The 51,780-nt window shown below is 46.0% G+C and carries 49 protein-coding genes and 2 tRNA genes; 46 read left to right on the forward strand and 5 right to left on the reverse strand.

Annotated features, from left to right (window positions below):
• Window positions 1–108 precede the first annotated feature (108 nt).
• From D7Y06_RS13205 to D7Y06_RS13285, 17 genes are all read left to right on the forward strand, one after another.
• Entirely contained in the window at window positions 109–1,536 is a 1,428-nt protein-coding gene (locus tag D7Y06_RS13205) for a hypothetical protein (protein ID WP_120408259.1), read from the forward strand.
• A 61-nt stretch (window positions 1,537–1,597) separates the two neighbouring features.
• The gene (locus D7Y06_RS13210; RefSeq protein ID WP_120408260.1) at window positions 1,598–3,334 is read left to right on the forward strand and encodes a phospho-sugar mutase; all 1,737 of its coding nucleotides are present in this window, start codon (window positions 1,598–1,600) and stop codon (window positions 3,332–3,334) included.
• A gap of 82 nt (window positions 3,335–3,416) precedes the next feature.
• Window positions 3,417–3,722 carry an HU family DNA-binding protein gene (locus D7Y06_RS13215; RefSeq protein WP_256387225.1) on the forward strand — a complete coding sequence of 102 codons (306 nt, stop codon included), beginning with the start codon at window positions 3,417–3,419 and terminating at the stop codon, window positions 3,720–3,722.
• A complete protein-coding gene (locus tag D7Y06_RS13220; protein WP_120408262.1) occupies window positions 3,715–3,960 on the forward strand; it encodes a hypothetical protein in 246 nt (81 codons plus the stop codon). The genes D7Y06_RS13215 and D7Y06_RS13220 overlap by 8 nt, the downstream gene beginning before the upstream one ends.
• Window positions 3,961–3,993: 33 nt before the next feature.
• Entirely contained in the window at window positions 3,994–4,233 is a 240-nt protein-coding gene (locus tag D7Y06_RS13225; RefSeq protein WP_120408263.1) for an RNA-binding S4 domain-containing protein, read from the forward strand.
• 49 nt (window positions 4,234–4,282) lie between these two features.
• Window positions 4,283–4,564 (forward strand): sporulation protein YabP, encoded by a 282-nt coding sequence (yabP, locus tag D7Y06_RS13230; protein WP_120408264.1) that lies wholly within the window; start codon window positions 4,283–4,285, stop codon window positions 4,562–4,564.
• Complete coding sequence (yabQ, locus tag D7Y06_RS13235; protein WP_120408265.1) at window positions 4,561–5,028, forward strand: spore cortex biosynthesis protein YabQ; 468 nt, start codon at window positions 4,561–4,563, stop codon at window positions 5,026–5,028. Before yabP ends, yabQ begins: the two co-directional genes overlap by 4 nt.
• A 25-nt stretch (window positions 5,029–5,053) precedes the next feature.
• Window positions 5,054–5,347: a septum formation initiator family protein gene (locus D7Y06_RS13240; RefSeq protein WP_120408266.1), complete on the forward strand. Its 294-nt coding sequence runs from the start codon at window positions 5,054–5,056 to the stop codon at window positions 5,345–5,347.
• 153 nt (window positions 5,348–5,500) lie between these two features.
• Window positions 5,501–7,345, forward strand: coding sequence for a SpoIIE family protein phosphatase (locus D7Y06_RS13245; RefSeq protein ID WP_120408267.1), 1,845 nt, complete (start codon window positions 5,501–5,503; stop codon window positions 7,343–7,345).
• Window positions 7,342–8,766 carry a tRNA lysidine(34) synthetase TilS gene (gene tilS / locus D7Y06_RS13250; RefSeq protein WP_120408268.1) on the forward strand — a complete coding sequence of 475 codons (1,425 nt, stop codon included), beginning with the start codon at window positions 7,342–7,344 and terminating at the stop codon, window positions 8,764–8,766. The genes D7Y06_RS13245 and tilS overlap by 4 nt, the downstream gene beginning before the upstream one ends.
• 3 nt (window positions 8,767–8,769) lie before the next feature.
• Window positions 8,770–9,294: a hypoxanthine phosphoribosyltransferase gene (gene hpt, locus D7Y06_RS13255; protein ID WP_120408269.1), complete on the forward strand. Its 525-nt coding sequence runs from the start codon at window positions 8,770–8,772 to the stop codon at window positions 9,292–9,294.
• A gap of 13 nt (window positions 9,295–9,307) precedes the next feature.
• A complete protein-coding gene (gene ftsH / locus D7Y06_RS13260; protein ID WP_199714711.1) occupies window positions 9,308–11,128 on the forward strand; it encodes an ATP-dependent zinc metalloprotease FtsH in 1,821 nt (606 codons plus the stop codon).
• 320 nt (window positions 11,129–11,448) lie between these two features.
• The gene (locus D7Y06_RS13265; protein WP_120408270.1) at window positions 11,449–13,569 is read left to right on the forward strand and encodes a glycoside hydrolase family 13 protein; all 2,121 of its coding nucleotides are present in this window, start codon (window positions 11,449–11,451) and stop codon (window positions 13,567–13,569) included.
• 217 nt (window positions 13,570–13,786) lie between these two features.
• On the forward strand, window positions 13,787–13,981 hold the full coding sequence (locus tag D7Y06_RS13270) for a hypothetical protein (RefSeq protein ID WP_120408271.1): 195 nt from the start codon (window positions 13,787–13,789) through the stop codon (window positions 13,979–13,981).
• Between the two features lie 76 nt (window positions 13,982–14,057).
• A tRNA-Tyr gene (locus tag D7Y06_RS13275) sits at window positions 14,058–14,139 on the forward strand.
• 6 nt (window positions 14,140–14,145) lie between these two features.
• Window positions 14,146–14,229, forward strand: a tRNA-Leu gene (locus D7Y06_RS13280).
• Between the two features lie 158 nt (window positions 14,230–14,387).
• A complete protein-coding gene (locus D7Y06_RS13285; protein ID WP_120408272.1) occupies window positions 14,388–15,167 on the forward strand; it encodes a helix-turn-helix domain-containing protein in 780 nt (259 codons plus the stop codon).
• A gap of 62 nt (window positions 15,168–15,229) precedes the next feature.
• Here D7Y06_RS13285 and D7Y06_RS13290 read toward each other — a convergent pair whose 3' ends face one another.
• Window positions 15,230–17,641 (reverse strand): GH36-type glycosyl hydrolase domain-containing protein, encoded by a 2,412-nt coding sequence (locus D7Y06_RS13290; protein ID WP_120408273.1) that lies wholly within the window; start codon window positions 17,639–17,641, stop codon window positions 15,230–15,232.
• 22 nt (window positions 17,642–17,663) lie between these two features.
• A complete protein-coding gene (locus D7Y06_RS13295; RefSeq protein WP_120408274.1) occupies window positions 17,664–20,363 on the reverse strand; it encodes a GH36-type glycosyl hydrolase domain-containing protein in 2,700 nt (899 codons plus the stop codon).
• Window positions 20,364–20,616: 253 nt separating this feature from the next.
• On the opposite strand from D7Y06_RS13295, the gene D7Y06_RS13305 reads away from it, so the two are divergent.
• From D7Y06_RS13305 to D7Y06_RS27655, 27 genes are all read left to right on the forward strand, one after another.
• Window positions 20,617–22,086 carry a carbohydrate ABC transporter substrate-binding protein gene (locus D7Y06_RS13305; RefSeq protein WP_120408276.1) on the forward strand — a complete coding sequence of 490 codons (1,470 nt, stop codon included), beginning with the start codon at window positions 20,617–20,619 and terminating at the stop codon, window positions 22,084–22,086.
• Window positions 22,087–22,155: 69 nt separating this feature from the next.
• On the forward strand, window positions 22,156–23,064 hold the full coding sequence (locus D7Y06_RS13310) for a carbohydrate ABC transporter permease (protein WP_120408277.1): 909 nt from the start codon (window positions 22,156–22,158) through the stop codon (window positions 23,062–23,064).
• Between the two features lie 3 nt (window positions 23,065–23,067).
• Window positions 23,068–23,913: a carbohydrate ABC transporter permease gene (locus D7Y06_RS13315; RefSeq protein ID WP_120408278.1), complete on the forward strand. Its 846-nt coding sequence runs from the start codon at window positions 23,068–23,070 to the stop codon at window positions 23,911–23,913.
• 147 nt (window positions 23,914–24,060) lie between these two features.
• Window positions 24,061–24,768 (forward strand): LytR/AlgR family response regulator transcription factor, encoded by a 708-nt coding sequence (locus D7Y06_RS13320; protein ID WP_120408302.1) that lies wholly within the window; start codon window positions 24,061–24,063, stop codon window positions 24,766–24,768.
• Entirely contained in the window at window positions 24,761–26,254 is a 1,494-nt protein-coding gene (locus D7Y06_RS13325) for a sensor histidine kinase (RefSeq protein ID WP_120408279.1), read from the forward strand. Before D7Y06_RS13320 ends, D7Y06_RS13325 begins: the two co-directional genes overlap by 8 nt.
• A gap of 169 nt (window positions 26,255–26,423) precedes the next feature.
• Window positions 26,424–26,936 (forward strand): hypothetical protein, encoded by a 513-nt coding sequence (locus D7Y06_RS13330; protein WP_120408280.1) that lies wholly within the window; start codon window positions 26,424–26,426, stop codon window positions 26,934–26,936.
• A 148-nt stretch (window positions 26,937–27,084) separates the two neighbouring features.
• The gene (locus tag D7Y06_RS27965) at window positions 27,085–27,246 is read left to right on the forward strand and encodes a family 1 glycosylhydrolase (RefSeq protein ID WP_330566459.1); all 162 of its coding nucleotides are present in this window, start codon (window positions 27,085–27,087) and stop codon (window positions 27,244–27,246) included.
• Window positions 27,219–27,647, forward strand: a complete 429-nt coding sequence (locus D7Y06_RS27970; protein WP_330566462.1) for a family 1 glycosylhydrolase — start codon at window positions 27,219–27,221, stop codon at window positions 27,645–27,647. The genes D7Y06_RS27965 and D7Y06_RS27970 overlap by 28 nt, the downstream gene beginning before the upstream one ends.
• Window positions 27,648–27,676: 29 nt before the next feature.
• Window positions 27,677–28,330: a glycoside hydrolase family 1 protein gene (locus D7Y06_RS27975; protein ID WP_334295000.1), complete on the forward strand. Its 654-nt coding sequence runs from the start codon at window positions 27,677–27,679 to the stop codon at window positions 28,328–28,330.
• A 28-nt stretch (window positions 28,331–28,358) separates the two neighbouring features.
• Complete coding sequence (locus D7Y06_RS13340; RefSeq protein WP_120408281.1) at window positions 28,359–28,700, forward strand: phenylpyruvate tautomerase MIF-related protein; 342 nt, start codon at window positions 28,359–28,361, stop codon at window positions 28,698–28,700.
• 115 nt (window positions 28,701–28,815) lie between these two features.
• A complete protein-coding gene (locus tag D7Y06_RS13345) occupies window positions 28,816–29,829 on the forward strand; it encodes an ABC transporter substrate-binding protein (protein ID WP_120408282.1) in 1,014 nt (337 codons plus the stop codon).
• Between the two features lie 9 nt (window positions 29,830–29,838).
• Window positions 29,839–31,113, forward strand: coding sequence for a GGDEF domain-containing protein (locus D7Y06_RS13350; protein WP_120408283.1), 1,275 nt, complete (start codon window positions 29,839–29,841; stop codon window positions 31,111–31,113).
• Window positions 31,114–31,164: 51 nt separating this feature from the next.
• Entirely contained in the window at window positions 31,165–32,802 is a 1,638-nt protein-coding gene (locus D7Y06_RS13355; RefSeq protein WP_120408284.1) for a response regulator, read from the forward strand.
• A gap of 31 nt (window positions 32,803–32,833) precedes the next feature.
• Window positions 32,834–34,276 carry a sensor histidine kinase gene (locus tag D7Y06_RS13360; RefSeq protein WP_120408285.1) on the forward strand — a complete coding sequence of 481 codons (1,443 nt, stop codon included), beginning with the start codon at window positions 32,834–32,836 and terminating at the stop codon, window positions 34,274–34,276.
• A 171-nt stretch (window positions 34,277–34,447) separates the two neighbouring features.
• Complete coding sequence (locus D7Y06_RS13365; RefSeq protein ID WP_120408286.1) at window positions 34,448–35,614, forward strand: ABC transporter substrate-binding protein; 1,167 nt, start codon at window positions 34,448–34,450, stop codon at window positions 35,612–35,614.
• A 95-nt stretch (window positions 35,615–35,709) separates the two neighbouring features.
• Window positions 35,710–37,230, forward strand: a complete 1,521-nt coding sequence (locus tag D7Y06_RS13370) for a sugar ABC transporter ATP-binding protein (RefSeq protein ID WP_120408287.1) — start codon at window positions 35,710–35,712, stop codon at window positions 37,228–37,230.
• On the forward strand, window positions 37,223–38,290 hold the full coding sequence (locus tag D7Y06_RS13375; RefSeq protein WP_120408288.1) for an ABC transporter permease: 1,068 nt from the start codon (window positions 37,223–37,225) through the stop codon (window positions 38,288–38,290). Before D7Y06_RS13370 ends, D7Y06_RS13375 begins: the two co-directional genes overlap by 8 nt.
• Complete coding sequence (locus D7Y06_RS13380; protein WP_120408289.1) at window positions 38,287–39,300, forward strand: ABC transporter permease subunit; 1,014 nt, start codon at window positions 38,287–38,289, stop codon at window positions 39,298–39,300. The genes D7Y06_RS13375 and D7Y06_RS13380 overlap by 4 nt, the downstream gene beginning before the upstream one ends.
• Window positions 39,301–39,364: 64 nt before the next feature.
• Window positions 39,365–40,333, forward strand: a complete 969-nt coding sequence (locus D7Y06_RS13385) for an ABC transporter substrate-binding protein (RefSeq protein ID WP_120408290.1) — start codon at window positions 39,365–39,367, stop codon at window positions 40,331–40,333.
• Window positions 40,326–41,414, forward strand: coding sequence for a GntR family transcriptional regulator (locus D7Y06_RS13390; protein ID WP_330566460.1), 1,089 nt, complete (start codon window positions 40,326–40,328; stop codon window positions 41,412–41,414). Before D7Y06_RS13385 ends, D7Y06_RS13390 begins: the two co-directional genes overlap by 8 nt.
• Window positions 41,415–41,521: 107 nt before the next feature.
• A complete protein-coding gene (gene araA, locus D7Y06_RS13395; RefSeq protein WP_120408292.1) occupies window positions 41,522–43,018 on the forward strand; it encodes an L-arabinose isomerase in 1,497 nt (498 codons plus the stop codon).
• 146 nt (window positions 43,019–43,164) lie between these two features.
• A complete protein-coding gene (gene fsa, locus D7Y06_RS13400; RefSeq protein ID WP_120408293.1) occupies window positions 43,165–43,818 on the forward strand; it encodes a fructose-6-phosphate aldolase in 654 nt (217 codons plus the stop codon).
• Window positions 43,819–43,844: 26 nt separating this feature from the next.
• Window positions 43,845–44,678 (forward strand): transketolase, encoded by an 834-nt coding sequence (locus D7Y06_RS13405; protein WP_120408294.1) that lies wholly within the window; start codon window positions 43,845–43,847, stop codon window positions 44,676–44,678.
• The gene (locus D7Y06_RS13410) at window positions 44,669–45,625 is read left to right on the forward strand and encodes a transketolase family protein (RefSeq protein WP_330566461.1); all 957 of its coding nucleotides are present in this window, start codon (window positions 44,669–44,671) and stop codon (window positions 45,623–45,625) included. The genes D7Y06_RS13405 and D7Y06_RS13410 overlap by 10 nt, the downstream gene beginning before the upstream one ends.
• Before the next feature lie 51 nt (window positions 45,626–45,676).
• Complete coding sequence (locus D7Y06_RS13415; RefSeq protein WP_120408295.1) at window positions 45,677–47,269, forward strand: xylulokinase; 1,593 nt, start codon at window positions 45,677–45,679, stop codon at window positions 47,267–47,269.
• Window positions 47,270–47,298: 29 nt separating this feature from the next.
• Window positions 47,299–47,994, forward strand: coding sequence for an L-ribulose-5-phosphate 4-epimerase (locus tag D7Y06_RS13420; RefSeq protein ID WP_120408296.1), 696 nt, complete (start codon window positions 47,299–47,301; stop codon window positions 47,992–47,994).
• A 62-nt stretch (window positions 47,995–48,056) separates the two neighbouring features.
• Window positions 48,057–48,191, forward strand: a complete 135-nt coding sequence (locus D7Y06_RS27655) for a hypothetical protein (RefSeq protein ID WP_256387224.1) — start codon at window positions 48,057–48,059, stop codon at window positions 48,189–48,191.
• Window positions 48,192–48,326: 135 nt separating this feature from the next.
• On the opposite strand, the gene D7Y06_RS13425 is transcribed toward D7Y06_RS27655, so the two are convergent.
• Window positions 48,327–49,601 (reverse strand): leucine-rich repeat domain-containing protein, encoded by a 1,275-nt coding sequence (locus D7Y06_RS13425; protein ID WP_120408297.1) that lies wholly within the window; start codon window positions 49,599–49,601, stop codon window positions 48,327–48,329.
• A 259-nt stretch (window positions 49,602–49,860) separates the two neighbouring features.
• Here D7Y06_RS13425 and trhA point away from each other — a divergent pair, with 259 nt between their 5' ends.
• Entirely contained in the window at window positions 49,861–50,508 is a 648-nt protein-coding gene (gene trhA / locus D7Y06_RS13430; protein WP_120408298.1) for a PAQR family membrane homeostasis protein TrhA, read from the forward strand.
• Between the two features lie 99 nt (window positions 50,509–50,607).
• Here the strand turns inward: trhA and D7Y06_RS13435 are convergent, their stop codons facing one another.
• A complete protein-coding gene (locus tag D7Y06_RS13435; protein WP_120408299.1) occupies window positions 50,608–50,763 on the reverse strand; it encodes a MerR family DNA-binding transcriptional regulator in 156 nt (51 codons plus the stop codon).
• A gap of 87 nt (window positions 50,764–50,850) precedes the next feature.
• Here D7Y06_RS13435 and D7Y06_RS27095 point away from each other — a divergent pair, with 87 nt between their 5' ends.
• Entirely contained in the window at window positions 50,851–51,150 is a 300-nt protein-coding gene (locus D7Y06_RS27095; protein ID WP_243119320.1) for a hypothetical protein, read from the forward strand.
• Between the two features lie 94 nt (window positions 51,151–51,244).
• Here the strand turns inward: D7Y06_RS27095 and D7Y06_RS13445 are convergent, their stop codons facing one another.
• Window positions 51,245–51,484, reverse strand: coding sequence for a hypothetical protein (locus D7Y06_RS13445; protein WP_120408300.1), 240 nt, complete (start codon window positions 51,482–51,484; stop codon window positions 51,245–51,247).
• Between the last annotated feature and the right edge of the window lie 296 nt (window positions 51,485–51,780).

Genomic DNA, 51,780 nt, shown 5'->3' on the forward strand with positions numbered 1-51,780 from the left:
GAAAGAAAGCAATTTTTAAGAATGTTATTTCATTTCACAAGTTGATTGCTGTGGCTAAGGTATGCTATAATAGAAACGTAGCTGAATTGATATGATGGAGAAAATGCAATGAAAATACAGAACAGATATATCATAACCCTTCTGCTGGCCGCCCTCTTTCTCACGGCGGCAGCCTGCGGAAACCCGCAGCGGAATACCATTGTGCAGGGGCGGATGGGAAATGCAAATACTTTGAAAGAGAAAACAGAAGGATTGGCTGTGGAGGAGGAGATAGGAACAGAAGAGGAGGAAGAGGGATTATCCGGCTTGTATCTTTTGAAAAAGATTGACACGGCAGACAAGACGGTATCTCTGGTGAAAGCCGGAAATAACAGACAGGTACAGTACAGCTTTGACACGGTGACTATGTTTATGGATAAATACGGCAATTCCAAATCCCAGACTTCCTTTATCTCCGGGGAAGCAGTGGAGATTCAGGTGGAATCCAAGACAGATAAACTTCAAAAACTATGGGTCACGGACAGGGTGTGGGTTCAGGAGGATATTACAAATTATTCTGTGGATGAGTCCGCCAGGGCTCTCACAATAGGAAAGACAAGATATTCTTACGACGAGGATCTTCCTGTTTTTTCCGGGGATATTACCGTGGGGTTTGACACTTTTGAGGAGGAAGATGAAATCCGGGCGGTGGGCATGGATAAAAAAATCTTATCCGTAAGCGTGACAAAAGGTCACGGATATTTAACGCTTTCCAATACAAAACTCTTTGACGGCAGCTTTATCTGCGTGGGGGATAAAATTTTTGAGGAAGTGAAACCCAACAAAAAAATCACAGTCCCGGAGGGCACCCACCTGGTGACAGTGGCAAACGATGGGTACGGCGGAAGCAAGGAGATAACCATTGAGCGGAATCTCACCACCAATTTGAATTTGGAGGAATTAAAGGGTGAGGGCCCCAAAACCTGTAAAATTACATTCCACGTGGGCATTGAAGGGGCCGTCCTCACCATTGACGGGGAGAAAGTGGACTATTCTAAGCCGGTAGAAGTGCGCTATGGCGTCCACACTATTGCAGTGGGGGCGGAGGGCTACGATACAGTAAAAAATAAGCTGGTGGTAAATTCCAAAGATGCGGAAATTGAAATTGGCCTGACAAAGACGGATACCTCTGAGTCTGAATCTCAGAATAATTCCGGGAATAATAACAATGCCAATAACAATAACAACAACGGCGGCAGCAGCAATTATAACGGGAACGCCAACAATAATAACAGCAATAACAACAGCGGCAATAATTCTAACAATACGAACAACAATAATAATAACAGTAACAACAATAACAACAGCAGCAATAACAGCAGTAATAACAACAGTAGCAATAACAATAATAACAGTAATACCTCCACAGATTACCTGACCACCCTGTATAATCTGCTCACATCTATTAATAACAGCGGGACAGGCAGCGGAGGAAACAGCGGGGGAACAACAACCTCTGATATTTTAGACAGCTACAACGATTTAAGGGATCAGTAACCAAGTGCGGTGATACGCCTTAGGATAAAAAGATTTACAAAACAAAGCAGGAGGTAAAACAATGGACTACAAAAAAGTGTATGAGGACTGGCTTTCTAATCCGTATTTTGACGAGGATACAAAGGCGGAACTTAAGGGGATTGCAGGGGATGAAAAAGAAATCGAAGACAGGTTTTACATGGAGTTAGAGTTCGGTACGGCGGGACTTCGGGGAGTGATTGGAGCAGGAATGAACCGCATGAATATCTACACGGTGCGGAAAGCTACCCAGGGACTTGCAAATTATATTAAAAAAGTAGGAGGACAGGACAGGGGAGTGGCAATCGCCTACGATTCCAGAAGGATGTCACCGGAATTTGCAGATGAAGCGGCTCTTTGCCTTGGGGCAAACGGAATCAAAGCCTATGTCTTTGAATCTTTGCGTCCTACACCGGAATTATCCTATGCAGTAAGAAAATTAAACTGTATTGCAGGTATCAATGTGACGGCCAGCCACAACCCGGCAGAGTATAACGGATATAAAGTATACTGGGAGGATGGCGCCCAGATTACCCCGCCCCACGATACGGGAATTATGGATGAGGTTAAGGCGGTTACAGATTTTAACACAGTTCTCACCATGGACAAAAAAGAGGCTATGGACAAGAACCTCTACACCGTAATCGGGGAAGATATTGACCGCCCATATATGGAAGAAATCAAGAAACTTGTGATTCATCAGGATGCTATTGATAAAGTAAAAGAGGATTTAAAAATTGTTTACACCCCCCTTCACGGAACGGGAAATATTCCGGTGCGCACCATTTTAAAAGAATTGGGCTTTCAACATGTATTTGTAGTAAAAGAACAGGAACTGCCAGACGGCAATTTCCCCACAGTGGATTATCCCAACCCGGAGGCCCCGGCGGCATACAAATTGGCATTGGAGCTGGCAGAGAAAGAAAATGCAGATTTGATTTTGGCTACTGACCCGGATGCGGACAGGCTTGGGGTATATGTGAAAGACCAGAAAACAGGGGAGTACCATATGCTCACCGGAAATATGTCCGGCTGTTTAATCGGGGATTATATTATCGGAGAGACCAAAGCTGTGAAAGGCTCACTGCCAGAAGACGGGGCGTTTATCCGATCTATCGTTTCTACTAATATGGCGGATGCCATTGCAAAATATTATGGTGTGGAGCTCATTGAAGTATTGACAGGATTTAAGTTTATCGGCCAGAAGATTCTGGAATTTGAAAATACAGGGAAGGGAACCTACCTCTTTGGCATGGAGGAAAGCTACGGATGCCTGCCGGGCATCTATGCAAGGGACAAAGACGCAGTGGCAGCTACAATGTTCTTATGTGAGGCGGCAGCCTTTTATAAAACACAGGGAAAGACACTTTGGGATGCCATGTTAGATATGTATGAGCGTTACGGCTACTATCAGGATCATGTGGAATCCATCACCTTAAAGGGAATAGAAGGCCTTGAAAAAATCAAAAATGTGCTGGAGACCTTACGGAAAGAGCCGCCGAAAACCATTGGGGAATACCAGGTATTAAAAGTCCGGGATTACCAGAAAGATACCATCACAGACACGGCAAGTGGGGATGTGAAACCTACCGGGCTTCCCAAATCCAATGTGCTCTACTATGAATTAAATGACGATGCCTGGGTATGCGTCAGACCTTCCGGGACAGAGCCGAAAGTGAAATTTTATATTGGCGTAAAGGGCAGTTCAATGGAAGATTCCCTGGAAAAATCCAAAGTTTTGGGCAAATCTGTTTTGGATATGGTGCAAAAGTTGATATAATTATTAAAAATCCATGATTTTCCTTGACAAATAGAAACAAAACAAGTATAAATAGATTTGAAGTTGTTTTGAGGATAGCAAAATATTTGAAAGGATTATAGGAGGAAGTTTAATGAACAAGACAGAATTAGTATCAGCAATGGCTGAGAAGACCGGATTATCTAAAAAAGATGCTGAGGCCGCTTTAAAGGCTTTTACAGATGTTGTTGCAGAGGAATTAAAAAAAGGTGAGAAGATTCAGTTAGTTGGATTCGGAACTTTTGAGGTTTCCGAGAGAGCTGCAAGGACAGGAAGAAATCCGCAGACAGGGGCTGAGATGACAATTCCGGCTTCAAAGTCACCAAAATTCAAAGCAGGCAAAGCATTAAAAGATTTGGTAAATGCATAAAATAAACCACAATGCGGGGGCGGTAAGCCCCCGTTTTTATGCACACGGGCGCATAGGGAAAAAGCCGCAGGAAGCGGCATGCGCCCGGCGCAGCGGTCAGGGAAAGCCTTCCCTGCCGATTTATGTACACGGGCGCATAAGGAAAAAGCCGCAGGAAGCGGCATGCGCCCGGCGCAGCGGTCAGGGAAAGCCTTCCCTGCCGATTTATGTACACGGGCGCATAGGGAAACTGCAGTAAGAAGCGGCATGCGCCCGGCATAGGAGGTAAAGGATGAGATTAGATAAATTTTTAAAGGTATCCCGTCTGATTAAGCGCCGGACTGTGGCGAATGAAGCCTGCGATGCCGGCAGGGTAACGGTGAATGGAAAGGTGGCAAAAGCTTCCGTAAATGTGAAGCCCGGGGATATCATTGAGATACAGTTTGGGCAGAAGGCTGTGAAGGTGGAAGTTCTCTCCTTAGCTGAGTCCACAAAGAAAGAGGATGCCAAGGACATGTTCCGGTATTTATAGAGCATATTGTGAACAACCCTCTCATATAATGAAATGGGAGGATAAAGATATGGATGAAAAAACAGTAAAAACACACAAGGTATTACTTAGCAACCGCAAAACCGGGAGTTTCAGCGGAGTGGTGGACGTACTCTCCTTTGATGTTTCGGAAATTCTTTTGGAGACGGAGCAGGGAATGCTGTTAATCAAGGGCAATGACCTTCATGTAAACCGCTTAAGCTTAGAGCAGGGGGAAATTGATTTAGAGGGAAGAATTGATTCCATGGCATATTCCGATGTGAAAGATTATGGAAAACAGGCAGAATCTTTTTTCGGACGGTTATTTAAATGACAGGAGGGATAAGCGGAACGATTACCCAGGAGGGGGGATTGCTCCTTCTGTCCTTTGGGGTGGGACTCCTTCTGATGTTTTCCTACGATGTGCTGCGGATTTTCCGCCAGATTATCAATCACGGAACTTTTTCTTTGAGTCTGGAGGATGTGATTTACTGGCTGGCATGTTCCATTGTGGTGTTTGTTATGCTCTACCGTGAAAACGACGGGCTGCTGCGGTGGTTTGTGCTGGCGGGGATAGCCCTGGGAATGCTGGTGGAGAATCATTTTTTAAGTCCATATATCGTCCGGTTGGTTTCCAGGGTGATCAAAAAGCTTTTGTTTCTAGTGGGAAAGTTTTTAAAATTTATTTCAGGCCCCATGAGGGTGGTGGCAAGGCGGGGGAAAAAAGTTTGCATCTTTCTAAAAAAACAGTTGAAAAAAATTGGAAAAGCCATTAAGATAGGTGTAAACAAATTGTAAGTGCCAGATGAAGGGGGCGGATGCTATGGGCAGGAGGCGCGGAAGAAGAAAAAATAAAGCCGGAAGGGCAAGTATTGCTTGTATTGTAATGCTTTTGCTGATAGTGATGTCGTTTCAGATAGTTCGTCTCTATGATAAAAACCAGGAGTACATAGCCAGGGAACAGGAACTTTTGGAACAACTGGAGGAAGAGACGGAGCGTCAGGGGCAGATTGAGGACTATGAGAAGTATATCGGAAGTAAAGATTACATAGAAGATACCGCCAAGAGCAAGTTAGGTTTAATATATGACAATGAGATTGTGTTTAAAGAACAATAAGGATAAAGCTTAAAAAGCGTAAATGCCCTCGAATCTACATTTCGAGGGCATTTTTGACGAAAACTTTTTCAATTCATCTTTATATTTTGACAAAGATTGCAGTGTACGGATTGTATAATCGTGGTCACGTGAAAAGAAAGAGAGGATTGGAAAATGAAAAAAGCAGGATGGAAACAATTTTTACTGGGAATTGTGGGAGCATTCTTATGCAGAGTGGGAATTGCCGGATGCTTTCCATTGATTCCTTCCTATTTTGCGGCGGTGTATCTGGAGGAATCCGGGAGAAGTTTTCTGTTTATCGGAGTTTTGGCAGGGCTGGTGGCATTTCTGCCCATGACGGCTATTGCAAAGTATGGGATGTCCATTTTATTTATTGTGGTGGTCATCCGGCTTTCCGAGTGGGTGGACAAGCGCTGTTACACTGTGGTGGGAGCCTTATCTGCGGCGGGAGGGACCCTTGCCCTGTCTGTGTTTGGGGGAATCTTTGATATGAGAAACCAGATTTCCATGTGGGCGGCGATTTTGGAGGCTTTGTTTATTTTTGGATTTGTGATTCTTGCAGCCAGGGCAGTACATATGTTTCTGGAGGAGAAGAACAGTGAAGTTTATCCGGAAAACGCCAGGGAGGGCTATCAGGAGCAGAAACTTATAAATTATGCAAAAAGTTTTGAGGGTCTATCGGATACTTTTCTATCAATGAAAAAGACCTCCCAGTTCCAGCCCGAGGAGGTGGGGAGGATGCGGGAGGAGGTTACAGGGAGAATCTGCAGCGGCTGCGATACCTGTGCCATCTGCTGGGAGCCCTCCAACCATACGATGTACCATATATTCAGCAAGCTGTTCCAGGGGCTGATGAAGGAGGGGGCGGCGGATGAGGAGACGGCAAAGGAGCTGAAAGATCACTGTATGTATGCGGAACATATTGCAGCGGAGGCGGTAAATGTGTTTGAGAGGGCCCAGGTAAACCGGGCCTGGTATAACAGGCTTTTGGAAAACCGGGAAGTGATTGCCCAGCAGCTTGACGCCATGGCATTTATTATGCAGGATTGTGCCAATGAGTGCAGGCTTCTTGACAAAGAGGAGAAAAAGCGTCTGGCGGAAATCAGGTACCGGGCAAAAGAGTGCGGCATTGTGATAGAAGAAATCCACCTCTATGAGAAACACGACAGCCACAGCCAGCTTCAGTTAAAGGCACATTCCCGGTGGGGCAATTGTGTTGCCGTGAAACAGCTTACCAGGGCGGTGAACACGGTGATGGGGAACCATATGTATCCCCACAGGGAGGACAGGATTTTTATCGGGAAGGACACCACGGAGCTTGTGTATGAGGAGGAGCCTTCTTTTCACACGGTATCCGGGGTGGCAAAGCTGATAAAAGACGGGAGCCTTGTGTCCGGGGACAATTTTTCTATTATGGAAAAGGAAAATGGGGAATGTGTCTTATCCCTTTCTGACGGCATGGGGTTTGGCATGGAGGCGTCAAAGGAAAGCGAGCTGGTGGTGGAGCTTTTAGAGCGGTTTGTGGAGGCGGGATTTGCAAAGGAGACAGCCATTAAGATGTTAAACTCCTCCATGGTACTGCGGGGGGCGGACGAGAGGTATTCCACGGTGGACATGTCCTCCATTAATCTCTATACCGGGGAGGCGGAATTTTTGAAAATAGGGGCCGCAGCAACATTTCTCCGGCACAAAAACGGGGAGGTAGAGTGGCTTCTGTCGGATTCCCTTCCGGTGGGAGTGTGCTGTGAGCTGGAAATCTGGAAAGATACCAGGGAGCTTTCCGACGGAGATTTTCTTGTCATGGTGACGGATGGTGTGTTAGAATATCTGAATACGGAGCACCCGGAGGAGAAATTGGCGGAAATGATTGCAGGGATTACCACCAACCACCCGGGGCTGTTGGCAAAGAAGATTTTAGACTGGGTAATGGAGGAAACAGGGGGCCGTGTGGGAGACGATATGACAGTTTTGTCCGCAGCCCTTTGGAAGAAAGGATGAGGGAAAAAGTATTATCCTATTTGGAAGAATATAAAATGGTATCTGAGAATGACCATGTGATTGCAGGGGTATCCGGGGGAGCGGATTCCGTGTGCCTTTTTCGGGTACTCCTTGAATTAAGGGAAAAAATGGGCTTTACCCTGTCGGTGGTCCATGTGGAGCATGGAATCCGGGGGGAGGACAGCCTTCGGGATGGGGAATTTGTGAAAAATCTTGCCAGGGAATTTGGGGTGGAATCGGTTTTAGTTCACTGTTGTGTCCCGCAGGAGGCAGAGAAGAGGGGCATTTCTACAGAGGAGGCAGCCAGGATTCTGCGCTATGAAATTTTTGAAGGGCAGGCGGTTTTGCGGGAGCGGGAATATGGATTAAAAAGCAGCCAGGTGAAAATTGCGGTGGCCCACCACAGAGAAGATTTGGCGGAGACTATGGTGTTTCATCTCTGCAGGGGAAGCGGCATTGACGGGCTCTGCGGTATTCCGCCGGTGCGTGGCAGGATTATCCGTCCTCTTTTGTGTGTCACCCGCCGTGAGATAGAAACATACTTAATAGGAAGAAGACAGGTTTTCTGCACCGACGATACAAACCAGGACAGGGAGTACAGCAGAAATTTTATCCGCCATGAAATTTTACCAAAGCTCTGTGAGGTAAACAAGGGAGCCCTTAAGCATATGTGGGAGTTTTCACGGGAGCTTTCAGAGGCTTCGGGATATTTAAAGGAGGAGACAAACAGGGTTTTTTCAGAATCTGTCAGGCAAGGGGAGGGGGCAGTTTTTTGTGATGTGGAAAAACTTTTCCAAAATCCTTATGTGATAGTAAAAAGAGTGCTGAAAAAGGCATTGGAGGAAGCGGCCGGGAGCAGCAAAGATATTGCCAGGGAACATGTGGAGGAACTTCTCGACCTGGCGGAGGGGGGAGTGGGGAGAAAGGCCAGCCTTCCCTATGGGATGGAAGGGGTAAAAACTTACGGGGAAATAGCAATCAGGAAGGGAAGGAAAGAATGTCCGGGGGAGGGATTGGTATTCGGGGTTTTGGAAGAAAATCTGGCAAGGGGGGAAGCCGGGGCCATAATTGCAACTCCAAAAGGGAAAATCTTCTGCCGGATACGGGAATTTTCAAAAAAAGATGCAGAAATTCCCAAAAATAAGTATACGAAATGGCTGGATTATGATAAGATAAAAAACGTACTTTTATTTAGAACCAGAAGAAGGGGAGATTTTTTTATTCTGGATGGGAAGGGGCACAGGAAATACCTGAAAGATTATTTTATCAATGAGAAAGTGCCAAGGGAATTTAGGGATGAAATTGTGCTGGCGGCAGAGGGAAGCCATATTTTATGGGCTGTCGGATACCGCATCAGTGAGGAGTATAAGGTGACAAAAGATACAAGGGAAATATTAGAGTTACGCTTTACGGAGGAATAAGAGATGGGTGAAAGGATTCGCAAACTTTTGTCTGAGGAGGAAATTGATAAAAGAATTGCAGAGATCGCAGAGCAGATCAGCAGGGATTACGGGGAGGAACAGGTGCATTTAATCTGCGTGTTAAAAGGCGGCGTGTTTTTTACCTGTGAGCTGGCAAAACGTCTTCGTGTGCCGGTGTCACTGGATTTTATGTGCGTTTCCAGCTATGGTGTGGACACGAAATCCAGCGGAGTGGTAAAAATAGTGAAAGATTTAGATGAAGGAATTGAAGGAAAAAACGTTTTAGTGGTGGAGGATATTATTGATTCCGGCAGGACGTTAAGTTATCTGCTTCGGAATTTGAAAAATAGAAATCCCAAAAGCCTTAAGCTATGTACCCTTTTGGATAAACCGGAGCGGCGTGTGGTGGAGGTAAATGTGGATTATACTTGTTTTGAAATACCAGATGAATTTGTGGTGGGATATGGATTGGATTATGCACAAAAGTACAGGAACCTGCCCTATGTGGGCGTGGTTGAATTAGATTGAGTAAGAAGGAGGTATCCATTTGAAAAAGCAAAATTACAGGGGATTCGGCTTCTATCTGGCATTAGTGGCGATAGTGGTTATTGTGTGGCTTATGCTGGATGCCAAACAGAATGCGGCGAATGCCTATACAATGACAGAATTTAAAGCGGCCTTATCGGCAGGCAATGTGGTTTCGGTGGAGGTGGAGCAAAACCGTGAGATTCCCACCGGTACGCTGACCATCCGTTTGAAGGATTCGGCGGTGAAAGAACTTTTTGTTTCAGATGTAAACGAAGTACAGCAGTTATTTGAGGAGGAGGGATTCCACAATTATTTTTTACAGGATGTGCCCCAGGAAAGCTGGCTGTTAAACCTGCTTCCTCTTTTGATCGTGCTGGCCAGCATGTTTATACTATTTATGATTATGAGCAACCAGGCGGCAGCAGGGGGCGGCGGCAGCAGAATGATGAATTTCGGAAAGAGCCGTGCAAAGCTATCCACAGACGCCAACAAAATGAATTTCGGCAATGTGGCGGGCCTAAGGGAAGAAAAAGAAGAGCTAGAGGAACTGGTGGATTTTTTGCGGGAGCCCAGGAAATATACCAGGCTTGGGGCAAGAATCCCCAAGGGAATCCTTTTAGTAGGCCCTCCGGGAACAGGAAAGACCCTTCTTGCCAAGGCTGTGGCTGGGGAGGCAGGCGTGCCTTTCTTTAGCATTTCCGGTTCCGATTTTGTGGAGATGTTTGTAGGTGTGGGCGCTTCCCGTGTCAGGGATTTATTTGAGGAGGCAAAGAGAAACGCCCCCTGTATTGTATTTATTGACGAGATTGACGCTGTGGCAAGACGCCGGGGAACCGGTATGGGCGGCGGTCACGACGAGAGGGAGCAGACCTTAAACCAGATGCTGGTGGAGATGGACGGCTTTGGCATAAACGAAGGGATTATAGTTATGGCGGCCACCAACCGGGTGGATATCCTTGACCCGGCCATTATGCGTCCAGGGCGTTTTGACCGGAAAATCCATGTGGGCCGGCCGGATATCGGCGGCAGAGAAGAAATTTTACAGGTGCACGCCAAGAATAAACCCCTGGGAGATGACATAGACTTAAAACAAATCGCCCAGACAACAGCAGGGTTTACAGGTGCGGATTTAGAAAACCTTTTAAACGAGGCGGCCATTGTGGCAGCCAGGGAAAACCGGGCATATATTATGCAGAATGACATTAAAAAGTCATTTGTAAAAGTGGGAATCGGTGCGGAAAAGAAAAGCCGGATTATTACGGAAAAGGAAAAAAGGATCACCGCATTCCACGAGGCAGGCCATGCCATACTATTTCACGTTCTGCCGGATGTGGGGCCGGTGTACTCTGTTTCCATTATCCCCACGGGAGCTGGTGCCGCAGGCTATACTATGCCTATCAATGAAAATGACGAGATGTTTAACACAAAGGGAAAAATGCTCCAGGAAATTATTGTGGATTTAGGGGGGCGTGTGGCGGAGGAAATGATTTTTGACGACATCACTACAGGGGCTTCCCAGGATATCAAACAGGCCACCCATCTGGCAAAAGCAATGATTACCAAATACGGCATGTCCGAAAATGTGGGGCTTATCAATTACGACAGCGACGATGATGAGGTCTTTATCGGCAGGGACTTAGCCCATACCAGGGGGTACAGCGAAACCATTGCAACCCGTATTGATGAGGAAGTGAAGCGCATTATTGATGAGTGCTACCAGAAAGCCAAAGGGATTATAAAAGAGCATGAAAACGTGTTAAACCGCTGCGCTCAGATGTTATTGGAGAAAGAGAAGATTAACCGGGAAGAATTCGAGGCACTTTTTGAACTTTAAATATAAAAAAATATCGTAATCAAAAAGAGCGGTCAAAATAGGAGCGGGATTGTGCACAATTTATCTGTTTTTCTTTAAACAAAAAAATGGTACTGTAAATTACTTATAAAAAACAGTGTCAAATTTTTTGAAGTTTGTGCACACTTATCTTTGGGAAGGTGCTATTATAATAACTGTAAAAACCCCCAATACATTATATAGTTTTTGCTATACCCCATAGTAAAAATACCTTCTCCTAAAAAAGGCAGCTTTGGCTGCCTTTTTTACTTTGTGTGAACAGGTTTTTGCTATGGCGGAATATGGAAATCAGGAGGCAGATTATGAAGTATCAGTCAATATATGAGTTAAACAAAGTCCAGCAGTATATTATGCAGATGCGCCCTATTCTTCGGAGGAAGGCACTGTTTTCAGACGGCACTGCAGATTACAGAAGCCCGGTGGAGCCAAAGGAGAACGAGAAAGTAACGATCCGTTTCCGTACCTTTAAAAATAACGTGGATGTGGTGTGGCTCTGCAGTGAGGGAAAAAAATATATGATGACAAAGGCCCAGAGCACGGAAACCTTTGATTACTATGCAGTGGAAATCCAGCTGGGAACGGAGCCTTTCTGTTACTATTTTGAGGTTGTGTCCGGAGTGCTTTTGTGCAGATATGACAGGTACGGCGTGACGGAAGATGTGAGAGAACAGTATTTCTTTCGGATTGTGCCCGGATTTTCCACCCCTGAGTGGGCAAAAGGCGCTGTGATGTACCAGATTATGGTGGACCGTTTTTATAACGGGGATATGAGCAATGATGTTTTGGACCGGGAGTATTTTTATATTAAGACATTGAGCGCCAGGGTTCCTGCAGACCAGTGGGAGAAGGCACCGGAGAGTTTTGGGGTCAGGGAGTTTTACGGCGGCGATATAGAGGGTGTGTGGAAGAAACTTGACTACCTGGCGAAGCTGGGGGTGGAAGTGATTTATTTTAACCCTATATTTGTGTCTCCTTCCAGCCATAAATACGATATCCAGGACTATGACCATATTGACCCCCATTTTGGGAAAATTATTGACGATGAGGGGGAACTTTTGACAGAGGGGGATTCGGATAACAGAAAGGCTACCCGTTTTCAGAGCAGGGTAACAAGCCAGAGGAATTTAGAGGCCAGCAATGCTTTTTTTGCAGACTTTGTGAAGGAAGTCCACAAAAGAGGGATGAAAGTGATTTTGGACGGTGTGTTTAATCACTGTGGTTCTTTTAACTGCTGGCTGGACAGGGAAGAGATTTATAAAGGCCAGGAAGGGTTTGCCGACGGGGCTTACATTTCCAAAGACAGCCCCTACAATTCCTATTTCAGTTTCCGGGATGAGGAAGAGCAGTACTGGCCCCACAATAAGTCCTACGAGGGCTGGTGGGGATTTGATACCCTGCCCAAATTAAACTACGAGGGCTCTAAGGAGCTGTATGACGATGTATTGCGCATTGGGAAAAAATGGGTTTCTGAGCCATACTGTGCCGATGGATGGCGTCTTGACGTGGCGGAGGATTTGGGCCACAGCAGGGAGATGAACCACAGGTTTTGGAGGGATTTCAGGAACGCGGTAAAAGAGGCAAATCCCAATGCGGTTATCCTTGCGGAGCATTACGGAGACCCCAAAGAATGGCTTTTGGGAGACCAGTGGGATACTATTATGAACTACGCTGCATTTATGGAGCCCCTCACCTGGTTTTTGACAGGTATGGAAAAGCACAGCGATGAATATCATCCCGAGCGAACAGGAAAGATTGGGGATTTTGAGGGGGCTATGCGCCACTTTATGGCGAGTTTTATGACATCCTCCCTCCAGTGTGCCATGAACCAGCTCTCTAACCATGACCATTCCCGTTTCCTTACCAGAACCAACCATAAAGTGGGCCGGGTAGAATCTTTAGGGGCAATGGCGGCTCAGGAAGGGGTTGACCTTCGGGTGATGCGTGAAGCTGTGGTGATTCAGATGACCTGGCCCGGCGCCCCCACCCTCTACTACGGGGATGAGGCAGGCTTATGCGGATTTACCGACCCGGATAACAGGCGGGCCTATCCCTGGGGACACGAGAATCAGGATTTAATTGATTTTCACAGGGAGTTAATTCAGATGAGAAAAAGAAATGCGGCTTTCCGCACTGGCTCTTTTCAGTTTTTAGACAGTGAGGACCAGCTTTTATGTTTCGCCAGGTTTAACCGGAAACAGCAGTTTGTGATTATTGTAAATAATGATGACAATGAGAGAAGCAAGGAGCTGTATGTGGTAGGTGCGGGCATTCCGGCCAATGGAAGGCTGCGCCAGGTGCTTGTCACCACATCCCAGGGATATTCCCTGATGCCCAAGGATTACCGGGCGGAACACGGTAAGCTGAAAATTACGATGAAGGGAAAAACGGCAGTAATTTTGGAAAGAATTCAAGGAGGGGAATAAAATGGGCAGCATGAGAGAAAAACTCCACACCGGGGAGCGTGACAAGGAGTATTATTTTAAGGACCGGCGAATCCAGGTGGAGCAGGGATAAGATTAAGTAAGGTTTGACAAAAGACACCAGAATCAGAACAATTTATACCAAAATGTTGGAAATGGCGACGGTTTCTGTTATAATCTACAAGAGATGAAAATACGATCAACCAAAAGGAGAATAAAGATGGGAAATTGTGACAATAAAAGACCCTGCCCATGTACTTACGACTGTCCCAGGCATGGAAAATGCTGTGAGTGTGTGGCCCACCACAGGGACCATAATGAGGGCGTGCCGGGATGCTTCTTTTCCCCGGAGGCAGAAGCCACTTATGACAGAAGTATCGAGGCTCTTTGCCGGGATAGAGGCCTGTGTAAATGAAAAAAATCTTGCATTTTAAACTGCACTGTGCTATAATCAATTTCTGTTAAGGCGTATCTTTAACGCCTTGCGAAATGGGCAGATTCCCGAGTGGCCAAAGGGGACAGACTGTAAATCTGCTGCAAATTGCTTCGGTGGTTCGAATCCACCTCTGCCCATTATAAGCCCGCGTGGCGGAACTGGCAGACGCGCAGGACTTAAAATCCTGTTGTGGTGACACAGTACCGGTTCGATTCCGGTCGCGGGCATATTTTAAAGATATAGTGTGATTTGACCGCTTATTTTGCATAAAATATTTGCAGAATTGGCGGTATTTTTTATGCACACGGACACCCAAAGGAAATATGTGAGCAAATGATTTGCCGGGAGACATATATTTACGGCAAAGCGGGAAAGGAGGTATTTTATGGGGAGTAAGAATGAATGGCTGCTGTTGGAAGCGGAAGATGACATTGACGAGATCGAGCACAGGCATCCCACGGAGGAATTTTTATTTTACCAGGCAGTTTCCGGGGGGGATGTGGAGGCGGTGAAGAAAAATTGCAGGGATGGAAGGTTCTTGGATGAGGAGGGCGTGGGAGTCCTTTCAAGAAATCCCCTGATAAATATAAAGTATCATTTTGTGATAACAACAGCCATGGTTACCCGTCTGTGTAAACAGAGGGGAATGGAATTGGAACAGGCATACCGCATGAGCGATTTTTATATTCAGAAGCTGGATGACATCCACACCGTGGAGGGAGTGCGGAGCCTCCATGATGAGATGGTTATAGATTTTGCGGAAAAAATGCGCAAGATTACCAGGGGGGATACCAACTCTAAGCATATCAATATGTGCAAGGAATATATTTATGCCCATATCAAAGAGCGCATCACGATAGAAGATTTAGCGGATGAGCTGGGGGTGTCTGCAAGCTATCTGTCCCGGCTGTTCAAGAAAGAGACGGGGGATTCTGTCAGTGCCTATATCAGGGAGAAAAAGATTGAAATGGCGAAAAATCTTCTGCAGTACAGTGAATATTCGGTGATTGACATTGCTAACCGTCTGTCTTTTTCTTCCCAGAGCCATTTTATACAGCAGTTCCGGGAAATTGTGGGAATGACGCCGAAAAAATTTAGGGATATCAATTATATGGTTCAGTGGGATATAGAAAAAGAAATGGATACTGGGGAAGGGGATAAGTAGCCAGGGAAAGAAGGAAGGCGCAGCAGAGAAAATGCTGCGCCTTTTTTGGAAAAACTGGAATTTTACAAGGTAAGAATAATTTTGTTATCTTTTTCCAGAAGATTTTCCGGTATGTAATTATCGTCCAGTTCTTTGCCGTTTAGAACCAGTTTGCTGCAGCCGCTTTCCAGTCCGTTTGGGTTTTCAACCACAATGTGCAGATGTTTTCCCCGGAAATCTTTTTCTATTTCCAGGCGGTCCCACTCTTTAGGAATGGAGGGGGAAAGCTTTATCCCTTCCAAATCCGGCCGAAGCCCCAAAATTCCTTCCACACATCCCACCATAACCGTGGAGGCAGTGCCGGTAAGCCAGTGCACGTGGGAGCGGCCGTGGTGTTCGCTTGCCCGCCCTTCTGTAAACTGGCCGTAGCAGTAGGGCTCCAGGCGACGGATTTCCGCCTTGTCGTTTTGTGCGGCGGGAGCGTTTTCCATAAAGTAGGTGAATGCCCGCTCCCCGTGTCCCATGAGGGCTTCCGCAAGAATCAGCCATCCCTGGGACTGGGAGAATATACCGGAGTTTTCTTTTGTACCCTGATTATAGATAACGGCCAGGGCGCCGTCAAAGGCGCAGGCGTGGTATGGGGGATTCATCAAAAGTGCGCCGTATTCTGTATTTAACTGCTGGTATACATTGAAAAGTGCGGCGTCTGCCTGCTCTTTTGTTGCAAGCCCGCTGATAACTGCCCAGCTCTGGGGGTTTAACCACATATTTGCCTCCGGGTCCGCAGCCGCCCCGATGCGCTCTCCTTTTTCGGTAAAGCCCCGGATAAATCGGTCATTGTCCCAGCACAGGTTCTGGATTTTCTCTTCCATGTCCTTCTGCTGCTCTTTCAAAAAGCGGATGTATTCCTGATCATTTTTATAGCTGGAAAATCTCTCCATTATCATCAGGGCATAATAAAACTGCAGTGCCACAAAGGAGGATTCCCCGTTTTCCCCCAGGCGCAGGCAGTCGTTCCAGTCTGCATAAAGCCCGGCAGGCATACCGTGGGGGCCAAGGTGCTCTAAGGAAAATTTTATGGCCCGTTGTAAGTGCTCATAGACGCTGCCTGTCCCTTTGTCCGCAAAGGGGATATTTTCATCCAGGAAGGCAATATTCCCTGTCTCCGCAATGTATTTGTATACCGTTGGGAAGAGCCATAAAGCGTCGTCGGCGCGGTAGGCCGGATGTCCCGTCTCCTGCCTGTAGGAGGCGTCTAAAGGGGTGTCCTCATGGCCCGGGTTGTGGGTAAATTTCACAAGGGGCAGGCCGCCGCCCAAATCTGTCTGTGCGGAGAGCATAAACCTTATTTTTTCCTCCGCCATTTCCGGCGCCAGGTGAATCACACCCTGGATATCCTGGACAGTGTCCCGGTAGCCGTAGCCGTTGCGCAGCCCGCAGTAAATAAAGGAAGCCGCCCTGGACCAGATAAAAGTCATAAAGCAGTTGTAGGCATTCCAGGTGTTTATCATGGTGTTAAATTCCGGGCTTGGTGTGGTTACAGAGAGCCGCTCCAATTTCTGGTTCCAGTATTTTTTCAGTGCGTCTATTTCCTCTTTCACCTTCTCTTCGGGATTTCCGTAGGTGTCCAAAATGGAGGAAGCTTCCGGGGAGTGTTTTTCTCCCAACAGGAAAACTATGGTTTTGGACTCACCGGGAGCCAGGGAAACCACGCAGGAGAGGGCGCCGCAGGAATTTTCATTGTAGCTTAATGCGTTTGAAAGGCTGCCTGAGACAACCCCCCTGGGGTTTTTGTAGCCCTGGTATCTTCCGATAAACTCATCCTTGTCCCCACAGTAGGAGGAGACAGGGGCTCCTGCCAGGCCAAAGAAACGCTCTGTCACACATTTTCCGTCTACCTGTTCTTCCGCTGGCAGTGTGTCGAGATTGCTGTGAATCTGCTGCATGATCCTGTTATCTTCAAACTGTGTCCTGCTGATAAACAGGGAATACTGCAGGTTTACCTGATCCTGCTCATAATTGCTGTGGTTGGTAAATTCTCCGTATCCCGTTAAGGTAAGTTCCCTTTTTTCCGGGGAATTGTTTGCCACGGTAAGGGCCCACACCTCATAAGATTTATTCAGGGGTACATAATAGCAGGCCTGGGATGAAATTCCGCTGTATTCGGCTTCCATTCTTGTGTAGCCCATGCCGTGGGAGCACTTGCAGGAATAGCTTTCCAAATCTTTTCCCACCGGCTGCCAGGAGGCGGACCAGTAATCTTTAGAATGATTATCCCTGAGGTAAATGTATCTTCCGGGGGTATCGAAACTGTTGAAAACATATCTGAGAATCCGGCCGTTGGCCCCGGATTTTGCAAAGCTGTACCCCCCGGCGTTATTGGAGATAATAGCCCCGTATTCCGGGGAACCCAGGTAGTTTACCCAGGGAGCGGGGGTGTCCGGCCGCTCAATGACATATTCTCTGTTTGCATCGTCAAAAAATCCATATTTCATGTTTAAGTATCCTTTCTTAGCTTTATTTTAATTTAATAAGAATTTCATGGGTATCCCCTGGAAGGGCATCTATCATTTTCCGGGAGAGAAGGACGGAGGAATCGTCATTTCTTGTCAGTTCCCTGCCGTCACAGAATGCCTTTTCCATAATGTAGGAGCCAAAGTCTTTGTTTTCTTGATTTTCGTAAATAATTACAAAATTTTTCCCTGCGAAGGGAACGGAGATAGAAGCGGTTCCCTTTTCGTCAAACTGGCAGGCCAGGAGTTTGGGATATAGCAGCAAATCTCCTGCTTCTCCCCGGACGCCGAAAACTTCCGTAATCATAGTCATCAGAAACCAGCTTGCCGCACCGGTTAAGTACTGATACATGCCCCTTCCGTCTAACCGGAAATATTCCGGGATTCCGGGGTAGATATGGCTGGTGTCAAAGTCAAGGGCGGTGTCGGCCAGGGTTTTTAAGGCTTTATAGCCTTCCTTTACAAAACCTCTCCGGTACAGGGCGTTGGCGTACATAACTGTCATGTGGGAGAATACGGCCCCGTTCTCCTTTTCTCCGTATGCGAACCCGAACATGCGCCCCATGTCAAATTTCAGCTCCTTAAAGTCCGTGTTCAGCCGGTATCCCCCTGTTTCTTTCTGATACAGGTATTTGTCTGCGCTCTTTGTGATTTTTTTAATCTGGTTTTCCTCTGCAACGCCGCTCATAATGGCAAAAACCTGACCTGTGAGCATCATGCGCACCTGGCTCTCAAAAAATCCTTCCACCCGTCTCCCATGGTTGTCGTAGTAGCTGTTAAACCAGCCTTCCCCTTCCGGGCCGCTAAGCCACTCCTGTTTCCGCAGGAAGTCTATCAGCCAGTTGGCTTTCTGGACCAGGTTTAGGGACAGGGAGGAAAGGGGGATAGGGATGCGCTTGCCGCTGACACTGTGCCGGCACAGGGAGGCATATTCCGACAGAATCTCCCGTTTTCTGTCCGGGTTGTCAAAGATATCCGAATCCTGGTTCAGCAAAATCTGTATCTCCTCTGAAAGACAGACGTCAGAGCACCCGGAGCGGCTTTCCAAAAGCCGGATGGTTTCCGCTAATTCCAGAAGGTTTCCGGCATAGGCGCAGGTAAATGCCACGCTCTCCCCCCTCTCAGGGGCCATGTCTAAAGCGTCATTCCAGTCTGCCCCCCTAAGACGGAAGATATTGTGTTCCCCTACTTCGTAAAAGGCGGTAAGGTGCTGAATCAGCAAGTGTTCCAAAATGCTTCCTTTGTACTCTTCCCCTGACTCTGTAAGCTGCATATTTCCCTGTTCCTGGCTCCACAGGGAATCCGTGTCTGTGCCCCGCATGGCCTGGGCGTCTTTAAAGTAGCTTACAGGTCTGTTTAAAATTTCCACATCCCCTGTCTGGTTTATATAGAGTTTTGTAGTCATAAAAGGCCACAGGGCGTGGTCCATCCAGACCCTTGCAATGCCGTTTCTGTCAGCGATAAAGTTTCCGTCCCCCTGGCCGATAATGGTTGCATTTGTGCCGTCCATGCGGACGCCGCCGTAATTTTTTTCTATCATTGCCCCCACATCGTCAGGATTTAACAAAAGAAGAGAAAGGCAGTCCTGCCACAAATCCCTCCAGCCCCGTCCTCCTCTGCCGTAGTCGTGGTGGGGAAGGAAGGAACAGCCGAAGAGGCGGCGCAGGAACGGCTGGAAACTCACCCATTTCATAAGGGAATCAAAGTCTTTGCTGTCCGTGTGGAAACTTACCGCCACCTGGTTTTGCCAGTAAGTCTTTGTATCACTTAGGGCGGCTTTTATTTTTTCCTCTGAATTGTATTTCTGATATATTTTATCAATGTCGGCCCTGTTTTCATCAATGCCAAAGAGAAGGATAAAATCTTTCTTTTCTCCCGGGGAGAGGGTGACAGGGGAGAAACGGAAAGCCCCCATGGCTTCTTTTCCCTCTGCTTTGGCAAAGGCGGGGTTTCCCGGGTACTGCTCAAATACGGCCCTGGGAAGGGTGTATGTGCCCCCTTCCCCGATAAAATCTTCCACGGATGGGTAGAAGCTTACCGGGTTCTCCCCTGCGCCTGTGCAGCCCAGACAATAGTAGATGCGGCTGTTTTTACGGTGGCCTTTCTCGTCAAAGGACATGGTGGGGCACACATAGACGCCTTTTTCGTCTGTGTCCGTCCGGTGGAGCATGGAGGTCACGTTCCTGTGATCCCTGATATTGTCTGCGCTCCGGCCGTAGATTGGGATGGCGGCATAGGGGGTGAATATCTGTGGCTTTTCCGCCTGGTTTTCTATGGTGATGTACATAATTTCCACATTGTCATTCCTTGGGATAAAGGATGTGACAGAAGTAGAAATCTGAAATTGCTTTGAGGTGCGGGTCATGGTCTGCCACATAAATCCTGCCGAGAGGCTGCTCTCATCCTGGTTTTCGGAAAATTTGAAAGCTTCCTGGGAGGCTGAGGCCCCGGCAGCGGAGTAAGCCCTTCCTTTTTCCGGTGCAAACCAGAAGTTTCTGGTGGAGCGGTTGTTGTGGAGGTTTTCCGAACTCACCGGCTCTAAGAGAAAACTTTCCTGGTCAAGCTTTGCATCCCCGCCAAGATTTGGGGTGATGGAACTCTTAAGCCCTGCCTCTGATGCAAGGGGAAAATAAAGGCCGCTTACATTTTCCGGCTTTTCTATAGTAAAAGAGCCGTAAAAGTCAATAAAGTTTATTTTTTGCATATGGAAATCTCCCTTCGTCAATGTATGAAAGCATCATATAGGAATCCTTGCACTTTAGAAATAAAATACATGAGAAAAATATCAGAATCATGACATAAAATCTGAGGGGGCAAAAAAAGTAATTGGTGTCATAAATCTGATATTCTGTTAAGAATTTTAATATATTCCAAAAAAGATTCAAGTTATAATCCTATCATGTTAAGCGTGAGGCGAACTTCACGGAAATACATTACATATTTAAGGAGGATGCTCAATGAAAAAGAAATTGGTAAGCATGTTATTAGTGGGAACTATGGTTGCAGGTATGTTTGCAGGGTGCGGTGGAAGTGATAACGGCTCCGCTTCCGATGCAGGAACAAATGCAGATGCAAGCGAAGCAAGCGATGCAGGAGATGCAGACAGCGGAACAGCAGATGAAGGAAGCGATGCGGCAGAGGCTCCGGCGGGAGATGAGGGTAAAGTGATTAACATTTACTCCTGGAACAATGAGTTTAAGGAGAGGGTTGAAGCTGTTTACCCTGAGGTGCAGGAAACCTCTTCAGACGGTACGGTGACAACATTAAAAGACGGCACGGAAATCCACTGGATTGTAAACCCCAACCAGGACGGGGTATATCAGCAGAAACTGGACGAGGCTCTTATGAACCAGGCGGACGCAGCAGCGGACGACAAAATAGATATGTTTTTATCTGAGACAGATTATGTGTTTAAATATACAGATGCCGAGGCAGATGTGGCTATGCCTTTAAAAGACCTTGGCATTGACCCGGATAAAGACCTTTCTGACCAGTACAGCTTTACAAAAGTGACGGCTTCCGACGCAAACGGTGTCCAGAGAGGATCCACCTGGCAGTGCTGCCCGGGACTTTTGGTATACCGCAGGGATATTGCGGAGGACGTATTTGGCACAGACGACCCGGAGCAGATTGGGGAAAAGGTAAAAGATTGGGATACCTTAAAAGCTACCGCAGCTGAGTTAAAGGAAAAAGGATATTATACATTTTCTTCTTATGCAGATACGTTCCGTCTCTATGGAAACAGCATTCCGCAGCCCTGGGTGACAGCAGGGGAAACTACAGTTAAGGTTGACCAGAAGATTATGGACTGGGTGGAAACATCCAAAGAGTGGCTGGATGCAGGATATTATGACAAGAGCGTAAAAGGCCAGTGGAACGATGACTGGAACAAGGCTATGGGTTCCGCATCCAAAGTATTTGCATTCCTGTTCCCGGCATGGGGCATTGACTTTACCTTAAAGCCCAACTGGGACGGCGGCGACGGCGCCTGGGCAGTTACCAATCCTCCCCAGGAATATAACTGGGGCGGCTCTTACGTACACGCATGCGTCGGGACAGACAATCCGCAGCACGTAAAAGATATTATTATGGCAGTGACAGGCAATAAAGATAACCTGATGAAGATTTCCAAGGATTACACAGATTTTACCAATACCCAGAGCGGCATGCAGGATGCGGCAAAGGATGATTCCTTTGGTTCCCAGTTCCTGGGCGGGCAGAATGCATTTACATACTTTGCACCGGTGGCAGAAAATATTCAGATAGCTCCTCTTTCTGCCTATGACCAGGGATGTGTGGAGTTAATCCAGAATGCCTTCAGCGATTATTTCCAGGGACAGGTAGATTTTGACAAGGCAAAATCAAACTTTGAGACTGCAATCAAAGAGCGTTATCCTGAAATCACAGAGATTTCCTGGCCCGAATAAGGCTTACCCGGGCTGTCCCGCAAGTTTTGCGGGGCAGTCCATGATTGAAACAGAAAGGAATGGCAGTCTATGAAACGAAAAAGTATAGATTACTCAAAGTGGGGATATTTTTTTATACTCCCGTTTTTTATCTCATTTTTTGTTTTTTCTTTGATTCCCCTGGCAGATACCATTCGGTACAGTTTTTATGAATACTACCGTTCGGGAATTAAAGAAATCGGCCCTAATTTTGTGGGAATGGAAAATTATGTAAGCCTTTTAAAGTCCGACATGTTAAAGTATGCGGGAAATACCTTTATCCTCTGGATTATCGGTTTTATCCCACAGATTGTTATCGCCCTGCTCTTGGCGGAATGGTTTGTGGACGCCCGGTTAAAGATTCACGGGAAGCAGTTTTTTAAGGTGGTCATCTACCTTCCCAACCTGATTATGGCATCCGCCTTTGCCATGTTGTTTTTCACCATGTTTTCTACCAATGGTCCAATCAACTCGATTCTTATGAATATGGGATTGTTGAGCAAACCCATTGATTTTATGGGCACCGTATTTGGAACCAGGTCTCTGGTTGGGTTGATGAACTTCCTTATGTGGTTTGGGAATACCACCATTATGCTTATGGCGGCAATTATGGGTATCAGCCCGGATATTTTTGAGGCTTCCGAATTGGACGGCTGCAACAGCTTCCAGAGGTTTTTCCGCATTACTCTGCCTTTAATCCGGCCCATACTGGCCTACACCCTGATTACTTCCATTATCGGCGGGCTTCAGATGTTTGATGTGCCCCAGATTTTGACAAACGGACAGGGAAATCCGGACAGGACGTCCATGACCTTGATTATGTTCTTAAACAGCCATTTGAAGAGTAAAAACTACGGTATGGCAGGTTCACTGTCTGTTTACCTGTTTATTGTCAGCGGTATCCTCTGCTTTATTGTGTACCGGATGACAAATGGCAAAGATGATAAAGGAGGGAGATAATTTATGAATTCTAATGCATTTAATAAGTTTAGAAGTGTCTTCGCCCATGTATTATTGGTTATCTTGTCCTTTATGTGTTTGTTTTTCTTTTATATATTGTTTATTAACGCCACCCGTTCCCATGCAGATTTGCAGAAAGGGTTTTCCGCACTGCCGGGGAAATATTTCCTGACAAACTTTATGAATGTGGCAAATGACGGAACCTTTCCCATGATTCGGGGAATTTTAAACAGCCTGATTGTCTCCGGCTGTTCCGCAGCAATCTGTACCTATTTTTCTTCCCTGACGGCTTATGGGCTGTATGCTTACGATTTTAAACTGAAAAAGGCGGCGTTTACCTTTATCATGGCAATTCTTGTTATGCCTACCCAGGTGACGGCAATGGGATTTTTAAGGTTAATTACCAAGATGGGGATGTATGATTCCCTGCTCCCACTGATTATCCCGGCCATTGCATCGCCTTCCGTGTTCTATTTTATGTACAGCTACCTCCAGTCCTCCCTTCCTCTTTCTTTGGTGGAAGCTGCCAGGATTGACGGCTCCGGGGAATTTATGACCTTTAACCGGATTGTAATTCCCATTATGAAACCTGCCATTGCGGTACAGGCAATTTTCACTTTTGTGGGTTCCTGGAACAATTACTTCGTTCCTGCACTGGTGATTCAGTCCAAGGATAAGATGACGGTGCCCATTTTGATTGCAACCCTTCGGGGTGCTGATTTTATGAGTTTTGACAGCGCTAAGATTTACATGATGATTTTTGTGGCCATTGTGCCTATCATTATTGTGTACCTGTTCCTTTCTAAATACATTATAGCCGGGATAACGCTTGGCGGTGTGAAAGAATAGGTTTTCATATTTTTTCCTGACATGCAGGAGGCGGAGAAATCTGCCTCCTGTGTGTTTTTTATGTCATTTCCCCCCTCGTTGGTTACATTTCTATTTAAAATCCGGGCAGGATACATTATAATAGTAATCAGGAAGCGGGGATTTTTTATGCGGATTGCAGTCTGTGACGACGAGAGGGAGCTGGCGGAGGATATATGCGCCAGGATAAAAAAAATAGACAGGGTTTGCAGGGTTTTCTGTTATACGGAAGGGATTTCACTTTTGCAGGACGGCTGTTTTGACCTGGTTTTTTTAGATATTGGCATGGAACCCATAAACGGCATGGAAGTGGCCAAAAGGCTTCGGGAGATAAACCAGAAGGTTCTGATTGTATTTATCACGGCGTTAAAGGAGTATGTGTTTGACTCCTTTGAGGTGGGGGCCTTTTGGTATCTTTTAAAACCCGTTTCAGAAGATAAGTTAAAAGATGTTTTATTCCGGGCAAAAAAACAGTGGGAACAGCAGAACGGCTCCGGGGAACGACAGATTTTTATTCAGACAAAAAGTAAAAATTATGTGCTAAGTGTCAATGATATTTTGTATCTGGAAAATCAGAAGCGTAAGATTCTCATCCATACAAAGGAGGAGTTAATCACCTTTAACGCTGTCATGTCAAAGGTAGAGGAGTCTTTGGGGGAGGGGTTTTACCGCTGCCACAGGGGATATCTTGTAAACCTGGCTTACGTGGCGGAATATGACGGGGAGACGATTCGGCTGGCAAATAAAGAAACTATCTATTTGGCAAAAAACAAGTACCAGGATTTTGTCATGACCTATATGCGCTATCTTCGGAACGGAGGTGTGACATTTGTCTGATTGGTATCCCATGGCCATACAATTTGTGAGCTGTGTTTTGGAGGGATACTGCCTATATCTTTTGTGCAGGAATTTCCTGTCCCCCAAAATCGGGGAGGGGGGGGGCCGGGAGGCTTTGGCCGGGCTTTTCTGGTTTTTCCTGCGCATGGCGGGAAGTTATGTGGAATGCGGGATAAACGGTATGGCTCTGGCGTTAAAGTCTCTTTTTTACTGGGGATTTCTGTTTCTGTTCTGCATCCTGTATTATCAGGGAAAGGCTGCCTATAAACTTTTTACGGCGGCAATGTTTCTCTCCCTTCGGGAGATGGCCTTTTTCGCAGCCTACAGCCTTATGGGTGTTGGCACATGGTGTACGGACATGCTGGTGCATGTCTTTGAAAAGGGATGGGTAGGAGAGGGGGAGTTTTTAACGGCGGTAAATGGCGTTGCCAATGTGTCTCTCTTTTGTGAGTGTTTGATAGACGGGTTTTTGCTCTATTTCGGCATTCTTTTTCTCTTAAAGATTATGCCTGGAGGATGTGGGAAAAAAGAAGGACGGGAACTGCTTTTTTGTATGCTTCCTGCAGAGGCCAGCCTGTTGGTGGGATTTATTTTAAGGATGCTGATGTTTTTTACGGAGGAGGGGGAGCCAAGGATTTTATATCAGAAGTACCCCATTCTCTATGGGATTGTTCCGGTGGTCTCCCTGATGCTTTACGCATCTGTTCTGTTTAACACTTGGCTTTACCAGAAGGTTTGTGAGAAAAAGGAGCAGGATAAGGAACAGGAGATTCTGCGAAACCAGATTACCCAAATGCAGGGGGCCATGGAGGAGATGGAGCGGCTCTATGACGGCATCCGGGGGGTCAGGCATGATATGAAAAACCAGATGCTGGCCTTAAAGGGAATTCTCCATACATCCGGTGACAGGGAGGAGGAGCTTAGGGGCTTTCTCTCAGATATGTACCGCTCGGTGGAACAGTTGGACTACGGGCTTCACACGGGAAATTCCGTGTGCGACGTGGTGATTGGAAGCAAGTTTGCCTATGCAAAAAAGCATGTTCCCCCGGTGCGTTTAAATGCAGATAATTTTCTTGTGGAAAGTTCCTGGGGAGTGCGGGCATATGATTTGGGCATTATGCTAAACAACGGGCTGGACAATGCAATCGAAGCCATAGAAAGGATGCGGAAATCCTGGCCAGAAAAAGAGGCTTATATTACGGTAAAATCCTATGTCAGGTCCGGCATGGTTTTTATAGAAATGGAAAACAGTTTTTCCGGGAGCCTGCAGTTTGAGGGTGGAAATCCCCTTCCCCTGTCGTCAAAGGATGGGGAGGGCCATGGAATGGGGCTTCGCAATATCCGAAACTGCGCCGGAAAATATGGCGGGGCAGTGGACTGTATTGTGCAGGGAGAAAAATTTATATTATCGATTATGATAGGAGGAAGGCAAATGCGTAGCATTTTTAGGACGCCTTCCGACGATTTGCCGCCGAAGCGAAAGTGAGGGGGCGTTACATTATAAAAAGGAGGAAGGCAAATGCGTAGCATTTTTAGGACGCCTTCCGACGATTTAGAGCCATAAGGAATCCTCCCGCAAACGGGTTCCTCCTTGTGGCAAATGCCGCCGAAGCGAAAGTGAGGGGGCGTTACATTATAAAAAGGAGGTAAGAAAAATGGATAACGTATTTATGAACGGTCTTGTGACGGGAATTTCCTCTATGCTGGAGCAAAACAGCAAGGTAAACGGGCAGTCAAATAATCAGACAAATTCCCAGGCAAATAACGGGCAGGATTTTGCAAAAGTTCTGGGACAGGCCATTGCAGGGGCATTGGGCACAAATGCCAAGAGCGCTTACACGAATCCGCTTTACAGCGGCCTTTACGGGAATACTTTGTATGGCAACAGCCTTTATGGCGGATTGTTTGGGAACAGTTTGTATGGGGGCGGCTTATATGGAAGCAGCCTTTTGGGGACGCCCTATGGCAATTATGCACTGATGAGCGGGCTGTATTCCGCAAACAGCGGCAAGGGGGCTTCCTCTTCCAGGACTTCGGAGGTATCCGGCGTTTCCGGCTCCACGAATATAGAACAGATTAAGCAGATGCAAAGAAACAGGGTGCAGGCAAGGCTTGTGAATAGTTCTGCGGCGGATGCCTATAAGAAGCATATGGCGATGATGGGATAATAGGCAGGGCAAAGGAATAAATTTCCATAGCAAGAAAATAGCGCAGCTTTTAGCTAAATTTAGCTAAATTTACTTAAAAAGTTGAGAACTTTTCCATAGTATTGTAAAATGAGAAAAAATTTACAGTATTTGGAAAAAGGAGGATGCTATGGGATTTCGGGATGATTTTGTCTGGGGAGCAGCCACAAGTTCTTATCAGATTGAAGGTGCATACAAAGAGGACGTGGCCCTTATGAAGGAGATGGGGTTAAAGGCCTATCGTTTTCCATTAACTGGGCCAGGATTTTTCCAGAGGGAACCGGGAGAATAAACCAGGCGGGAGTGGAGTTTTACAACCGTCTGATAGACGAACTTTTGCAGGGGGGAATTGAGCCTTACGTTACATTATACCACTGGGAGCTTCCCTATGAGCTGTACAAAAGAGGGGGATGGATGAACCCGGACATTGTGGAGTGGTTTGGGGAGTATGCAAAAACTGCGGCGGAACTTTTCAGCGACAGGGTAAAATATTTCTTTACGGTGAATGAGCCCCAGTGTTTTATCGGTCTTGGATTTTTGCACCAGGATCATGCGCCGGGATTAAAAGCGCCCTATAAAGACACCTTTTTAATGGCCCACAATGTGATGAAAGCCCACGGAAGGGCGGTACAAGAGCTTCGGGAATATGGAAAGCAAAAACTTGTCATTGGTATGCACCCACCGCAGGGGTAAGCTATCCAAAAACGGAAAATCCGGAGGATGTGGCTGCGGCAAGGGAGATGTTTTTTGCCATGAACGAGCTGTCTGACTGGACATGGAACGTGGCATGGTGGTCAGACCCGGTTCTTTTGGGGCATTACCCAGAGGAAGGGTTAGAATGTTTTGAACCCTATCTCCCCAAAATTACAGAGGAGGATATGAAACTTATCTCAGAGCCTATTGATATCTACGGGCAAAATATATATAATGGAAAATGCGTGGAACGTGGGGAGGACGGAAAACCCAAGGTGGTAAAGCGTTATCCCGGATTCCCAAGGACGGCAATCGGCTGGCCGGTAACGCCGGAGTGTCTCTACTGGGGGCCGAAGTTTTTGTATGAAAGATACGAAAAGCCCATTTATATCACGGAAAACGGCATGTCCTGCCATGACGTGATATCTCTTGACGGCAAAGTCCACGATCCCAACCGTATTGATTTCCTTTCCCGGTACTTAGGCCAGTTAAAGCGGGCGGCACAGGAGATTGACGTGAGGGGTTATTTCCAGTGGTCCCTGACAGATAACTTTGAGTGGAGCCGGGGATATGGCGAGCGCTTTGGCCTTGTATATGTGGATTACCGGAACCAAGAGAGGATTTGGAAGGATTCTGCTTACTGGTATCGGGATGTGATTCGCACAAACGGAGCTGAATTGTAACATAAAAAAGTAGGAAGGAAGAACAAAAATGCCATTTATTGATTCTAAAATCACGGTGTCTGTATCGCCGGAAAAAAGGGAGAGCATAAAATCCCAGTTTGGAGAGGCGGTGGGTATTTTCCACAAGCCGGAAAGCTACCTCATGGTAGGATTCGAGGATAATTATGATTTGTATATGGGAGGGGCCAAAGTAGAAAAAGGCGCTTACGTGTCCGTAAACCTGTATGGTAATGCATCTTCCGATGCCTGCAATGAAATGACAGGAAAGATTTGCAGCATATTTGAAAAAGAACTTGGAATACCAGGGGATAAAGTATATATCTCTTATCAGGGATATAAAGATTGGGGATGGAACGGGAGGAACTTTTAAAAAGAATAAAACCGTTTTCGGCAGGATATCAATGCCGGAAGCGGTTTTTTCTTGTAATCAGAGAAAAACCTGTTTATAATGTAATCAGTATTTTTAGACGGAGAAGGGGATTAAGATGAAAAAGTTTTTCATATTTGGACTTTTGGCTGCCATTCTCCTGTGGGGATGCGGCTATAAAGATGAGGCGGCGGAAAAAAAACCTCTTGTCAGGGCAGAAGCGGTGGATACCGGCACAGTGCTCATTACGGTGGGATTTATTCAGACGGGAAAAGAATCTGACTGGCGGGATGCAAATACCAACGATTTTCTGCAGACTTTTACCAGGGAAAAGGGATATAACCTTATATACATTGACGGGAATTCAGATCCGGAAAGACAGGTGAAAGCAGCCTATGATCTGATTGCCCAAAATGTGGATTATATCATTATAGACCCTATTGTGGAGGATGGCTGGGAAGATGTTTTTATGGAGGCAAAGGAGAAGGGAATCCCTGTGATTGTCTCCGACAGACAGGTAAATGTGAATGCCTCCCACTATGCCTGCTGGGTGGGCTCTGACTTTTACAAAGAGGGACAGAATGCTGCAAAATGGCTGGAAAAATACCTGGAGGATAAAGGCAGGGAAAAGGAAGAGATAAAAATTGTCCTGCTGGAAGGCACAGATGGGGCTACAGCCACCAGGGGCAGAACGGAAGGTTTGTATTCTGTAATTGACAAACATTCCAACTGGAAAGTGGTGGCAAAGGAGTATGGAAATTTTACCCAGGGGGAAGGGGCCCAGGTCATGGAGGGGATTTTAAATCAGAAAATTGAGTTTGACGTGGTGATAGCGGAAAATGACAATATGATGTTTGGAGCCATGAATGCCATGGAACAGCAGGGGATTGCATATGGTGTGGGCACAGATGTCATCACCATATCCTTCGATGCGCTGCAGGAGGCCCTGGCAAAAGTGATAAAGGGGGAACTTATGGTTACGGTAGAGTGCAATCCATTGATTGCGGGGCTCACGGAGAAGGCTATTTTGGACTTGGAAAAGGGTAAGAGGATTGAGAAAGTGCATTTTGTGAAGGAGACGGTTTTTACCCAGGAAAATACGGTTCTCCATTTGATGGAACGGAAGTATTAAGGAGAGTAAATGAAAAAGTCGTTGAGAAACAGAGTCATAGTGCTGATTTTGGTATTTGCGCTTTTGCTGGACATTTTGTGTATCACCATGAATTACCGGAATTTTGTACAGGCAAATGAACAGTTCAGCTATTCCACTGCAAGGACTGTCACGGAAACCTGCAACCTGATTATTGACAAGGACAAGTTAGATGTCTACATGGAGACAGGAAAGAGAGACAGCAGGTATTATGAAATCTGGAATAAATTAATAGATTACCGGAATACCAACAGTGATATTATCGGGCTCTCCCTGGTGTGGTTTGATAAAGAGGGATGTCATTACATTTTTGACACAGATTTGACATTAGAGGGGGCTTTTTTAAAAGACAGGAGGGAGTATGACGGTGAACAGAAAAAATATATGGATTCCCTGATTCGCGGTGAGGAGATTGACTTTATCAACTATCCAAACTATATGGCGGTATATCAGCCGATTCTCTCCTCCTTTAATCTGCCCATTGGATATGTGATTGTGGAGATTTCCACGTTGAAGGCAAAGGAAAAGCAGAGGGCTTATCTCTTTGAAATGGTATGCGTTCTTACCCTTTTAACAGTAGTGCTTATGGTGATTTTGCTTCTTGTGTTAAACCGTATGGTGATAAGGCCTATCAATCAGTTGTCGGAGGCTGTTTTTAACTATGTGAGTTCCATACATGAAAATGGGGAAAAATCTACCTTAGAGCAGCTTTCCATACAAACGGGGGATGAGATTGAACGGCTCTTTATAGCCATAAAAAAGATGGAGACAGACCTTTTGACCTCCTCGGACAATCTGGCAGTTGCCCAGTGGAACAGCCATCATGACAGTATGACCCAGCTTTTTAACAAGCGGTATTTTTATGAGTATATGGAAGGCTATGCCAAGGGAAAACCCGTGGGAGTTTTCTACTTTGACGTGGATAATTTAAAAAAGATGAACGATACTTACGGCCATGAGGCAGGGGATGAGGTTATCTGCAAAACGGCGGAGTTTGTAAAGAGATATACTCCTGGAGAGGGAGGCGGTTTTCGCATGGGGGGAGATGAATTTGTCATGGTAATTCCCGGAATGGAAAAGAGAGCTTTTTATGCCCTTGCAGATAAGATGAAACTTGACGGGGAAAGGGTGCTTACGCCTGCCGATTACACGGTGCAGTGCCGCATTGCACTGGGGTATGCCTACTCAGATAAGTGCGGAAGCCTTACGGAAGTGATGAAAACAGCGGATGAAAATATGTACCTGGACAAAACCAGCCACAGATAAAAATAGACATGGGTTTTGGCTGTGGGAAGGGCGATCAATAACGGGGGGAAAATGGAAAATAGCAGGATAAAAGTATTTCTGGTGGAGGATGAGATTGTCATCCGGGAGGGAATCAAAAGAAATATTAACTGGGGGAAGGAGGGATTTGATTTTGCCGGGGAGGCCAGCGACGGGGAATTGGCATACCCTTTAATTCAGAGCACGAAGCCGGACATTCTGATTACAGATATTAAAATGCCCTTTATGGACGGGCTGGAGTTGAGCCGTCTGGTGAAAAAGGAGCTGCCGGACATTAAGATTCTTGTGCTCAGCGGTTACAATGAATTTGAATATGCCAAAGAGGCAATTAATATCGGAATTACGGAATATCTGGTAAAGCCCATCAGCGGGGCAAAGCTCTTAGAGGCAGTGAAAAAGGTGGCAAAAACCATTTTGGAAGAAAGGCAGCAGAGACAATTTCTCCTGGCTTACCAAAAAGAGCAAAAAGAGAGTGAACAGCTTGCCAGGCAGAGTTTATTCGGAAGGCTTGTGTCGGGAAAATACCCGGTTTCCACACTTCTTGGGGAGGGCCGGGAAATTGGTATGGAGCTGGCGGCTACCCGGTATAATATTATTTTGTTCCAGGTTTTTACCGGGGTGGATGCGGAAAATTATTCCGATGAGTTAAATCGTCTTTCCGGAAAAATACAGGAGATGTCGGAAAATACCCAGGGAGTGATTATGGTGGATCGTGGAGTGGAGGGCTTTGCCTTTCTCTTAAAGGGTGCGGAGGATTCGGATATGGATGAACTTCTTTCGGGTTTTTCAGATAAGTTAAAGGGGATTTTAAAAGAGTATCCGAATATGGAGTATTTTGGAGGGGTAGGAGTTACCGTAGAGCGCTTAAGTGAACTGAATTTGTGTTTTGAGAGGGCAAGCCACGCCTACGCCTACCGTTATCTGTGGGAGAGGAACCAGATTGTCACAGGGGAGGACAAGAAAGAAGTAAAGATGGTGGATGAAGAGCTGAACCTTAAGGCTCTAAATGTGAAAGATTTAGAGCGGAAGGCGGTGGAGCGTTTTCTTGCCACCGGGCTTTTGGGGGAGGCGTCGGATTTTGTGGAGGAATATTTTCACAGCCTGGGGGAGCAGAATATCCAGTCCATGCTGTTCCGCCAGTATATCACCATGGATGCCTATATTGCCGCCGCCTCTGCGGTGGAAAAACTGGGGTATGATTCCACGGTAATGGTGGAGGAGTGCGGAGACTTTAAATCTATGGCGGACGTGTTCGTTACCACGGAGCAGACAGCCTCCTATCTGAAACATGTGCTCTCCACAGCCATACGTCTGAGGGATGCGGTTTCCCAGAAAAAATATGCACAGCTTTTGGAGGATGCCAAGGAATATATCAGGGAGAATTTCTGCAATGAAGAAATTTCCTTAAATACCGTGGCGGCCAGTGTGAATTTAAGCCCCAATCATTTCAGCACTATTTTCAGCCAGGAGGTGGGAAAAACCTTTGTGGAGTATCTCACATTGGTACGGATGGAAAAAGCGAAGGAGCTTTTGCGAAACTCCACCATGAAAACGTCGGATATCGCTTTTGAGGTAGGCTACCGGGACGCCCATTATTTCAGTTACATCTTTAAAAAGACCCAGGAGTGCACGCCCAGGGAGTACAGGGCAAAGTCAAGTACCCCGCAGTAAATTTTCAGGATAAAGATAGGAGTGAGGCGTCATGAAAACACAGACTTCAATGAAAAACCGGCTGTATCTGCTCCTGGGGGTGTGCCTGATTCCCCTGACCTGTATTATTGTGTACCTTCTGGTACTTGTGAACAGCTTTTCCCAGCGATACGATGCCATTGTGGCAAATATCACAAAAGCCAATACCTACAATATAGTATTTAAAGAAGATATGGATTACCTTATGTACATAATTGTGGTAAATGCAGACCGGGCGGAGGAACTGGTGGATATTGAAAAGCCTCAGATTATGATTGACGAGGCCAGGGATGCTTTTCTGGAACTATACGACAGTGCGGATTCCGACCGTGTGAAAAAGAGTTTAAAAAGCATAATAAAGAGCCTTAACATTTTAGAGGACCGGGTGGCGGAGATTGAGGAGGACGCTTTAGTCAGCGGCTCCTATGATGTAAACATGGAAAGGCTTGATTTAAATGTGCGGGTATTAACGGATTTGATTCAGGAACAGATTCAGGAATATATCTATTTTCAGGCCATTAACTTAGAGAAGCTCCGCCTTGGAATCCGCAGGGATGTGGTTCATGCAATCCTTGTGCTAAGCCTGGGCATGGGGGGGATATTCCTCATTGCTTTTACAGTAAGCGGAAAGATTATCCGCAGTATCACAAAGCCCATCCAAAAACTTTGCGTGGTGGCAAAACAGGCAGGACAGGGAAATTTTTCCGTGCGGATGGATGAGACGGGCACCTATGAACTTGCAGTGTTAAATGACAGCTTTAACCGAATGGTGCAGGAGCTTGACAAGCTGGTGGAAGATATCCGTGTGGAGCAGTTAAACTTAAGGGCTGCGGAGTTAAAGCTTTTGCAGGAGCAGATTAACCCCCACTTTTTATACAACACCTTAGACACCATTATGTGGCTGGCGGAGTCAAAGGATACGGAACAGGTGGTGAAGATGGTGTCCTCCCTGTCCGATTTTTTCCGCACCACACTTAGCAAGGGAAAAGATTTTATCACGGTGGAGGAGGAAAAAAAGCATATTAAGAGCTATCTGGAAATCCAGCAGTTCCGCTATCGGGATATTTTGGAGTATGAGATATGTTTTTCGGAGGAAATCTACCAGTATGAGATGTTAAAGCTGACCCTGCAGCCTTTGGTGGAGAACGCCTTGTACCACGGAATTAAAAACAAGCGTGGCCTTGGGCATATAAAGGTAACAGGAGAGAAAGAGGGGGAAAACCTCATATTTAAAGTGAGGGATAACGGAATCGGCATGACGGAGGAGAGAAGCAGGCAGGTGCAGCAGCTCATCCGGGGAGAGAAGCTTTCAGATAAGGAGTCCTCAGGCTTCGGCCTCTTTAACATTAATGAGAGAATACGCCTCCACTATGGCATGGAGTACGGCCTGACGTTAAAGAGTACATACCGGGAGGGGACAGAATTTCAGGTGAAAATACCCTGCGTAAAAAAATGAACTTTTTTCGGAAAATATTATACTTTGTTCATGGTTTGTTCAAAATTTGATAAAAAATTGTACCAAAATCCAAGATAATTCTGTTTCACTTATGGGATAGAAAAGATATAATGTTTTCATCAGCTAAGGGGTGCCTTAGAAAAAATATTATAAGATGTGGAGGATTTTTGTATGAAAAGAAAAATTGTTAGCGTATTAATGTGTGCAACTATGACAGCAGCTCTGTTCGCAGGATGCGGCGGCGGTGGAGATACTCAGGCAAGCGGCGATGCAGCTAAGACAGACGATGCAGCAAATGATGCAGCAGATGACGGGGCAAGTGAAGCAGCAGGGGATGACGCAGCAGCAGATGACGGGGCAAGTGAAGCAGCAGGGGATGACGCAGCAGCAGGCGGCAGCGACGGCGGCACAATCACCATCGGTTTTGCACAGGTTGGCCACGAGTCAGACTGGCGTACAGCATCTACAAAATCCTGTCAGGATGTGTTCTCTGCTGAAAACGGATATGATTTGCAGTTTGTAGATTGTGACAATGATTCTGCAGCACAGATTGAGGCAGTTCGTGGATTTATCCAGCAGGCAGTAGATTACATCATCATCGACCCGATCGTATCCACAGGATGGGATACCGTACTTACCGAGTGTGAGGACGCAGGAATTCCTGTAATCATTATCGACCGTACCATTGATGATTCTGATAAATATGTTTCATGGGTAGGTTCCAACTTTAAGACAGAAGGTCTTGCAGCAGGTGAGTGGTTAAAAGCTTATGCAGAGAATAAAGGCATCAGCGAGATTAACGCACTGGTTATCGAAGGAAGCACAGGAGCATCCGCTACCATCGGACGTACCGAAGGATTTAAAGAGATTGCAGACGCAAACGGATGGACCATCGTAGATTCCCAGTCCGGTGACTTTACAGAGGCAGGCGGACAGGAAGTTATGGAGAGCTACATCAAATCCTATGAAGGAAAGTTTAACGTAGTTATCTGCCAGAACGATAACGAGGCATTCGGCGCTATGACAGCTATGAAAAATGCTGGTATCGAGTACGGCGTAGGCAAAGACGTTATCTTAGTATCCTTTGACGCTTGTACCGCTGGTCTTGAGAAAGTTATGAGCGGCGACATCAATGCAGACTTTGAGTGTAACCCTCTGGCAGCTCCGGACGTAGAAAAAGTTATCAAACAGTTACAGGCTGGCGAGACACCGGAAAAAGAAGTTTACATGACAGAGCACTGGTATGTAAATGAGGATGTCCTTTCTTCCATCACAGTAAACGGCGAGGAGCAGGCACTTACTGTTGTAACACAGGAAATTATTGACGCTCAGTACTAATTAGAATATGTGGGAGCTCCACAGACGGAATAAGTTTGAGTGATTTCGAGGAGGAGGCTTTAAGTCTCCTCCTCTTTAATGGAAAGGATGGTATTATGGAAAATAATGTAGTACTGACCATGAGGGGGATTTCCATGACATTTCCAGGGGTGAAAGCTCTTGACAATGTGGATTTTACATTGCGGAAAGGTGAAATCCATGCGCTGATGGGGGAGAATGGTGCCGGAAAGTCAACGCTTATCAAGTGCCTTACCGGTATCAATGCTTTCGAGGCGGGGGAGATTCATGTGGACGGCATAAACGGGCCTGTGGTAAACCATTCCACTTTAGACGCCCAGAAAAAAGGAATTTCCACTGTGTATCAGGAAGTAAACCTCTGCGGTAATTTAAGCGTTGCGGAAAATCTGTTTATCGGCAGGGAGCCCAGAACAAAAATCGGAACCATTGACTGGAAAGCTATGGTGAAACGTTCCCAGAAAATTATGGCGGATCTTGATATGCCTGTGGATGTAAACCAGAATTTAGAGGAGTATTCCCTAGCGCTGCAGCAGATGATTGCCATTGCAAGGGCCGTGGATATGGACTGTAAAGTCCTGATTTTAGATGAGCCCACTTCCTCTCTGGACGACAACGAAGTGGAGAAACTCTTTAAGTTAATGAGGCAGCTTCGGGATAAGGGAGTGGGAATCATATTTGTTACCCATTTCTTAGAGCAGGTGTACGCTGTGTGCGACAGAATCACTGTTTTGAGAAACGGTACGCTGGTAGGGGAGTATCCCATTGCAGATCTTCCCAGGGTAAAACTGGTAGCGGCTATGATGGGTAAAGATTTTGACGATTTGGCAGCCATTAAGACAGATGAAACTACAGATTTTTCCCATGCGGAAGTATTAATTGAAGCCAAGGGATTAAGCCATAAGGGAACCATTAAGCCCTTTGACCTTACCATCCACAAAGGGGAGGTTGTGGGCCTCACAGGACTTTTAGGCTCCGGGCGAAGCGAACTGGCAAGGGTTATCTACGGTGCGGACAGAAACCAGACAGGAACCCTGAAAGTGAACGGAAAAGAAGTAAATATCAAAGCGCCCATTGACGCTATGAATCTTGGCATGGGCCTTTTGCCGGACGACAGAAAAGCGGAGGGTATTATCGGCGATTTGTCGGTGCGGGAGAACATTATCCTGGCCCTCCAGGCAAAACGGGGAATGTTTAAGCTGATTCCCATGCGGGAGCAGATTGCCCTGGCGGATAAATACATAGAGATGCTACAGGTGAAAACGGCAAGCCGTGAGACTTTGATTAAACAGCTCTCCGGAGGTAACCAGCAGAAGGTTATTTTGGGCAGATGGCTTGCCACAGACCCGGATTTCTTAATTTTAGATGAGCCCACCCGTGGTATTGACGTGGGAACAAAGACAGAGATTCAGAAGCTGGTGTTAAAGCTGGCGAAAGAGGGCAAGAGCCTTATCTTTATCTCCTCGGAGATTGAGGAAATGCTTCGTACCTGCTCTAAGATGGGCGTATTAAGAGACGGGGCGAAAGTGGGAGAGATTACGGAAAATCTTACCCAGGAGACAGTGATGAATGCAATCGCAGGAGGTGGTTCAAATGAGTAAAGTGAAGAAATTAACAGGGATGCCTTTGTTCCTTCCGGTGTTTTGTATGCTTCTTGTGATGCTGGTAAACGTTATCTTTGATGCGGCAAATGGGAATTTCCCCTTTAACTTTTTTACCATTTCCGTGAGAAACGGAGTGCTCTATGGCCGTCTCATAGATATTTTAAACAGGGGAAGTGAGATTGCCATATTGGCCATCGGAATGACTCTTGTGGTATCCTCCTCCGCAGGGACGGACATTTCCGTTGGTTCCGTTATGTCCCTGGCAGCGTCTTTCTGCTGTATGCTTTTGGCAGGTTACGGTGTGGCTTCCACCAGTGAACTTGCGATGCCTTTAATCGTGGGTGTGTTAGGCGGTATCTTAATGGGATGTGTCTGCGGCGCTTTTAACGGATTTTTGGTGGCCTACTTAAATGTGCAGCCTATGGTGGCCACGCTGATACTGTTTTCGGCTGCAAGGGCTATCGGACTTCTTCTCTGCAACAACTTAATCGTGTATGTGAGAAACGATTCCTTCGGATTCTTCGGAAGTTTCCTTGGGCCGATTCCCACACCTATTGTTGTGGCGGCTTTATGTATCCTTGTGGTATCTCTTCTCCTGCGCTACACGGCATTGGGACTTTACATCCAGAGCGTTGGTATTAATAAAAAGGCATCAAGGATTGCAGGATTAAATTCCGCAAAAATTATTTTCCTCTGCTATATCGTCTGTGGCCTCTGTGCAGGAATTGCAGGAATCGTAGCTTCCTCCAGAATTACTTCCGCAGACTCCAACAATATCGGATTAAACTTTGAGCTGGATGCCATTTTGGCAGTGGCTCTTGGAGGAAACAGTTTAGGGGGCGGTAAATTCCGGCTGGCAGGCTCCATTATCGGAGCTTACACCATCCAGGCAATTACCACCACATTATATGCATTGGGCGTGTCTACAGAGCAGGCTCCGGTGTATAAGGCTATCGTAGTAATTATTATCGTAACGATCCAGGCTCCTCCTTTCAAGGCGTTTATGAAACGTATGTCTGCGAAGAGAGAATTGGCAAAAGGAGGTGCGGCAGCATGAAAACAAAGAAAATAAACAGCAATACCCTTCTTTTGATTATTACCATCGCCCTGTTTTTTGTTATGTATCTGGCGGGCTGTGTGGTATACAGCGCTAAGGGTTTTACCCATTTACAGACATTTTTAAATATTTTAATTAACAATGCAGGGCTTTTGTGTGTGACATGCGGCATGACCTGCGTTATGCTTACAGGGGGAATTGATATCTCTGTTGGTTCTCTCATCGCCTTAGACTGTATGTTTCTGGCCGTGGGAATGGAACGTTGGGGAATGAGCGCACCTCTATTGTGCGTGCTGGTGCTTGTTATCGGCATTGTATTTGGAATTGTCCAGGGATTCTGCGTGGGATATCTGCAGATTCAGCCCTTTATCGTAACTATGGCGGGGATGTTCTTCGGAAGGGGTATGACGGCGATTATCTCCACAGACCAGGTGTCCATCAGCAGCAATGAGTGGTTTGTGAACCTGGCAAATACCCGGATTTTCCTTCCCTTTGGGGCTTACACCAACAATAAAGGGGTACTCCAGGTTCCCTACATTCGTATTACCGTTGTGGTGGCTTTGATTGTGCTTGTGGCAATCTTTCTTATGCTCCGGTATACAAAATTCGGGCGGAGCCTTTACGCAGTGGGAGGCAATGAGCAGTCCGCAGTTATGATGGGACTTAATGTGCCCATGACAAAGTTAAAAGCTTACGTCTTATCCTCTTTCCTCTGCTCTATCGGCGGTATCTGTTTCTGTTTAAATACCATGTCCGGCAATGTGCAGCAGGCGACAGGGCTTGAGATGGACGCTATTGCTTCTTCCGTTATCGGCGGTACGCTCCTTACAGGAGGTGTGGGAAATGTTATTGGCTCCTTCTTCGGTGTATTGATTAACGGTACGATTTCCACTTTGGTTAAGACCAACGGAAAGCTCCTTAGCTCCTGGTCAAATATTGCGGTGGCAGCACTCCTTTGTTTCTTTATCGTGCTGCAGAGTATATTTGCAAATATAAAAGCAAAGAAATAATAAAAAGATTTTTCTTAAGGGACTGTGGTTCACAGTCCCTTGTCTGGCAGGAGGAAGGGATTATATGGGGAAAAGAATATGTTTATTGGGATGTGTTTTTCTCCTGCTGTCAGGCTGCGGCAGGGAGCAGGAACTTGAGAATCCTGCGTTTTTAGACACTACGGAGGAAAGTGAAAACCTGATAGTAGTGGGCCTTGCCCAGGTGGGTTCCGAGTCCGACTGGCGTCTGGCAAACACCCAATCTTATAAAGAGACGTTTACAGAGGAAAACGGATATTACCTGCTCTTTGAGGACGGGCAGCAAAAGCAGGAAAACCAGGTGAAGGCAGTGCGTAACTTTATTCTCCAGGAAGTGGATTATATTGTGCTTGACCCCATTGTGGAAACCGGGTGGGATGCAGTGCTTAAAGAGGCGAAGGATGCGGGGATTCCCGTGATTCTCTCCGACAGGTCTGTGCAGGTGGAGGATTCCGAACTCTATACCTGCTGGGTGGGCAGTGATTTTAAGGCGGAGGGGGAGAAGGCCGGAATGTGGCTTTTGGATTATCTTAAGGAAAAGGATCGCTTGGAGGAAGAAATCCAAATTGTCACACTTCAGGGAACCCTTGGCTCCACAGCTCAGATCGGGCGGACAGAGGGATTTAACAGGGTTTTGGGAGACCAGGAAAACTGGGTGATGTTAGAGCAGCAGTCGGGAGAATTTACTCAGGCAAAAGCGAAGGAAGTGATGGAATACTTCTTGAGAACATACCCGGATATTGATGTGGTAGTATGTGAGAATGACAATATGGCATTTGGAGCCATGGATGCCATGAGAGAGGCCGGAAAAAGTTTCGGGAAAAAGGGAGACATTATCGTTATCGCCTTTGACGCCACGGAGGCGGCTTTAGAAGCTGTGGAACGGGGGGAAATCCATGTGGATTTTGAATGTAACCCTCTGCTTGGCCCGGTGGTGGATAAAACCATAAAAAAGCTGGAATTGGGCCAGAAAGTGGATAAAATCCAATACGTGGAGGAGACATATTTTGATTAAGTTAAAGTATTTTCAGTTGACGGAGGATTTGAAAGGGCAGATATTGTCAGGACAGATTCTGCCCGGAGAAAAAATACCTTCCGAGAATACCTTGGCAAAGGAGTATGGCGTCAGCAGGCAGACCGTTCGGAAAGCCATTGCGATTCTACAGAGCCAGGGATATGTGTATGCCCAGCACGGCAGAGGCACTTTTTGTTCAGAACTTGCGCGGCACATCCACAGTTCCAGAAATATTGCAGTGGTGACGACCTATCTCTCCGACTATATCTTTCCCAGGGTGATACAGGGAATCGACGAGGTGCTTACCGGGGAAGGATACAGTATCATTTTAAAAAATACAAGGAATTCCAGGAGCAGGGAGGCCAGATGTTTGGAGGAACTTTTGCAGAAGGATATCGACGGCATGATTATCGAACCCAGCAAGAGCCAGATATACTGCAGCCATACTGCGCTGTACCGGAAACTGGAGGAGTACCGGATCCCCTATGTGTTTATCCAGGGATGTTTTGAGCAGATGAGGGACAAGCCCGCAGTTTTAATGGATGACTGTAAGGGGGGATATCTTATTACCAAATATCTTTTAGAGCTTGGGCATAAACATATTGTAGGGGTGTTTAAGGCAGATGATTCCCAGGGACAGCACAGGCATAAAGGGTATGTGAAAGCCTTGCAGGAGGCGGGGGTTTCCTACGACCCGGACAGGGTGGTGTGGTTTTACACCGAGGACCGGTCTATGCATCCCTATGAGAGGATTTGTCAGATGGCGGTGCAGGGGGAGCAGATGGACGGGGTTGTATGTTATAACGACCAGATTGCCTTAAAAGTCATCCATGCCTTAGAGGAGTGCGGGAAAAAGGTGCCGGGGGATGTGTCTGTCACAGGATATGACAATTCTTATATGGCAAATGCCGGGGGAATTACCCTCACCACCATCACCCATCCCAAGGAGAAATTAGGGGAGATGGCGGCAGGGCTGCTTCTTTCCCTGATTCAGGAAAAAGAAATTTCCGGTGAGGGGAGGCGTGTGGTGATTGAGCCGGAACTTGTCATTGGAAATTCCTGTAAGGACAGGAGAGGATAAAAAGAAAATTTTTATAAAATATAAAAAAACAACTTGTTAAGACATGTGTACAAGTTGTACTATTGAAGTATCAAGTAAGGCAGTAAAGAGATGCAGGAGGGTAAAAAATGTTACAGACAAAAAATTACAAGTTTTGGTTTTGTACCGGTTCACAGGATTTGTACGGAGATGAGTGTTTGGCAAAGGTGGCACAGCACTCCAAACAGATTGTTGATGAGTTAAATAAGACAGGAATTCTGCCATATGAGCTGGTATGGAAACCAACACTCATTACAAATGAGTTAATCCGTAAAACGTTCAACGAGGCAAATGCAGACGAAGAGTGTGCCGGAGTTATCACATGGATGCATACATTTTCCCCTGCAAAATCCTGGATTTTAGGATTACAGGAGTACAGAAAGCCTCTGATGCATTTCCATACCCAGTTTAACGAGGAAATTCCCTATGATTCCATTGATATGGATTTTATGAATGAGAATCAGTCCGCACACGGGGACAGAGAGTACGGTCACATCGTAAGCCGTATGAGAATCGAGAGGAAAGTGGTAGTGGGACACTGGTCTGACTCTGTGGTAGTGGGAAAAATAGCTTCCTGGATGCGCACGGCGGTAGGTATTATGGAGAGCAGCCATATCCGGGTAATGCGTGTGGCTGACAACATGAGAAATGTGGCAGTTACCGAGGGGGATAAGGTTGAGGCACAGATTAAGTTTGGCTGGGAAGTGGACGCTTATCCGATAAACGAAATCGCAGAATCCGTGGCAGCCGTATCTGCTTCTGATACCAATGCGCTGGTGGATGAGTACTACGACAAGTATGAGATTCTCTTAGAGGGCAGAGACCCGGAGGAATTTAAGAAACATGTGGCAGTACAGGCACAGATTGAACTTGGTTTTGAGCGCTTCCTGGAGGAGAAAAATTACCAGGCAATCGTAACCCACTTTGGAGATCTGGGGTCATTAAAACAGCTTCCCGGACTGGCAATCCAGAGACTTATGGAGAAAGGCTACGGTTTTGGAGCAGAGGGCGACTGGAAAGTGGCGGCTATGGTACGCCTGATGAAGATTATGACAGCGGGAATGAAAGATGCAAAGGGAACTTCTATGCTGGAGGATTATACATATAATCTTGTAAAAGGAAAAGAGGGGATTTTACAGGCGCATATGCTGGAAATCTGCCCCACCATCGCAGAAGGCCCCATAAGCATTAAGTGCCAGCCATTGTCCATGGGTGACAGAGAAGACCCGGCAAGGCTTGTATTTACCTCTAAAGAGGGCAGGGGTATCGCTACATCCTTAATCGACCTTGGCAACCGTTTCCGTCTTATTATCAATGACGTGGACTGTAAGAAGAATGAAAAAGCTATGCCCAAACTTCCTGTGGCAACCAATTTCTGGACGCCCCAGCCTGACATGTACACCGGGGCAGAGGCGTGGATTCTGGCAGGAGGGGCACATCATACCGCATTCTCCTACGACATTACTGCAGACCAGATGGGCGACTGGGCAAATGCGATGGGCATTGAGGCTGTTTACATTGACAAGGATACCACAATCCGGGGCTTCAAGAGAGATTTGATGCTGGGGGAAGTATTTTACAGGTAGGATTTCTCTGCTTAAATTTTTACGGTAATTTAGTGAAAAAAGTAGGGTAGGAAAGCAAATTTGAAATGTTGTATAATATTTAAGGCGGGTGTGTGATATTATTTACGCACACCACAAAAATAAAACAAAATAAAGGAGAGTAAACAATGAAATTTTTTGTAGACACAGCGAATGTAGATGATATCAGAAAAGCAAACGACATGGGAGTTATCTGCGGAGTTACCACAAATCCTTCTCTCATTGCAAAAGAGGGCAGGGATTTTAACGAGGTTATCAAAGAGATTACCTCTATTGTGGACGGGCCAATCAGCGGTGAGGTTAAGGCTACCACCGTGGACGCTGAGGGTATGATTAAAGAGGGACGTGAGATTGCAGCGATTCATCCCAATATGGTTGTAAAGATTCCCATGACAGTAGAGGGGTTAAAGGCTGTAAAAGTTCTCTCTGCAGAGGGTATTAAGACAAATGTGACGCTTATCTTTACTGCAAACCAGGCACTTCTTGCTGCAAAGGCAGGGGCAAGCTTTGTTTCTCCTTTCTTAGGAAGGCTTGATGATATTTCCCAGACCGGGGTTGATTTAATTCGTGTGATTGCAGAAATCTTTAATATTTATGATTTGGACACAGAGATTATCGCTGCAAGCGTGAGAAATCCCATCCATGTGACAGACTGCGCACTGGCAGGAGCTGATATTGCCACGGTTCCCTACAGCGTCATTGAGCAGATGACAAAACATCCCCTGACAGACCAGGGTATTGTGAAATTCCAGGCTGACTACAAAGCTGTATTTGGAGAATAAACCATTAGAATCAAAAGGAGAACGCCATGAATAAATTAGAGCTTCAAAAGACTGCTGTAGAAGTCCGCAAGGGCATTATAAACGGTGTCCACAGTGCAAAGGCAGGACATCCCGGCGGATCTTTATCTGCAACAGAGATTTTTACATACCTGTATTTTGAGGAGATGAATATTGACCCTAAAAATCCCAAGATGGAGGGCCGGGACCGCTTTGTATTATCCAAAGGGCACACGGCTCCGGGGCTTTACTCTACACTGGCAAACAGAGGATATTTTCCTGTGGAAGATTTACTGACACTGCGCCACACAGGTTCTTACTTACAGGGACATCCGGATATGAAGCATATCCCCGGAGTTGACATGTCAAGCGGCTCTTTAGGACAGGGACTTTCCACTGCAGTGGGAATGGCATTGGCTGGAAAGCTTGACAACAAGGATTACCGGGTGTACGCCCTCTGCGGTGACGGTGAGATTGAGGAGGGCCAGATTTGGGAGGCAGCTATGTTTGCAGGCCATAGAAAACTGGATAACCTGGTGGTGATTGTGGACAACAACAATCTCCAGATTGACGGCCCCATCGACCAGGTATGTTCCCCGTATCCTATCGATAAAAAATTTGAAGCCTTCAATTTCCATGTGATTAATGTAAACGGAAATGACTTTGACGAACTGGACAAGGCTTTTAAAGAGGCAAAAGCTACAAAGGGTATGCCTACCTGTATTGTGGCCCACACCTTAAAGGGAAAAGATGTTTCCTTCATGGAGAACTCTGTGGACTGGCATGGAAAAGCACCAAATGATGCAGAGTACGAAATTGCGATGAATGACTTAAAGAAAGTAGGTGACGCATTATGCCAGTAATCGAGAATATAAATGAACTGCCAAAAGTGGCGACAAGGGAAAGTTACGGTAACGCATTAGTGGAACTAGGAAAAGAGCATGAGGATGTCCTGGTTTTGGATGCGGATCTTGCAGCAGCTACAAAGACTGGAACGTTTAAAAAGGTATTTCCTGAGAGACATATTGACTGCGGGATTGCAGAGGCAAATATGACAGGGATTGCTGCAGGTCTTTCCACCTGCGGAAAAGTGCCTTTTATCAGCACATTTGCCATGTTTGCAGCAGGGCGTTCCTATGAACAGGTGAGAAACTCCATCGGATATCCCCACTTAAATGTAAAAATCGGGGCAACCCATGCAGGCATCTCCGTGGGGGAGGACGGCGCCAGCCACCAGTGTAATGAGGATATGGCTTTGATGCGTGAAATTCCTGGAATGGTAGTGATTAACCCCAGTGATGACGTGGAGGCAAAGGCAGCAGTAAAGGCTGCATACCAGCATGAAGGCCCTGTATACCTCCGCTTTGGAAGACTGGCTGTTCCGGTTATCAATGACAGGCCGGATTATAAGTTTGAAATCGGCAAGGGTGTGACCTTAAAAGAAGGTAAAGATATCACAATTTTTGCCACAGGGCTTTGTGTGTCAGAGGCATGCCTTGCAGCAGATATGCTGGAAAAAGACGGCATTGACGCAGAGGTGATTAATATCCATACAATTAAACCTTTGGACGAGGAGCTTGTGGTGGCTTCTGCATCTAAGACCAAGAGAGTTTTCACTGTGGAAGAGCACTCCATCGTGGGGGGCTTAGGCGCAGCAGTGGCAGAGGTTCTGGGAGAAAAATGTCCTACAAAGATGACACGTCTTGGGGTGAAGGATGTGTTTGGGGAGTCCGGACCGGCAAAAGAACTTTTGCATAAATATGAACTGGACGCAGAGGGAATCTATAAAAATATTAAGAGCAGTTTATAAAATCAATGGTCCGGGCAATGCCCGGACCTTAAGGAGAACGGGGGTAAATGCATGAATCATAAAGAGGCGATTGCAGCAGGGAAAACATCTCTTGGCATTGAGTTTGGCTCTACAAGAATAAAGGCTGTCCTTATCGGGGAGGACAATGCGCCGCTGGCTTCCGGGAGCCACGAGTGGGAGAACCAGTATGAAAACGGAGTTTGGACATACAGTCTGGACGCCATATGGAATGGTTTGCAGGATTGTTACAAAAATCTGGCGGAAGATGTGAAAAACCAGTATGGGGAAGATTTAACCGTGATAGGCTCCATAGGATTCAGTGCCATGATGCACGGATACATGGCATTTGATAAAAACGGAGAACTTTTGGTTCCCTTCCGCACCTGGAGGAATACCATTACGGAGGCGGCAGCCAAAAAGCTTACGGAGGAGTTTCACTACAATATCCCGGAGCGGTGGAGTATTGCCCATCTCTACCAGGCGATTTTAAACAAAGAGGAACATGTGAAAGACGTGACATTCTTTACCACTTTGGCAGGATATATCCACTGGAAAATGACAGGGGAGAAAGTCCTTGGGGTGGGAGACGCATCCGGAATGTTCCCAATAGACAGTAAGACAAAAGATTACGATGCGTCCATGATAGAGAAATTTGACGCTTTAACCGCACCCTGCGGGTATTCCTGGAAATTAAGGGATATTCTGCCAAAAGCTCTTTGCGCAGGGGAAAATGCAGGAACCCTGACGGAAGAAGGCGCAAAACTTTTGGACGTCAGCGGCAAATTAAAACCGGGAATTCCCCTTTGTCCTCCTGAGGGAGATGCGGGAACAGGAATGGCTGCCACAAACAGCGTGGCAATTAGGACGGGAAATGTTTCTGCGGGAACTTCAGTATTTGCCATGATTGTCCTGGAAAAGGAACTGAAAGGCGTTCACCAGGCAATCGATTTGGTGACTACCCCCACTGGTGACTTAGTGGCAATGGTGCACTGCAATAACTGTACTTCGGATTTAAATGCCTGGGTAGGCCTGTTTAAAGAATTTGCGGAGAGCTTCGGGGTGGAAGTGGATATGAACAAACTCTTCTCCGTGCTTTACAACAAAGCCCTGGAGGGGGATTCTGACTGCGGCGGCCTTTTGGCTTACAACTATTTCTCCGGGGAGAGCATCACAGGGTTTGACGAGGGACGTCCTCTCTTTGCAAGAAGCGTGGAGGGGAACTTTAACCTGGCAAACTTTATGCGGGTACACTTATTTACGGCTCTTGGGGCATTGAAAAACGGATTGGATATTCTGTTAAAAGAGGAAAAGGTAAACATTGATAAAATCTATGGACATGGCGGGTTGTTTAAGACTCCTGTGGTAGGGCAGCGCATTATGGCGGCAGCAATGAATACCCCGGTTTCCGTAATGGAGACGGCAGGGGAAGGCGGCGCCTGGGGTATTGCGGTTTTGGCATCCTACATGAAGAATAAAGCTCAGGGAGAGAGCCTTTCAGATTATCTCAATGAGAAAGTATTTGGCGGTGAGAACGGAGTGACAGAAAATCCGGATCCAAGTGACGTAAAGGGATTCGATGAATTTTTGAAACGGTACAATGCAGGCCTGCCTATTGAGCGGGCAGCTGTGGAAACTTTAAAGTAACAGTCAAGTTTAAGCAGGAAGGAAAAATTATGCTGGAAGAATTAAAAAAACAAGTGTATGAGGCAAATATGGAGCTTCCCCGCCGGGGGCTGATTACCTACACCTGGGGAAATGTCAGCGGCATTGACAGGGAGAGCGGATATTTTGTCATTAAGCCAAGCGGTGTGGACTATGACGAATTGACGCCGGAAGATATGGTTGTCATGGACTTAAAAGGCAATAAGGTGGAAGGGAAATATAAACCCTCCTCCGACACAGCAACCCATATGGAACTGTACAACAAATATCCCGAAATCGGCGGCGTGGTACATACCCATTCCCCGGAGGCTACCGCCTGGGCCCAGGCAGGGCGCAGCATCCCGCTGTACGGCACAACCCACGCAGATTATTTTTACGGGGAGATTCCCTGTGCCAGAAGCCTGACCCCGGAGGAGATTGATGAGGCTTACGAGGTGAACACCGGGAAAGTGATTATCGAAACCTTTGAGGAGCGAGGGGTGAATCCCATGCACACTCCCGGGGTGCTCTGCACCAACCACGGCCCCTTTACCTGGGGAAAAGATGCGGCAGAAGCCGTACACAATGCGGTGGTGTTAGAGGAAGTGGCAAAGATGGCCACGAAAACGGAGCTGATTAACCCCAAGGTGAAACCGGCGCCGGACTGCATTAAAGACAAGCATTTCTTTAGGAAACATGGGGAAAATGCTTATTATGGGCAGAATTAGAGAAAAAACAGGCATCCTTTGGGTGCCTGTTTTGAATTATTGAGGATATCATCAATGATGCGATGGGAATATTCCAACAGGTATATCCGAATACGGTTCGGATTGACTACGACAATTCACACACAAGAGAGATCGAGCAGGTGGATATCAGCAGAATAGCCGAAAACAAATCAGACAGCGGACGTTCCGGCTCTTGATGTAATGCATCGTATTTATTTTTTTCTGTTTTTCAAAAACAGCAACACAAGTGCGATAAGAATACCGACTACTGCGCCGAGGCTCCTGCGGCCATATAAGATTCAAATCCAAACATATGTAATCATCCCCCTACTTTAGAATTTAACCTTAACGGTGGAAGAGTATGGCCCGTAAACTTTAGAGCTTTTTGTTGTCTGGTAAGCCCGAACCTTAAAGGTATAGGTGGTTTTCTTTTTCAGTTTTTTCTTATCATATTTTACAGTAGAGCCTTTTTTAATAGTAGTAATTTTTTTGAAGCCTTTACTTCCGGTTTTCATATATACTTCATAACCGTTTGCGTTATTTACTTTTTTCCAGGAAAGCTTTGCGGTAGTGCCGGATTTTTTCACTTTTAACTTGGTGACTTTGTCCGGTTTTTTTGCGGTAGCGCCGGCGACATATTTGTATTTATAACCCATTTTTTTTGCATAGGCTTCTCCCTGGGAACCTTTGTACACGTTAAGGGTAACGCTTTTTGGCACAATTTCATAATAAGCCGGCAGGGAAGTGCAGCTTTTTGGAATGGTAAGGGATTTGATTTTTTGTGTGGTAAACAAATCTCTTTCTATTTTTTTTACATTTCCCAGGGTAAGTTTGGACAGATTTTCACATTCATAGAAAATTTTAATGTCCAAAAAGCATCCGTTTCCAATGGAGGCTGTCTTTAAGCTGTGGCATTCGCCGCAGGTGTAACCCTCTAAATCACAGTCATTTCCTACAGTAAAGCTGGTTAATGCAGGGCAGGACTCAAATGCGGAAGATCCTATTTTTACTTTGTTTCCGATTTTGACAGAGGTAAGGAAACTGTCCTTAAAAGCGCTGCCTCCAATGGTTTTCAAATTAGTAAGGCTTTCAAAGGGGAAGCTTGTGAGGGAAGTGGTCTGGTTAAAGGCCAGGTCGTCAATAACTGAAAGCTGTGAACCTTGGGCAAAATTTACCTGGGATAAACTGCTCCACCCGGAAAATGCCTGGTTGCCGATTTTGGTAAGGCTGGCAGGCAGATTTATAGTTTCCACGTTTGAGTAATTGTTGTAGCCGAAATCGAATGAGCTCAGCTCTGTGATTCCCTCCGGTACGGTTATGCTGTGTACGTCCCCAGACAGGTAGCCGTGAAGCAAATGGATTTTCACAACCCTGTATCCGTCCACCATGGAGGGGAAGGTTACGTTTCGGATGGTGCCGTATGCCTTTTCATATTCGTCGTTGTAGATGCCCACTAATTTAATGGTATCCGCTGTGTACATCTCATAGCGCCAGATGCCGTCTTGGGATTCCCTGATGTCAACGGCTCTTGCCTTCATTGCAGGCAGGAAACACACAAGGCTGAGCATTAAAAGAATTCCGGCAAAAAATTTTTGTGTTTTTCTCATGTTTATCTCCTTTTTAAAAAATTGGTTTTCCGAAAATTTCGGAAATAGTTTCCAAAGTAGTATATCATAAGGCGCTTAAGAATTCTATGGCATTTTGTAAGTACACAAAATTTGTCAACTTTTTAAGAAAATATTGTGTTTATGTGTGGGAAATATATATTGACAATAAAAACAAAATGGTGTAGCATTGAATAAAATGACACATAGTAATTAATACTATATATGAAGGTTATGTATAAATTAATCAAGGAGGATGCTTATGAAATTGAAAATTCGTGAACCAGGCAGCGCTATTACACATTATATTGGGATGCTGTTATCTCTTTTTGCAGCGGTGCCCCTTTTGGTAAAAGCTAAGACTTGCGGCATGCCAGAGGCCTTAACTGCCATGGGGATTTTTATGTTGGCCATGGTACTTTTATACGGTGCATCTACCTTATATCATTCCCTGAATGTGAAGGATAAAATATTAAAAATTTTTAAAAAAATAGACCATATGATGATTTTTGTGCTGATTGCAGGCACATATACCCCTATCTGCGTTTTGGTACTTGGGGGAAAAGAGGGAATGTATCTTCTAGCACTGATTTGGGGAATTGCCCTGGGAGGAATGGTTTTAAAAGCCTTTTGGGTAACTTGCCCCAGATGGTTTTCTTCTATTCTCTACATTGCCATGGGCTGGGTCTGCATTTTGGTATTTCCGCTGCTATTGGATAAACTTTCTCCGGCGGCATTTACCTGGCTTTTTGCAGGAGGTATTCTCTATACCGTAGGAGGCGTGGTTTATGCCTTGAAACTGAAAGGTTTTAACAGTATCCATAAATATTTTGGCAGTCATGAGATATTTCATCTATTTGTGATGGCTGGAAGTTTTTGCCATTTTGTGGTGATGTATAAGATATTGTAAGAGAAAAAGGGGCGGGGTAAATCGCCCCTTTTTTAAGACCAAACTTACGTCACCGTCCCATTGTCCAGCTGTTTTTATATATTGGAGAACTGGCATAAATTATAATTTGTAATCCCTCACATCTTCAGGGATTTCATCAACAGGTAAATTCTTTACAGTTTCTTCACTTCCGGCAGCAATCGCTGTATCATAATAGCGCAGAGTGGATATAGCAATCCCGGTAGCATTAGCAACCTCTCCAATGGAATAATACATAGGATTTTCTCCTTTTTAGAAATTTATGAAAAATACCTCTTGACCGTAATTTTAATGCCAATCAAAAAAGAAAGAGGTAATTGTATTATGAATATGAATTTTAATTTTAACAACCCAACAAACCTTATTTTCGGCAGAGGTTCGCTGAACCAATTAGGAAGCCTGCCTATGCCCGGAAAGAAAGCACTGGTATTGATTTCTAACGGTAAGTCTACAAGAGAAAACGGCTTTGGCAATCCGGGGCTTGCTCCCGTACTGGCAGTTGTTGACCTGGAACTTATGACAACGGTTCCCGCAAAATATACGGCATATTTAGAGAAAGGTTCGGTTATCTATTATGGCGCATGGCGGACAATGAAAGAATTACACCCTTTTTATCAGTGGTAAAAACAGTGCTTTTTTTGACGGCGTTTTTCAAGTCCGTGTGTTCTTTTTCGGTCAGCTTTTCATAGCTGATTTGAAGCTGTGAACACATGACATATCAGAATCTATCAAGGGCGTTCCCTGGAAAACGCATGGCTTTTTCTGCATCTGTAATTATTTTCAGGGTGCTGGAATCGTCCGGCGCACTCTCCGCATCGACTTTATGCTCCAGCCGGATATCGTGGAGGATTGCGTCCCACTCCTTATGCGTGGCATGGCAGAAATAATTTTCTTCCTGTATCTGCGAAGCCTGCAATGTTTTCAGCGATACGTAAAAGGTAATCCGTGGAAACACCATAAAATTCTGCAAGCTTCAGGATGGATACAGTTCATCGATGGATTACTCAAATCGCATATACATTCTCATACCGAAAATATAATCAGGTATTCCAAAAAGTGGTGGATAGATGTATAATAAATCAGAGGATCAGTGCGTGATTGAAGTGGAATGGTAATCACGAAATACAAATTGGATAAGTCCTAAGAACAGCTTAGAGAATAAACCAAAGGTTTAGTAATGTTAACACCACTTTACAACTTTTTGAAAAATAAAATAACGCACAAGACACTTTCTCATGTATAATAAGTTTGCAC

The organism is Roseburia sp. 1XD42-69, from assembly GCF_003612565.1.
In the GTDB taxonomy this organism is placed as follows: Bacteria; Bacillota; Clostridia; order Lachnospirales; family Lachnospiraceae; genus Roseburia_B.

Coding starts and splice junctions, on each gene's coding strand:
- D7Y06_RS13370 (WP_120408287.1), top strand. CDS start 35,710: ATGGAAAATAATGTAGTACTGACCATGAGGGGGATTTCCATGACATTT.
- D7Y06_RS13265 (WP_120408270.1), top strand. CDS start 11,449: ATGAAGTATCAGTCAATATATGAGTTAAACAAAGTCCAGCAGTATATT.
- D7Y06_RS13245 (WP_120408267.1), top strand. CDS start 5,501: ATGAAAAAAGCAGGATGGAAACAATTTTTACTGGGAATTGTGGGAGCA.
- D7Y06_RS13285 (WP_120408272.1), top strand. CDS start 14,388: ATGGGGAGTAAGAATGAATGGCTGCTGTTGGAAGCGGAAGATGACATT.
- D7Y06_RS13220 (WP_120408262.1), top strand. CDS start 3,715: ATGCATAAAATAAACCACAATGCGGGGGCGGTAAGCCCCCGTTTTTAT.
- D7Y06_RS13340 (WP_120408281.1), top strand. CDS start 28,359: ATGCCATTTATTGATTCTAAAATCACGGTGTCTGTATCGCCGGAAAAA.
- D7Y06_RS13375 (WP_120408288.1), top strand. CDS start 37,223: ATGAGTAAAGTGAAGAAATTAACAGGGATGCCTTTGTTCCTTCCGGTG.
- araA (WP_120408292.1), top strand. CDS start 41,522: ATGTTACAGACAAAAAATTACAAGTTTTGGTTTTGTACCGGTTCACAG.
- D7Y06_RS13270 (WP_120408271.1), top strand. CDS start 13,787: ATGGGAAATTGTGACAATAAAAGACCCTGCCCATGTACTTACGACTGT.
- D7Y06_RS13295 (WP_120408274.1), bottom strand. CDS start 20,363: ATGCAAAAAATAAACTTTATTGACTTTTACGGCTCTTTTACTATAGAA.
- D7Y06_RS13420 (WP_120408296.1), top strand. CDS start 47,299: ATGCTGGAAGAATTAAAAAAACAAGTGTATGAGGCAAATATGGAGCTT.
- D7Y06_RS13445 (WP_120408300.1), bottom strand. CDS start 51,484: ATGGTGTTTCCACGGATTACCTTTTACGTATCGCTGAAAACATTGCAG.
- D7Y06_RS13310 (WP_120408277.1), top strand. CDS start 22,156: ATGAAACGAAAAAGTATAGATTACTCAAAGTGGGGATATTTTTTTATA.
- yabP (WP_120408264.1), top strand. CDS start 4,283: ATGGATGAAAAAACAGTAAAAACACACAAGGTATTACTTAGCAACCGC.
- fsa (WP_120408293.1), top strand. CDS start 43,165: ATGAAATTTTTTGTAGACACAGCGAATGTAGATGATATCAGAAAAGCA.
- D7Y06_RS13225 (WP_120408263.1), top strand. CDS start 3,994: ATGAGATTAGATAAATTTTTAAAGGTATCCCGTCTGATTAAGCGCCGG.
- D7Y06_RS27655 (WP_256387224.1), top strand. CDS start 48,057: ATGGGAATATTCCAACAGGTATATCCGAATACGGTTCGGATTGACTAC.
- D7Y06_RS27965 (WP_330566459.1), top strand. CDS start 27,085: ATGGGATTTCGGGATGATTTTGTCTGGGGAGCAGCCACAAGTTCTTAT.
- trhA (WP_120408298.1), top strand. CDS start 49,861: ATGAAATTGAAAATTCGTGAACCAGGCAGCGCTATTACACATTATATT.
- D7Y06_RS27095 (WP_243119320.1), top strand. CDS start 50,851: ATGAATATGAATTTTAATTTTAACAACCCAACAAACCTTATTTTCGGC.
- D7Y06_RS13405 (WP_120408294.1), top strand. CDS start 43,845: ATGAATAAATTAGAGCTTCAAAAGACTGCTGTAGAAGTCCGCAAGGGC.
- D7Y06_RS13385 (WP_120408290.1), top strand. CDS start 39,365: ATGGGGAAAAGAATATGTTTATTGGGATGTGTTTTTCTCCTGCTGTCA.
- D7Y06_RS13415 (WP_120408295.1), top strand. CDS start 45,677: ATGAATCATAAAGAGGCGATTGCAGCAGGGAAAACATCTCTTGGCATT.
- yabQ (WP_120408265.1), top strand. CDS start 4,561: ATGACAGGAGGGATAAGCGGAACGATTACCCAGGAGGGGGGATTGCTC.
- D7Y06_RS13320 (WP_120408302.1), top strand. CDS start 24,061: ATGCGGATTGCAGTCTGTGACGACGAGAGGGAGCTGGCGGAGGATATA.
- D7Y06_RS13240 (WP_120408266.1), top strand. CDS start 5,054: ATGGGCAGGAGGCGCGGAAGAAGAAAAAATAAAGCCGGAAGGGCAAGT.
- hpt (WP_120408269.1), top strand. CDS start 8,770: ATGGGTGAAAGGATTCGCAAACTTTTGTCTGAGGAGGAAATTGATAAA.
- D7Y06_RS13290 (WP_120408273.1), bottom strand. CDS start 17,641: ATGAAATATGGATTTTTTGACGATGCAAACAGAGAATATGTCATTGAG.
- D7Y06_RS13410 (WP_330566461.1), top strand. CDS start 44,669: ATGCCAGTAATCGAGAATATAAATGAACTGCCAAAAGTGGCGACAAGG.
- tilS (WP_120408268.1), top strand. CDS start 7,342: ATGAGGGAAAAAGTATTATCCTATTTGGAAGAATATAAAATGGTATCT.
- D7Y06_RS13425 (WP_120408297.1), bottom strand. CDS start 49,601: ATGAGAAAAACACAAAAATTTTTTGCCGGAATTCTTTTAATGCTCAGC.
- D7Y06_RS13305 (WP_120408276.1), top strand. CDS start 20,617: ATGAAAAAGAAATTGGTAAGCATGTTATTAGTGGGAACTATGGTTGCA.
- D7Y06_RS13360 (WP_120408285.1), top strand. CDS start 32,834: ATGAAAACACAGACTTCAATGAAAAACCGGCTGTATCTGCTCCTGGGG.
- D7Y06_RS13435 (WP_120408299.1), bottom strand. CDS start 50,763: ATGTATTATTCCATTGGAGAGGTTGCTAATGCTACCGGGATTGCTATA.
- D7Y06_RS13355 (WP_120408284.1), top strand. CDS start 31,165: ATGGAAAATAGCAGGATAAAAGTATTTCTGGTGGAGGATGAGATTGTC.
- D7Y06_RS13315 (WP_120408278.1), top strand. CDS start 23,068: ATGAATTCTAATGCATTTAATAAGTTTAGAAGTGTCTTCGCCCATGTA.
- D7Y06_RS13345 (WP_120408282.1), top strand. CDS start 28,816: ATGAAAAAGTTTTTCATATTTGGACTTTTGGCTGCCATTCTCCTGTGG.
- D7Y06_RS13350 (WP_120408283.1), top strand. CDS start 29,839: ATGAAAAAGTCGTTGAGAAACAGAGTCATAGTGCTGATTTTGGTATTT.
- D7Y06_RS13330 (WP_120408280.1), top strand. CDS start 26,424: ATGGATAACGTATTTATGAACGGTCTTGTGACGGGAATTTCCTCTATG.
- D7Y06_RS13205 (WP_120408259.1), top strand. CDS start 109: ATGAAAATACAGAACAGATATATCATAACCCTTCTGCTGGCCGCCCTC.
- D7Y06_RS13365 (WP_120408286.1), top strand. CDS start 34,448: ATGAAAAGAAAAATTGTTAGCGTATTAATGTGTGCAACTATGACAGCA.
- D7Y06_RS13380 (WP_120408289.1), top strand. CDS start 38,287: ATGAAAACAAAGAAAATAAACAGCAATACCCTTCTTTTGATTATTACC.
- D7Y06_RS13210 (WP_120408260.1), top strand. CDS start 1,598: ATGGACTACAAAAAAGTGTATGAGGACTGGCTTTCTAATCCGTATTTT.